We start from the raw sequence: 57,671 nt of genomic DNA, 5'->3' as shown, positions 1-57,671 counted from the left end.
CCGGGTGCGGCGGCGCCGACGCATTTTTCGAACTGCTTCTTCTGGATGACGGGCGATTGCGCTCCGACGAAGGCGGAATAGGGGTAGGGTTTCGGTTCGGTGAAGCTGACCTTGACGGTGTGGGCGTCGATGGCCTCGACATTCTTCACGCCTTCATATTGTGCCGCCTGCGCGCAGCCGCCATCCGGAGCGGTGCAATATTTCCACGAGAAAATCACGTCTTCGGCGGTGAAGGGCGTGCCGTCTGACCATTTGACGTCGCTTTTCAGCTTCCACGTCATGCTGAGCAGATCCTTCGCGACGCCGCCATTGTCGACCGTCGGAATCTCGGTGACCAGCATCGGCACCAGCTCGCCCTTTTCGTCGTAGCGCGCCAGCGGTTCGATCACCATGGACGAGCTGTAGATCTCTTTCGTGCCACCCGAAAGATAAGGGTTGAGTGTCGATACAGCCTGCCAGAACAGGATTTTCAATTCGCCGTCACTGCCACGCTCGGCATGGGCGGCAGAGCCTGCGAAAGCCATCGCCGCCACCGTGCTGGCAAAGAGAACGCTGCGCTTCTTCATCGTGGTTTTCCCCTTTTTTGGATTTTATCTATTCGAATGTTTGACGCTTTTCCCGTCGTCAAATGCAAGGTCTTTTATTTTAAGTGTTTGACTTTGCTAATGAATATTCCATCATTACCGATGATGCTATTGTCAGTTTTTTTTAAAAGCAAGTCCCAATGTCGCTTTTGTGAACAAAATTTGAGCCATTCAGTTTTGGGCCTATTTTTCGCCCATGTAGAGAATTTCCTGCTTGCAAAAGGAGAAATTCCAAACGCAATATGTTTTCCGACAACCCGGCGGGGAACAAAAAAAGGGAAAAAGAGAATGCCGATATTGAACCGTGTGGCTGAAATGCAGGAAGACGTGGCCGGCTGGAGGCGTCACCTGCACGAGCACCCGGAACTGCTCTATGATGTCTTCGAAACATCGAAATTCGTGGCCGAGAAACTGAAATCCTTCGGCTGCGACGTGGTGGAGACCGGTATCGGCAAGACCGGCGTGGTGGGCATCATCAAGGGCCGGCACGGGGACGGCCCGACCATCGGTTTCCGCTCCGACATGGACGCCCTGCCGATCCTCGAGACCAGCGGCAAGCCTTGGTCTTCGAAGACACCGGGCAAGGCCCATTCCTGCGGTCACGACGGGCACACCGCCATGCTTCTGGGCGCGGCGCAATATCTGGCCGAGTCCCGCAATTTCAAGGGTTCCGTCGCGGTCATCTTCCAGCCGGCCGAAGAGGGCGGGGCAGGCGCTCTCGCCATGCTGAATGACGGCATGATGGAGAAATTCGGCATTTCGCAGGTCTATGGCATGCATAACGAGCCGGGTATCCCGGTCGGGCAGTTCGCCATCCGCAAGGGTTCCACCATGGCGGCGGCGGATGCTTTCGAAATCACGATTACCGGCAAGGGCAGCCACGCGGCCGCGCCGCATCTTTCCGTCGATCCGGTTCTGACCTCGGCCTATATCATCATCGCCCTGCAATCCATCGTCTCGCGCGAGACGGACCCGTTGAAATCGCTGGTCGTCACCGTGGCCACTACCCATGGCGGCACGGCCTCCAACGTCATTCCCGGTTCCGTGACGCTGACGGGCACGGTGCGCACGCTTCTGCCGGAAACCCGCGATTTCGCCGAAAAGCGCCTGAAGGAAGTAGCGACAGCCACCGCCATGGCGCATGGCGCGACGGCCGAGGTGAAATATGATCGCGGTTATCCCGTCACCTTCAACCACAGCGACGAGACCGAATTCGCGACCGGCGTAGCCATGGGCGTGGCGGGTGCGAACGCCGTCAACACCAATCCCAACCCGCATATGGGGGCGGAGGATTTTTCCTACATGCTGGAAGCGCGCCCCGGCGCCTTCATCTTCATCGGTAACGGCGATACGGCCGGGCTGCACAATGCGGCTTACGATTTCAACGATGACGCGCTGCCATACGGCATCAGCTACTGGGTTTCGATGGCCGAAACCGCACTTGCTGCATAAGACATCCGGCGGCCCGCGTGGCCGCCTTCTGCTTTTCAGGAGATCGGCATGCTTTTGGCGGCAACATCCATGGAACAGACCGGCGGTTCGGTAAGCCCGGTTCTGTCGGTTCAGAATCTCACCACCTCCTTCCGCGTCGATGGCGGCTGGAAATCCGTCGTCCGCAACATGAGTTTCGAGATCGCGCCGCGTGAAACGGTGGCGATCGTTGGTGAAAGCGGCTCGGGCAAGAGCGTGACGTCGCTGTCCATCATGCGGCTGCTTGATAAAAAGACGAGCCGCATCGAAGGCAAGGTCATGCTCGGCGGGCGCGATCTGCTGGCGCTGCCGGAAGAGGAGATGCGCAAGGTTCGTGGCAAGGACATTTCGATGATCTTCCAGGAGCCGATGACCAGCCTCAACCCGATCTTCCCGATCGGCAAGCAGATCGCCGAAGCACTTACCGTGCATCAGGATATTTCCTCTTCCGCCGCGCGCGCTGAGGTCATCCGCCTCTTGGAAAAGGTCCGCATTCCCAATGCGAAGAACCGTTTCGACGATTATCCGCATCAGTTCTCGGGCGGCATGCGCCAGCGCGTGATGATCGCCATGGCGCTTGCCTCCAGGCCGAAACTGCTGATTGCCGACGAGCCGACGACGGCGCTCGACGTCACAATTCAGGGCCAGATACTCGACCTCATCAAGCAATTGCAGGAAGAGGAGGGCATGTCGGTCTTGTTCATCACCCATGATATGGGCGTGGTGGCGGAGGTGTCGGATCGCACCATCGTCATGTTCCGCGGCGATGTGGTGGAAACCGGCACGACCGATGATATCTTCCACCGCGGCCACCATCCTTACACACGGGCGCTGCTTTCAGCGGTGCCGAAGCTCGGCTCGATGCGGTCTCGGGTGCTGCCTGCCCGTTTCCCGATCATCGATATCAAGACCGGTGAGAGCCAGCCGGTGGTGGAGACGAAGGACACGGTGTCCGGCGGCAAGACGCCCATTCTGTCGGTCAAGGACCTGACGACACGTTTCGATATCCGTTCCGGCCTGTTCGGCCGCAAATCCGGCGCCGTGCATGCGGTGGAGAAGGTCTCCTTCGATCTGGCGGAGGGTGAAACCCTGTCGTTGGTCGGCGAATCTGGCTGCGGCAAGTCGACCACGGGTCGGTCGATCACCCGGTTGATCGAGCCCACATCGGGCAATGTCACGCTGGATGGTTACGAGGTGCTGAAACTCGACCGGACGACGTTGCGCACCATGCGCCGCAGCGTGCAGATGATCTTTCAGGACCCCTTCGCGTCGCTCGATCCGCGCATGAGCATCGGCACGGCGATCATGGAACCCTTTATCGAACACCGCCTCGGAGCCAAGCAGCAGGCGCGCGACAAGGCGGCGGACCTCCTTGAAAAGGTCGGTCTCAACCCGGACATGATGAAACGTTTCCCGCATGAGTTTTCCGGCGGCCAGCGCCAGCGTATCGCCATTGCCCGCTCGCTGATGCTCGATCCCAAGGTGATCGTCGCCGATGAGGCGGTCTCGGCGCTCGATGTCTCCATCAAGGCGCAGGTCTGCAACCTGCTGCTGGACCTGCAGCAGAGCCTCAACCTCGCCTTCCTGTTCATTTCCCATGACATGGCGGTGGTGGAACGCGTCAGCCATCGTGTCGCCGTGATGTATCTTGGCGAGATCGTGGAGATCGGCCCGCGTGCCGCCGTCTTCGACAATCCGCAGCATCCCTATACGAAAAAGCTGATGTCGGCCGTTCCTGTGCCGGACCCGGCGCGGCGGCAGATCCGGCGCAACATGGCGACGGACGAGATCAAAAGCCCGATCCGCCCGGTGGACTATGTGCCGCCGCAGCGGCATTACCGCGAGGTTTCGGCAGGGCATCTGGTGCAGGAAGCTGCGTGATCGAATGGTGGCGGCTTCGGGTTGACCGCTGGTAAGGGAGCGAGTGGTTGCCGCGCATTTCTTCTCCCCGCCGGGGAGAAGGTCGCGGCAGCGGGATGAGGGGGCAAGCTCTCGATCTACCGCTGGCGTTTCCCCCTCATCCGACACTCGGGCCACCTTCTCCCCGGCGGGGAGAAGAAACGCGCCGCACCGTCGTGCCAGATGGTTTTCAGTCGGCCAAACGCTCGCTTTCGCATGCTCCCCGTTTGACAGCCGGCGCAAAAAAATGCCAGCAAATGCGCAGGCATAATTCTCAAAGGGCAGCGGCATGGCCAGACGAAACGACGCACATGGACGGCTGGACGATGCGGCCCGTGCCGGCTGGCTTTATTATGTCGCCGGCCGCACGCAGGATGAGATCGCCGCCACCATGGGCATTTCCCGGCAGTCGGCGCAGCGGCTCGTGTCGCTGGCCGTCGCCGAGCGGCTGATCAAGGTGCGGCTCGATCACCCCATCGCCGCCTGTCTGGAAAAAGCCGAACGGCTGAAGGAAAAATTCGATCTCAAATATATCGAGGTGGTGCCGAGCGATCCGGCCGGCGTCTCCTCCACGGTCGGCATTGCCGAAGCCGGGGCGGCGGAAATCGAGCGCTGGCTGAAAAACGCCGATCCAATCGTGCTTGCTATCGGCACCGGCCGCACCTTGAAGGCTGCTGTGGATCAGCTGCCGCCGATGGAATGCCCGCAACACCGTATCGTGTCGCTGACCGGCAATATCGGGCCGGATGGATCGGCCGCCTATTACAACGTCATCTTCAGCATGGCCGATGCCATCAAGGCGCGGCATTTCCCGATGCCGCTGCCGGTGCTCTGCTCATCGGCCGAGGAGCGGGAACTGCTGCACGACCAGTCCATGGTGCGCTCCACGCTGGCGCTGGGGGCCGCCGCCGATGTCACCTTCGTCGGTGTCGGTGAACTCGGCGAAAACGCGCCGCTCTGCGTTGATGGTTTCCTCGGCGTGGATGAGATGAAGGCCCTGATGGCCAGCGGCGCGGTCGGCGAGATTTGCGGCTGGATGTATGATGCCGATGGCCGCATTCTCGAGCACTCCGTCAACGAGCGCGTCGCCTCCGTTCCTATTCCGTCACGGGAGACCTGCACGGTCATCGGCATGGCGCAGGGCACCCGCAAGAATGCTTCGATTCTGGCGGCGCTGAGAGGTGGTCTGCTGAACGGTCTCATCACCGACGAAGCGACGAGCGAATATTTGCTCACACACTGAGCAAAAATTAAATCAATAAAATCAGATGGTTGATTTTTCCATGTGCGCCGCAGCACAGGATGTCGCTTGACTTTTTTGCTTATGAGGTGAGTAAATGCCCTAGAGCAAAGCGAATGCTCATCATTTTTCTTCTGGGAGGAAGATATGACATTGAAGACCATTTTGCTGGGCGCATGCTCGGCACTCGCCTTTTCGACCCTTGCTTCCGCCGAGACGCTGACGATCGCGACCGTGAACAACGGTGACATGATCCGCATGCAGGGTCTGACCTCCGACTTCACCGCCAAGAACCCCGACATCAAGGTCGAATGGGTGACGCTCGAAGAAAACGTCCTGCGTGAGCGCGTGACGACCGATATCGCCACCAATGGCGGCCAATATGACATCATGACCATCGGCAATTACGAAGTGCCGATCTGGGCCAAGCAGGGCTGGCTGCTGCCGCTCGAAAAGCTCGGCGACAAATATGACGTCGACGATCTGCTGCCGGCGATCCGCGGCGGTCTTTCCATGGAAGGCAAGCTTTATGCGGCGCCGTTCTATGGCGAATCCGCCATGATCATGTACCGCAAGGACCTGTTCGAAAAAGCCGGCCTGAAGATGCCGGATAGCCCGACCTGGGAATTCATCGGCGATGCCGCCCGCAAGATCACCGACCGCAAGGCGGATATCAACGGCATCTGCCTGCGCGGCAAGGCCGGCTGGGGCGAGAACATGGCCTTCATCAGCGCGCTCACCAATTCCTTCGGTGGCCGCTGGTTCGATGAAAACTGGAAGCCGCAGTTCGACCAGCCGGAATGGAAAAGCTCGCTGCAGTTTTATGTCGATCTGATGAAGGATGCCGGCCCGTCCGGTGCTTCCTCCAACGGTTTCAACGAAAACCTGACGCTGTTCCAGCAGGGCAAGTGCGGCATGTGGATCGACGCCACGGTAGCTGCTTCCTTCGTCTCCAACCCGAAGGATTCCACCGTTGCCGACAAGGTCGGTTACGCTATCTTCCCGACCCATGGCGAGCTGAAGAACCACGGCAACTGGCTGTGGTCGTGGAACCTCGCGATCCCGAAGAGCTCGCAGAAGTCGGAAGCGGCTGAAAAGTTCATTTCCTGGGCAACCAGCAAGGACTATACCGCGCTTGTCGCTTCCAAGGAAGGCTGGGCAAACGTGCCTCCGGGCACCCGCACCTCGCTTTACAAGAATGCCGACTATGAAAAGGCAGCCGCCTTCGCCAAGCCGACGCTTGCCGCCATGGATGCCGCCGACATCACCAAGCCGACTGTAAAGCCGGTGCCTTATACCGGTGGTCAGTTCGTGGCGATCCCTGAATTCCAGGCGCTCGGCACCACGGTCGGTCAGCTGTTCTCGGCGGTGGTTGCCGGCCAGTCCAGTGTCGATGATGCGCTTGCGGGCGCCCAGTCGACCGCGACGCGTGAAATGACCCGCGCCGGTTACATCAAGTAATCCTCCCGAAGATCGCTGCCCGGCGCCAATGCCGGGCAGCGAACCTTGGGGATTGGAGGCCACCGGGATGTACGGCGGCGTTTAAGCCTTTCAAATCAAAACAAGAATGAGCCGGTTCTTCCGGATATGCCGGGCGCATGTCGTGACGCCCAGGCCCAAGGGGAGGTGAGTGCAATGGCAACACGAAACACGAGCGGGTTAGCGCGGGTGATGCTTGCGCCCTCGGTGCTTTTGCTTCTGGTGTGGATGATCGTGCCCCTGGCGATGACGTTGTGGTTCTCGTTCCAGAACTACAATCTCCTCAACCCGGCCAATGTCAGCTTTGCCGGTCTGTTCAATTACCAGTATTTCTACACCGACCCGGCCTTCTTCCAGTCGATCTGGAACACGCTGGTCATCGTCGGCGGCGTACTTGCGATCACCGTCATCGGCGGCATCGCCATTGCGCTCTTGCTCGACAATGACATTTTCGGCCAGGGCATCGTGCGCATCATGATCATCTCGCCCTTCTTCGTCATGCCGCCTGTCGCAGCACTGGTGTGGAAGAACATGATCATGCATCCGGGTTACGGCGTGCTCGCCGATCTTGCCCGCTTCTTCGGTTTCCAGCCGGTCGACTGGTTCGCGCAGTTTCCCCTGCTGTCGATCATCATCATCGTCGCCTGGCAATGGCTGCCGTTCGCGACGCTGATCCTGCTCACCGCCCTGCAGTCGCTCGATGGCGAGCAGAAGGAAGCCGCCGAGATGGATGGCGCCAACTTCGTCAACCGCTTCATCTACCTGACCCTGCCGCATCTGTCGCGCGCCATCACCGTCGTCATTCTCATCCAGACGATCTTCCTGCTCGGCGTCTATGCGGAAATCCTCGTCACCACCAATGGCGGCCCCGGCTATGCCTCCACGAACCTCGCCTTCCTCATCTATCGCACCGCACTATTGGGCTACGACGTCGGCGGTGCTTCGGCCGGCGGCATCATCGCCGTCATCCTCGCCAATATCGTCGCCATCTTCCTGATGCGTGCCGTTGGCAAGAACCTCGACCGGTAAAGGGGAAACATCATGGCCCGCAAGACAACCACACGTGCGAAGATCGGCTTTTCCATCGCGGCCTGGGCCGTGGCGCTGTTGCTGTTCTTCCCGATCCTCTATGCCTTCCTCACCTCGCTCAAGACCGAGCCGGAAGCAATCGCCGGCTTCAGCCTCATTCCCTCGGGCACGCTTGAGAATTATGTCACGGTGCAGACCCAGCGCGATTACTTCAAGCCCTTCATGAACTCGGTGGTGCTGTCGCTCGGCTCGACGATCATTGCGCTCATCATCGCCATTCCCGCCGCCTGGGCCATGGCGTTCTCGCCGACCAAACGCACCAAGGACATTCTGATGTGGATGCTCTCCACCAAGATGATGCCGGCCGTCGCCGTGCTGGTGCCGATCTATCTGATCTTCCGCAATGCCGGCCTGCTCGATACCCGCATCGGCCTCACCGTCATGCTCACCTTTATCAACCTGCCGATCGTCATCTGGATGCTCTACACTTACTTCCGGGAAATCCCCGGCGAGATTCTGGAAGCCGCCCGCATGGATGGCGCCTCGCTGTGGAACGAGATCGTGCATGTGCTCACACCAATGGCGGTGCCGGGCATTGCCTCGACGCTGCTCTTGAACGTCATCCTCGCCTGGAACGAAGCCTTCTGGACCATCCGGCTGACGACCACCAATGCCGCCCCGCTGACGGCCTTCATCGCCTCCTTCTCCTCGCCGCAGGGGCTGTTCTGGGCAAAACTCTCGGCCGCCTCGATGATGGCGATCGCCCCCATTCTCGTCATCGGCTGGTTCTCGCAGAAACAACTCGTGCGTGGCCTGACCTTTGGCGCCGTGAAATAAGGAACGACAAACATGGGCAGCATTTCCCTTCAGACCGTGTCCAAGCTCTTCGGTGAGGCGAAAGTCATCCCGTCGATCGATCTCGATATCCATGACGGCGAGTTCGTCGTCTTCGTCGGTCCCTCCGGCTGCGGCAAATCCACGCTTTTGCGGCTGATCGCCGGGCTGGAAGACGTCTCCGGCGGCAAGATCATCATCGACGGCAAGGATGTGACGGAAAAGGCCCCGGCCGAGCGCGGCCTTGCCATGGTGTTCCAGTCCTATGCGCTTTATCCGCATATGAGCGTCAGGAACAACATCGCCTTCCCGCTGAAGATGGCCAAGCTCGACAAGGCGGTGATCGATAAAAAGGTGGAAGACGCCGCTCGCGTGCTGAACCTTACCGATTATCTCGAACGCCGGCCCTCGCAGCTGTCGGGCGGCCAGCGCCAGCGTGTGGCTATCGGCCGCGCCATCGTGCGCGAACCCTCCGCCTTCCTGTTCGACGAGCCGCTCTCCAACCTCGATGCGGCGCTGCGCGGCACCATGCGGCTGGAAATCTCCGAGCTGCACAACACGCTGAAGACAACGATGATCTATGTCACCCACGACCAGGTGGAGGCCATGACCATGGCCGACAAGATCGTCGTGCTCAACCGCGGCAATATCGAGCAGGTCGGCTCGCCGATGCAGCTCTACCGCTCCCCCGCCAACCTCTTCGTCGCCGGCTTCATCGGCTCGCCGCGCATGAACCTCATCACCGGCGACTTTGCCCGCAGCAAGAATGCCACCACCGCCGGTGTGCGGCCAGAACATCTGCTGCTGTCGAAGGACAGCGGGCTGTGGCAGGGCAAGGTCACCGTCGCCGAACATCTCGGCTCCGATACCTTCCTGCATCTCGAGGTCAACGGCATCGGACCGATCACTGCCAGAGCCGATGGCGAGTTCGAATGCAGGCATGGCGATACCGTCTTCATCACACCCGATGATACAAAGATACACAGGTTCGATGATAAGGGTGTCGCAATATGACGGGGAGACTGGACGGTAAATCCGCGCTGATTACCGGTTCGGCGCGCGGCATCGGCCGCGCCTTTGCCGAAGCCTATCTGCGCGAGGGCGCGACGGTCGCCATTGCCGATATCGATTTCGAGCGGGCCAGCAAGACTGCCCGCGAGATTGGCGAGAACGCCTATGCCGTCGAACTCGACGTGACCAAACAGCATTCGATCGACACCGCCATCCGCACCGTGGAGGGCCAGACCGGCGGGCTCGATATCCTCATCAACAATGCCGCGCTCTTTGACCTCGCACCGATTGTCGAGATCAAACGCGAGAGCTACGAGCGGCTGTTTTCGATCAACGTGTCCGGCACGCTGTTCATGATGCAGGCCGCCGCAAAAACAATGATCGCTCGGGGAAAAGGCGGCAAGATCATCAACATGGCAAGCCAAGCGGGCCGGCGCGGTGAGGCCCTTGTGGCGGTTTATTGCGCCACCAAGGCCGCCGTCATCAGTCTCACGCAATCGGCCGGGCTCGATCTCATCAAACACGGCATCAACGTCAATGCGATTGCGCCGGGCGTGGTCGATGGTGAGCACTGGGACGGCGTGGACGCGCTGTTTGCGAAATATGAAAACCGCCCCGCCGGTGAAAAGAAGCGGCTGGTCGGAGAGGCCGTACCCTTCGGCCGCATGGGCCGTGCCGAAGACCTGACCGGCATGGCGATCTTCCTTGCCTCGGCTGAAGCCGAATACATCGTCGCCCAGACCTATAATGTCGATGGCGGCAACTGGATGAGCTGATCCCCGGGACTTTCCCGGTGACCGGCACGAACAACGTTTCCCTTTCGAGGATCGTGACATGACATGCAAACTCTCCCTCGCAACGCTTGACGACGCCAGAAAAACCGCGGCGGTTCCGGCCTATTCCCGCGACGATCTCTCCGCCGGCATCGTGCATTTCGGTGTCGGCAATTTCCACCGCGCCCATCAGGCGGTCTATCTGGATGACCTGTTCAACACGGGCACGGATCATGACTTCGCCATCATCGGCGCCGGTGTTCTGCCTTCCGATGCGGTGATGCGGGAAAAGCTCGCCGCGCAGGATTTCCTGACGACTGTGGTGGAGCAGGACAATAACCGCACCGGTGCGCGTGTCACCGGGCCGATGATTGATATTCTGATGGTCGGCGACACACAGCGCATTGTCGATACGCTCGCCGATCCGAAAATCCGCATCGTCTCGATGACGATTACCGAAGGCGGTTATTTCATCGACGCTTCCGGTTCCTTCAATCCGCAGCACCCGGCGATTGCCGAGGACGGGAAACATCCGGCCCAGCCGAAAACCGTCTTCGGCCTGATCGTCGCCGGGCTGAAGGCGCGACGCGACAGGGGGCTTTCCCCCTTCACCGTCATGTCCTGCGACAACATTCCACACAATGGCAAGGTCACAAAAAATGCGGTGGTTGGGCTTGCGGCGCTCTCCGATCCGGCCTTTGCCGACTGGATCGGTGCAAACGTCGCTTTCCCCAATTCCATGGTGGACCGCATCACGCCCGCCACCGGCGAACGCGAACGCAACATCGCCCGCGACGATTTCGGCATCAATGACAATTGGCCGGTCTTCTGCGAGGAATTCAAGCAATGGGTGATGGAGGATAATTTCCCCGCCGGCCGGCCTGCGCTCGAAAAGGCGGGTGTGCAGTTCGTGAAGGATGTTGCGCCTTACGAACACATGAAAATCCGCATCCTCAATGGCGGCCATGCGGCCATTGCCTATCCGGCGGCGCTGCTCGACATTCATTTCGTGCATGAGGCGATGGAACATCCGCTGATCCGGGCGTTCCTGGCAAAGCTCGAGAAGGACGAGATCATTCCCGTCATTCCCCCGGTTCCCGATACCGATCTCAACGATTATTTCACGTTGATCGAGCGGCGTTTCCTCAATCCGAAGATCGGCGACACGATACCGCGTCTGGCGCAGGACGGTTCCAACCGCCAGCCGAAATTCATCCTGCCTTCCACCGCCGACCGGTTGGCGCGCGGTGAGGATATTATCGGGCTTTCGCTGGTATCGGCGCTGTGGTGCCGCTATTTTTATGGCACTTCGGACAGCGGCAAGGAAATCACCTTCAACGATGCCAGTGCCGAACGCCTGCAGGCGGCGGCCATCAAGGCCAAGGACGATCCGATGGCCTTCCTTGCGCTTGACGATATCTTCGGGGCAGTTGCCGAATCGGAGCTTTTCCGTAAACGCTTCGCCCATGCACTGAAGACGCTGTGGCAAGAAGGCACGGCGAAGACCTTGCAGCTTTATCTGGATGACAAGCTGGCCGAAAAGTGACCACGAGATGGAAGACCCGACGGGACCATTGCTGATTTTCGATTGCGACGGCGTTCTCGTCGACAGCGAGCCGGTCTCGATCGCGGTGCTTCTCGACATGCTCTCCCATCTCGGCGTGACGATGGGAGAGGAGGAAGCCTATGAGCGCTTTCTCGGCCGCAGCGTCGCCAGCATGACGGCGACGCTGTTTGACGATTACGGTGTCGAGACCGACATCGATTTTCTCGACCATATGCGCGCGACGCTGTTCGAGCGTTTCCGCACCGAGCTGCGCCCGATCGAGGGCATTGCCGAAACGCTGGACCGGCTGAAGGCTCTCCGGCGCTGCGTGGCGTCTTCCAGCCAGCCGGAGCGCATCCGATATTCGCTGGGGCTGACCGGCCTGATCGAGCGGTTCGAGCCGCATGTCTTCAGCGCAACCATGGTCAGGAACGGCAAGCCGGCGCCCGATCTTTTCCTGCATGCGGCGCGCGAAATGGGTGCCGAACCGCGTCACTGCATCGTGATCGAGGACAGTCCGGCGGGCATTGCCGCCGCAAAGGCGGCCGGCATGGGCGTTTTTGCCTTTACCGGTGGTTCGCATGCGCGCTTTCCCGCATTCCGCGAGAAGATCGCCGGGCTCGGGGCTGATGCCGTGTTTGACGCGATGCCGGATTTGGTCCAACTTGTCGGCAATTATGTGGGGAAGGGCGGTTTTGACGACCAAGTGCAACGTGACGCGGGCTGAGCTTGAGCTTGCCTGCCGCCGTCGTCGTCGGGTCGTTGCGCAAGGGATGGAATTGAAGTCTTGATGCGTCAAAATCTCGTCGCTGTCGATGTCGGCACGGCCAGTGCGCGGGCCGGGATTTTCGATCCGGCCGGCCGGCTTCTCGCCCGCTCCACCCATCCCATCCTCATGCAGCGGCCGCGTGAAAACCACGCCGAGCATGATTCCACCGATATATGGAATGCCGTCTGTATCGCCGTGAAGGCGGCGCTTGCCGATGCCGGCGTTCCGCCGCAAAGCATCGCCGCCATCGGTTTCGATGCTACCTGCTCGCTTGTCATTCGTGACGCGCAGGGAGAGCCGGTTTCTGTTTCCATGACGGGGCAGGATCGCTTCGACACCATCGTCTGGCTCGACCACCGGGCGATAAACGAGGCCGACCGGCTGACGGCATCCGGCCACCGCGTTCTCGATTTCGCCGGCGACAGTGTTTCGCCGGAAATGCAGATGCCGAAGCTGATGTGGCTGAAGGCGCATATGCCTCAAAGCTGGGCGCGCATGTCCTTCGCCTTCGATCTCGCGGATTTCCTGACATGGAAGGCGACCGGTTCGGCGCAGCGCTCCAATTGCACGCAGACGGCGAAGTGGAATTTTCTGGCGCAGGAAAATCCCGGCTGGCAGGCGGATTATCTGGAACTGGCCGGCCTTGGTGATCTGAAGGAACGGGCAGGGCTGCCCGAAACCACCGTGATGCCGGGGGGAAGCATCGGTCCGCTTTCACCCGAAGCCGCGGCCGAACTCGGCCTCGACACCGGCTGCCAGGTGGCGGCGGGCATGATCGATGCCTATGCCGGCGCGCTTGGGGCGCTGGGCGGCTGCCTGTCGGGCGATGTCGGCCGGCATGTGGCGCTGATCGCCGGCACATCGAGCTGCCTTGTCGCCATGTCGCCGCGGCAGATGCCGGGTCACAGCCTCTGGGGCCCCTATTGGCAGGCCATTCTGCCCGGCCACTGGCTGGTGGAAGGCGGGCAATCGGCCACCGGCGCGCTGCTCGATCATATCGTGCGCATGCATGCGGCGGGCGGCGAGCCGGATATGGCGCTGCATGCCCGCATCGTTGCCCGGGTCAGCGAATTGCGCGCGCTCGAGGGCGAGGCCTTCGCCGAGCGGCTGCATGTGCTGCCGGATTTCCACGGTAACCGTTCGCCGCTGGCCGATCCGCACGCGGTCGGCGTCATCAGCGGCCTGACGCTGGACACGTCTTTCGACAGCCTCTGCCGTCTCTACTGGCGCACCGCCGTAGCGATAGCGCTCGGCGCGCGCCATGTACTCGATGCCATGGAGCGCTTCGGTTATGCGGTGGAAAGCCTGCATGTCACCGGCGGGCATGTGAAGAACCCGCTGCTGATGGAACTTTACGCCGACGTGACGGGCAAGCGCATCGTGGTTCCGGCCACCGCCGACGCCGTGCTTCTCGGCACGGCAATGACGGCGGCAACGGCGGGCGGCGTGCATGCGAACCTCGCGGCGGCGGGAGGCGCCATGTATCCGGGCAATGCGGAAATATCCGGAAATCCGGCGCTTAGAGCCCGTTATGAGCGGGATTACCGCCGTTTTCTCGCCATGTACCGGCATCGCCAGGAACTGGAAAGCCTTTAACTTTCAAGGAAGATAGCAAGGCTGAAATATGCCGGACGGGTTCCGCCTGTTTCTTCTCCCCGCCGGGGAGAAGGTGGCCCGAGGGGCCGGATGAGGGGGCTGGCTTTCCTTTTATTGTTATCCTTGCCCTTCATCTCGCTGCCGCGACCTTCTCCCCGGCGGAGAGAAGAAACAGGCTGATGTCGTCCTATCCGTGTCCTGCCCTCCTTTGAGTGTTGCCCGTCAAGTGCGCAGTGAGCGCTTCAGGGCGGCAACGTTTTTTGCCCTGGCCTTGCTGCTGTCATCGGCACCGGCGCTGAGGGCGCACAGGGTGAATTCCAGAAGCGAGACGAGTTGCAGCAGGCTCTGGCCGCCATTCTGGGCTTGCGGCATGGCAAGACAGATATCGGCGCTTTCCGGTCCCCATTCATAAAAACGGGTGGTGATCAAAAGCGTCCTGTAACCGCTCTTGCGGGCCATGGCCAACAGGCGCTGCAGGGGCGAAAGGTTGCCGCCACAATCCATGATGACGAGCAGGGTGCGCGCGGGATCGGAATCCCACAGGGCGACATGGGCGGCACTGTCGCTGCCGAGGTCATGAATGTGGCTTCGGCATTCCAGAAGCCGTCCGTAAAAATGCCGCGCGGCATCGAGGCCCTCCGGAGAGGTCGCCAGAAAAACATCGCCCGCCGTGGAGATCTCGTTCATTGCAAGGCGCCAGATCGGCTGGTTGGTCATGTCGAAGGCGGTCTGGATCGCCTGAATCTGCTGCGACAGGAGCTGCGAAAACGGGTTGGAATGGCGCTCGCCGCTCTCGGCCATTACAGGGCGTTCTACGCCGGCCGCCTCTTCCGCATGGCGCAGATCGGCGCGGATATCGCTGAACTGCCGGTAGCCCAGCGACCGCAGGAAGCGGCCGACCGTCATCGGGCTGAGGCTGAGCTTCACAGCCAGCGTCTGCGCCGTCTCGAACGGCAATTCGTCCAGATGCTCGATCAGATATTTAGCGATCTTGCGCTCGGAAGGTGTTCCCGCCTTCATGGCGCGCGTAAGGTTCAACAGCAGCTTTTCCACCAACGCCTCATTCTTTTATCTTTATTGAACGATGATGCATGCGCGCGCGCAGACGAGCGTGCGAACCGCAATTTGACGGTGGGGGAAAGCTTTTCCGGCCTTGTCCTCCACCGGACCGGAATGCGAATTCTTATAGGTGGATTATTATATTTTAGAGATACCTTTTATTCAAGAGAAATTCCATCTGCGGTTTAAATCCGGGAATTCGGCGTTTTCCACCTGTCTTGCAGAGTGGGTGGGCAGCGCCTATCTCTCGCCGTGTAAGGTTGTTTCAACGCGAGAGGCGTCGAGGAGTTCCGAATGATATTTGATGCGGCGCGGCTTGCATTCCACAATCTCTTTGCCGCCGAGACCCGCTCGGTGTTCTGGAAGGTTCTTGGGCTCACGCTTCTCGTGCTGGCGGCGCTGTGGTTCGCCATCCGCTCCATCTTCATCTATTTCGCCCTGCCATGGGTGGATACGCTGATCCCCGGCGTGCCGGACTGGGCCGGCTGGCTGACCTTCGTCTTCGCCATTTTCGCCGGCATCGGGCTTGCCCTGGCGCTGGCGCTGCTCATTTCGCCGGTTACCGCAGTTATTGCGGGCCTGTTTCTCGACGATGTCGCGGAAGTGGTTGAAAAAAAGACCTATCCGAACGATCCGCCGGGCAAGGCGATGCCGGTCGGCGAGGCCGTTCTGTCGTCCATCAAGTTCTTCGGTGTTGTCATTGCCGGCAACCTCGTCGCGCTGTTGCTGCTTCTGGTGCCGGGCATCAATCTCATCGCGTTTTTTCTGGTGAACGGCTATCTGCTCGGCCGGGAATTTTTTGAATTCGCTGCGATGCGTTTCCGCTCCCCCGTGGAAGCCCGGCAGTTTCGCTCAAAACACCGCACCACCGTCTTCATGGCCGGGCTGGTGATCGCGGCCTTCCTGGCGGTGCCGTTCCTCAACCTTTTGACGCCGCTTTTTGCCGCCTCGATGATGGTGCATCTGCACAAGGCCGTCAGCCGGCGCGATCCCTCATTCGCCGCCGGCCGCACCGAACAGTTGCGCGGGTAACTCCTCAAGCGGGGCCGGAATATCGAAGGTCTTTTCCGGCGATTTGCAGATATCGGCGATCACGCAGCGTTCGCATTCCGGCTTGCGCGCCTTGCAGCAATAACGCCCGTGCAGGATCAGCCAGTGATGGGCATGGAAGAGATATTGCTCGGGAATGATGCGGACCAGCCGGTCTTCCACCTCGTCCGGGGTTTTCCCCGGTGCAAGACAGAGCCGGTTGGCAATGCGGAACACATGTGTATCCACTGCGAGCGTGGGCACGCCGAAGGCCATCGACATCACCACATTGGCCGTCTTGCGGCCGACGCCCGGCAGGGTCACCAGTTCCTCGCGCGTCTTCGGCACCTCGCCACCGAAATTGTCGATCAGCATCTGTGATAGCGCGATGACGTTTTTCGCCTTGTTGCGATAAAGGCCGATGGTCTTGATGTGGCCGATCAGCTGCTCCTCGCCGAGCGCCAGCATTTTTTCCGGCGTATCGGCCACCTTGAACAGTGCCCTTGTCGCCCGGTTCACGCCAACATCGGTCGCCTGCGCGGAAAGCGCCACGGCCACCAGCAGGGTGAAGGGATTGGTGTGTTCCAGTTCGCCTTTTGGTTCCGGCCGCTGAATGGAAAAACGGCGGAAGATTTCGGTGAGTTCGTCCTTCGAATAGGCCGTTTTCACCCGTGCCGCCTTCCGCGTGGATGCCGGATTTGACTTTTTCAATGTTTGGGTGCTGGATCGTTTCTTGGCGACTGTCATGGACTATCTATAGCCAGCCCGCCTTGAGGAAAGCAACGTGGATACGCTCAACGACCAGCCGATTTTCGCGGCGGAACTCGTTCCGCACCGTTCGCTTGGCAGAAGGGGTTTCCGGCTGCTCCTGCTTTTGTCGGGCTTCGCCTGCCTTGTTTATGGCGGCTTTTTCCTCGCCACCGGCGCCTGGCCGGTCGGCCTGTTTTTCGGGCTGGATTTCCTGCTGCTTTATATCGCCTTCCGCGCCAATTACCGCGCCGCGAAGGCGCGCGAAGAGGTCAGCGTCTCGCGCACGAACCTGTCGATCCGCAAATTTTCTCCCACCGGGCGCATGGTGGAGCACCGTTTCAACCCCTTCTGGGCGCGCTTCCGGGTGAGAAGGCATGAGGAGATCGGCATCGTTTCCATGCATGTGACGGGTGAAGGCCGGGCAACCGATATCGGCTCGTTTCTCAACCCGGATGACAGGGAAAGTTTCGCCAAGGCTTTCGGCGGCGCGCTGGCGACCGTGCGACGGCGGATGTGATGGCGCGGTATATTCTATCTCTCCGTCATACCGGCGCGAGGCCGGTATGACGGTAGAAACGGACCATGAGGCAAGAAACGGGTGGAGACGACGGCGCTTTAGTGGTTTTCTGTGAAGCGTTAGGAGACCTGCGATGAACGCCAATATTACGCTGAACGAAGACATCACCCCCATCGGATCGGACTACGACACGGTGCGCGGGGTCATCGAGCTGTTGACGCTGGATTATCGCGAGCAGCCTTCGCTGGAAGCCATTGCCGCAAGGCTTGGCCAGTCGCCGACGCAATTGCAGAAAACCTTCACCCGCTGGGCCGGTCTTTCGCCCAAGGCATTTTTGCAGGCCGTGACGCTCGATCACGCCAAGCGGCTGCTGCGCGAGGAGGATTTGCCGCTGCTGGAAACCTCGATCGAGGTCGGCATGTCGGGGCCGGGGCGCCTGCATGATCTGTTCGTCACCCATGAAGCCATGTCGCCCGGCGAGTGGAAGGCGAGGGGTGGCGGGCTGACGATCCGTTACGGTTTCCACGCCTCACCCTTCGGTCTTGCCCTCGTCATGGTAACGGATCGTGGTCTTGCCGGCTGTGCCTTTGCCGATCCGGGCGAAGAACGGGCCTGTTTCGAGGATATGACCGGGCGCTGGCCGAACGCGGATTATGTCGAGGATCGCGAAGCGACCGCGCCCTATGCGGCGCGCGTCTTCGAACCGTCTCTATGGTCGGCGGACAGGCCGCTGCGCGTCGTGCTGCTCGGCACGGATTTTCAGGTGCGGGTCTGGGAAAGCCTCCTGAAAATCCCGATGGGCCGTGCCGTCACCTATTCGCACATCGCCTGCGACATCGGCCAGCCCAGCGCCTCCCGTGCCGTGGGTGCCGCGGTCGGGGCAAACCCGGTCTCCTTCGTCGTCCCCTGCCATCGCGCGGTCGGTAAAAGCGGGGCGCTGACGGGTTACCACTGGGGCCTCACCCGCAAGCGGGCGATGCTGGGATGGGAAACGGGGAAGGTGTGAGTTTGGTCGATCGTTCGAGCCTCGCACCAAATAGCATTGTAGACGATGCGTTGTCACATCGCCGTTCTCCGTCATGGCAGGAGAAATGGACAAGCGGTATCAGGGCAGGGCTGGCTGAGGCGGAAACCGAAGAGTTTGTCTCCGAGGCCAGAAGCCGGTTGGGAAGGGTAACCATCCCCTCGGCGTCATTCTCGGCCCTGTGCCGAGGATTTAGTCACGTCGAATAAAATCAATCGGTTGCAGATCCTCGGGACAAGTCCGAGGATGACGGTGGTGTTTGTGAGGGCCACCCCGCGAATGGCCTGACGACGCCTAAACCAGCTCCATCAATGCCCGCGCTGCCGCCTCGTCGGTAATCAGCGTATTACAGCCGATACGTTTGATCGTGGCGCGGATGGCGATGGCGCGGTGGGCGCCGCCGGAGGCGAGCACGATGTGTTTGGCCTTGCGCAGCGTATCGAGATCGATCGCCATGGCGCGCTGGTTGATCGGATGATCGACGGAGCGGCCTTCGGCATCGATGAAGTTGAACATGGTGTCGCAGACGCAGCCGGCATCGACGAGTTCGCGCAGGGTCTCCTTGGAGATGAAACCTTCCGACAGCGAGGTGGAATGCGGGCCGATATCGCCGCAGGAGACGATGGCGAGATCGAGCGTCTCGGCGAGATCGTAAAGCGTCGCCAGCCCGCATTTTTCGATCAGCGCCCGTTTGGTCTCGACCGAATCCACCAAAAGCGGTGCGAGGAACATGTAACATTCCGCCCCGAGCGCGCTTGCCAGCCGCCAGGTATAATCGAGCGGGTTGGTCTGGTGCACGGCGACGATACCGCCAAGCAGCGAGACGACCTTGCAGTTTTCCCGGCGCGGCGGTCGGAAGCTGGAAAGCGAGGCGGTCATGGTGCGGCCCCAGCCGACGCCGATGGTGGCGCCGTTCGGCACCACTTCGGAGAGGAATTGCCCAAGCGCGAGGCCGACGGCCTTGGCGGTGCCTTCTGCACCCATCTTGCCCGTGGATGAGCCGGTCGATGGGCCGGGTGAGGGGATGATGACGGCCTCGTCCAGCCCGTAGGCCGCCTCCAGCTCGCCGGCCAGCGAAACGAAATCCTCGATGCCCTCGTTGATCCAGATCTGCACTTCGGAGCGTTTCATCGCCTCGTCGAGCAGGCGGATGACGGTGGAGCGGCTGATCCCCAGTTTTTCGGCGACATCTTTCTGCGTCATGCCCTGGTTATAATAAAGCCATGCCGCGCGCAGCCTCAGCGAAGCTGCTTCCGAATAGGTCGTATGGGTCTCTCTTCTCAGTTTCGCCACGGTTTTTGTCATTCCTTATGTGCGGCCGAGTATCGCAGGCGTGAAACTTATGTCAATTGCGATGCGCAAATGTCTTGACTTTTTGCCGTGGCGCTTGCGATAGTCTGAGCCGGACAAACCGCGATTTCGGCCTTGGGCGCACCATGTGCGGGAACGAAAAGACGGCTGAGCAAGTTTTCAAGAGATCATGAAGGATCATTCGATATGACGTCCAAACTCGAACAACTTCGCGCCATCACTACGGTTGTTGCCGATACCGGCGATATCGAGGCGGTTGCGCGCCTGAAGCCGGTGGATTGCACCACCAACCCGACCATCGTTCTGAAAGCGCTCGGCACGCCGGCCTTTGCCGATGCGGTGAAGGAAGCTGTCGCTTGGGGCAAGAAGCAGGGCGGCCAGTCCGACGCCGTGGTTGCCGCCGTTGCCGATCGTCTCGCCATTTCCGTGGGTGCGGCTCTTGCCGGCCTCGTTCCCGGCCGTGTCTCGACCGAAGTCGATGCCGACCTTTCCTTCGATACGCAAGCCTCCATCGCCAAGGCCCGCCACATCATTGCCGCCTACAAGGAGCGCGGCATCGAGCGTGAACGCATCCTCATCAAGCTTGCTTCCACCTGGGAAGGCATCAAGGCCGCCGAGGTTCTCCAGTCCGAAGGCATCGACTGCAACCTGACGCTGCTCTTCTCCCAGGCCCAGGCGATTGCCTGCGCCGAAGCCAAGGTCTTCCTCATCTCGCCCTTCGTCGGCCGTATCCTCGACTGGTACAAGAAATCGACCGGCGAGAACTACACCGCCGAGACCGATCCGGGCGTCGTTTCGGTGCGCAGCATCTACAATTATTACAAGGCCAATGGCATCAGCACCGTCGTCATGGGCGCCTCCTTCCGCAATGTCGGCGAAATCGAAGCATTGGCCGGTTGCGACCGCCTGACGATCAGCCCGGCGCTGCTGGAAGAGCTGGACAAGGACACCGGCAAGCTGGAACGCAAACTTTCGCCTGACAACGTCAAGGCCGAGCCGCTGCAGTCTCTTGACGAAAAGGCTTTCCGCTGGGCGATGAACGAAGATGCGATGGCCACCGAAAAGCTCTCGGAAGGTATCCGTCTCTTCGCCAAGGATCTGGTGACGCTGCGCGAGATGGTTCGCAAGGAACTGACGCTGGCGGCTGCCTGACAAATAAAGGGGAACATTGCGCTCCCCCTGGGCCGCTGATACGACCGGAAAATCGGCTGTTTGGCGAAAGCGGAGCATCCGTACACCGTCACCCCGGACTTGATCCGGGGTCCAGCGCGATCAAGTCTTTGATCGCCTGAGACTTCCCTCACGGCGCAGACGCGCCGTGGCTGGATTACGGCTCTAGGCCGGAATGACGGAGGAGGGGTTTCCGGGTTTTGCCATCGATCTCAAAGGGGAACCATCCGCCATCCCCCGCGTTTACGAGACATAAATCTCCAGTCACTTGAAACGCGATCGGGTCCCTGCCGATCGCGTTTTTTTGTTCAGCCGCTTCCGGTCACGATTTCGGAGATGTGCTTTGCCGCCTCGCGGATCAGATCCTCGCAGGCCTCGCGCGTCGGTGCCTTGCCGCCAAGCGGTGTGATATAGGGGCAGGTGATGACGGCGAGCGCCGTGCCGTCAAGCGTCAGAACAGGGGCGGAAATATTGCGCACGCCGGCGGTTTGCAGGCTGTCCATGGATTCGAGGCCGTTTTTACGAACCTCCGAAAGCCGTTCGGCAAGGCCCGGCGGCACGGTTTCCCCGCTGCCGCGCACCTGTTCGGTGATCATGATCTCGCGCTGCGCTTCGGTCTGGAAGGCCAGAAGCACATGGCCGGAGCCGGTGTGGAACAGGCTCATCTGCGCACCCACCCGCATGGACATGGCCCAATAGGTGGAGGATTCCTGCTGGGCGATGACAGCGACGCTGCCGCGGTCATAGACCGCCAGATGGCAGGCCTGTTCGGCGCTGGCGGAAAAATCGCGCATCACCGGTGCGGCGAAGGAGACCAGCCGGCGGATCGGCGCGTGGAAATGCGCCAGCCCGAACATCTTCAGCGTCAGCGAAAAACGGTCGCCATCAAGCCGCTGCACGTAACCCCGGCGCACCAGCCGGTCCAGCATGCGGTAAAGTTCGTTCGGGCTCTTTCCGATGGATTTGGCGATCTCGATCTGCGTCAGCCCGCCATCGGTGCGGGCCAGAAGCTCGAGAATGTCCAGACCCTTGTCGAGGGCGGGGGCGCGGTATCTTTCGCTGTCGTCGTCGGTCATCTGGCCTCGAGGATGGTTCACATGGTCGCCGGTAAGGAGGGCGGCCTGAAAATAGGCTTGCCCGAGACCGGCGAACCGCGCAAGTCTGCTTGACGCCATATGAATACCGCGTTTACATATGAATTGTCGATCCATATTTGAGATCATCGAAATTTAGCGGCCCGTCCATAAAGGGTGGGTGCGCCTTAGCGGGAGGCTATTTATGGTGCAGGATTTTAACGGCCGGACAGTGGTGATCACCGCCGCCGGCCAGGGTATCGGCCGGGCCACGGCGGAGCGTTTCATATCGCTCGGCGCGCGTGTCATCGCCACCGATATCAACGAGCAGGCGCTTTCGACGCTCAAGGGCGCTGAAACCCGGGTTCTGAACGTGCTGGATGGCGATGGCGTCAAGGATTTCGCCGCCGATATCGGCCATGCCGACGTGCTGTTCAACTGCGCCGGTTTCGTGCATGCCGGCACCATTCTGGACTGTGAAGAGAAGGACTGGGATTTCTCCTTCGATCTTAATGCCAAGGCCATGTACCGCACCTGCCGCGCCTTCCTGCCCGGCATGCTGGAAAAGGGCAAGGGCGCGATCGTCAACATGTCGTCGGTTGCTTCCAGCGTGAAGGGCGTGCCGAACCGCTTCGCCTATACCGCGTCCAAGGCGGCCGTGGTGGGTCTCACCAAGGCGATCGCCGCCGACTTCGTCACCAAAGGCATTCGCTGCAACGCCATCTGCCCAGGCACGGTCGACAGCCCGTCCCTGCATGACCGCCTGCGCGCCACCGGCAATTACGAGCAGGCATTGGCCGACTTCATCGCCCGCCAGCCGATGGGCCGCATCGCCACGCCGGAGGAAATCGCGGCGCTCGTGACCTATCTCGCTTCGGACGAAGCAGGTTTCACTACCGGCCAGATCCATGTGATCGATGGCGGCTGGACGGCCTGATTGTAGACAGGGGAAAAGAGAGGCGACCGGCGTAAAACCCGGTCGCCTTTTTCGTTCAGACGACCGCGCTTCCGGCCATCAGCGCAAGCACGAGGAAGACCAGGAAGATCACCACGGCGATGAAGAACAGAATGCGGGCCACGCCCGCTGCCGCCGCGGAAATGCCGGTAAAGCCGAATACGCCTGCGATCAAAGAAATAACAAAGAAAATAAGAGCCCATTTCAGCATGGCGCTTCCCCTTTTGCGTAATTATCCCGAGCCCGCCGCGCCGCGACAGGCTCGATAAAATGACGCGCAAAAGGCGAAAATGTTCCACTCGCCCGCAAAAATCGTTCTTTTACAAGCCCGTCTCACCGGCAGCGTCGATCTGGCGGGCTTTCCAGGTGGTGCGGATGAAGGTTGCGACGAAAGCAAGGCTCATGAACAGCACGATGGTGGGGGCAGGGGCGCTATCGATCAGAAAGCTCAGCCATATACCCGCCAGCGATGAGCCGATCGCCACCGCAATGGCCACCAGCAGCATGGCGGAGAAGCGCCGTGTCAGCAGGAAGGCGATCGCGCCCGGCGCCACCAGCATGGCGACCGAGAGGATGATGCCCACCGCCTTCAGCGCGCCGACGACCGTAAGCGACAGAACCATCAGCAGGCCGTAATGCAGGACACGCACCGGCAGGCCGATGGCTTTTGCATGCTGCGCATCGAAGGCGTTGACCAGGAGGTCCTTGCGCAGGATGCCGAGGAACAGCGTCGCGAAAAGCGCGATCAGGCCGGTCTCCAGCATGTCTGACGGCGCAATGCCCAGCATGTCGCCGAAGAGGATGTGGTCGAGATGCACATCGCTCTGCACCTTCACATAAAGCACCAGCCCCAGCCCGAACATGCCGGAAAAGACGATGCCGAGCACCGTATCTTCCTTGATGCGGCTGTTTTCCTTGATAAAACCGGTGCCGAGCGCGCAGATCATGCCGGCGATGAAGGCGCCGATGGAGAGCGGGATGCCGACAATATAGGCCACCACCACGCCGGGCAGCACGGCATGGGAGACGGCATCCCCCATCAGCGACCAGCCCTTCAGCACCAGAAGACAGGAGAGCATCGCCATCGGCATCGCGATCATCAGCGTGATGACGAAGGCATATTGCATGAAAGGCAGCTGGAACGGCAGGAGCGCCAGTTCGAAATATTCGCTCATGGCGTTTCTCCGAGCGCCTTGCGGGCCTTGGCTCTGGAAGCGAGAAGCCCGTGTTTGGGTGCAAAGACGAAGGCGGCAAGGAAGATCGCCGTCTGCAGCACGACGATGACGCCGCCGGTCGCGCCATCGAGGAAATAGCTGAGATAGGCACCGACGAAGCTGGTGGCCGCGCCGATGATGAGGCTCATCAGGATCAGCCGCTCGAAACGGTCGGTGAGCAGATAGGCGGTGGCGCCCGGCGTCACGACCATGGCGACGACGAGGAAGGCCCCGACCGTCTGTAGCGCCGCAACCGTGGAGGCGGCGAGCAGGGTGAAGAAGATCACCTTCAGCACTTCCGGTTTCAGCCCCACGGTGCGGGCGTGGTTTTCATCGAAGAACACCACCATGAAGTCACGCCATTTCAGCGCCAGCACGAGAAGGCTGATGCCGCCGATCAGCGCCAGCTGGATGGTGTCTTCGGCGGTGATCGCCAGAATATTGCCGAGCACGATGGTCTGGATATTGATCGAGGTCGGCGAGAGCGAAACCATGAACAGGCCAAGCCCGAAAAACGAGGTGAAGATCAGCCCGATGATCGCGTCTTCCTTCAGCCTTGTCTTCTGGTTCAGGAACAGCATGGAGCCGGCCGCAAGCCCGCCGGAGAGAAAGGCGCCGAGCGAAAAGGGCAGGCCCAGCATATAGGCGCCCGCCACGCCGGGAACGATGGCGTGGGAAAGCGCATCGCCGATCAGCGACCAGCCCTTCAGCATCAGATAGGCGGAGAGGAACCCGCAGACGCCCCCCACCAGCGCGCTGACCCAGATGGCGTTCAGCATATAGCCATAGGTAAAGGGCTCAAGAAGGCTGTTTATCATCGAGTTTTTCCTTCGGAGCCTCGGGGTTGCGCCCGTTCTGGCCATTCTTGCCGTAGATCACGAAGGGTCGCTCATCATCGGTGATGACCTTTACCCGGCGCGGATCGGCGTCGTTGTGCAGGTCGGCCCCGCCAAGCACGAAGTGGCGTAGGCTGCCGCCAAAGGCCTTTTGCAGGTTTTCCTCGTTGAAGGTATCCGCCGTCTTGCCCGATGCCAGAACCGTGCCCTTGACGAAGACGGCGCGGTCACAGAATTCCGGCACGCTGCCGAGATTATGGGTGGAAACCAGCATGACCCGGCCCTCATCCCGCAGCGCCTTCAGAAGTGCTACGATCTGCTCTTCCGTCGTCACGTCGACACCGGTGAAGGGCTCGTCCAGCAGGATGACCTGCCCCTCCTGCGCCAGCGCGCGGGCCAGAAACACCCGCTTCTTCTGCCCGCCGGAAAGCTCGCCGATCTGGCGTTTGCGATAATCGAGCATGTTGACGCGTTTCAGCGCTTCTTCCACCATCTGGTGATCGCGTTTCGAAGGGATGCGCAGGAAATTCATGTGGCCGTACCGGCCCATCATCACCACATCCTCCACCAGCACCGGAAAGCTCCAGTCCACTTCTTCGGCCTGAGGCACATAAGCCACGAGGTTTTTCCGGAGCGCCTCCTTCACCGGCAGATCGAAAATCGAGACGGAACCGGCGGCGAGCGGCACAAAACCCATGATCGCCTTGAAAATCGTGGACTTGCCGGCGCCATTGACGCCGACAAGTGCAGTGATCGTTCCGCGGGGGATGGAAAAGCTGGCGTTTCTTAATGCGGTGTGGCCGTTTCGATAGGTCACTGTCGCATTTTGAACCGTCAGGCCGCCGCCGGATTTTTTACTGCCCATTCTCATGAAGACAGTCCCTTGGCGATGGTTTCACTCGTCACGCGCAACAGGTCCAGATAGGTCGGAACCGGGCCATCCGCTTCGCTCAGCGAATCCACATAGAGGATGCCGCCATAGGCCGCGCCGGTTTCCTTGGCCACCTGCTGGGCGGGATCGGCCGAAACCGTGCTTTCGCTGAAGATGACCTGGATATTGTGTTCGCGCATGGCGTCGATCACGCCGCGCACCTGCTGGGGCGTTCCCTGGCTGTCGGCATTGACCGGCCACAGGAACAGTTCCTTCAAGCCGAAATCGCGGGCGAGATAAGAAAAGGCGCCTTCACTCGTCACCAACCAGCGCTTGTCTTCGGGAAGAACGGAAAGCGTGTCGCGGATCGGCTGCACGGTGGCCTTGATCTTGTCCGAATAAGCCTTGGCATTGGCGGCGTAGACATCGGCATGGGAGGGGTCGATTTCGGCAAGACCCTTGCGGATATTTTCCACATAGATCAATGCGTTATCCGGCGACATCCAGGCGTGCGGATTGGGTTTTCCCTGATAGGCGCCACCGCTGATGGCCATGGGTTCCACACCCTCGCTCACCGTCACGCTCGGCACGCCGGAAAGGTTGGCCAGGAACTTCTCGAACCACAATTCCAGATTGAGGCCATTGCGCAGCACCAGATCGGCCTTGCGGGCCTTCAGAATATCGCGGGGTGTCGGCTGGTAGTTGTGAATTTCGGCGCCGGGCTTGGTGATGCTTTCCACATTGGCCGCATCGCCCGCCACGTTGCGCGCCATATCGGCGATGATGGTGAAGGTGGTTACGACCGTCGGTTTTTCCTGCGCGAGAGCCACGCCGGGGAGAAGAAGCGAAAAGGCGAAAACAGCATGCCGGATTTTTTGAAAGTTCACGGGGCTCACCAGATTTTGTTGCGACTAATTCGCAATACCATCCGTTATAAAATCACACTTGTCAACGCTATTGCAAATCATTCGCAAATTAGTGCAATTTCACGAATGTCTGAAAATGGTGCGTTTTTGCCGGCGCCGCGCCGGTTGGATTAAACTTTTTTCAATGAGAAAGCGGCACTATCGCAAGGCTCGGACAGCGACGTCCGGAGCTTGTCCCACGTGTGTTCCTCATCCTTCGAGCCACGTTTTGGGGTGAGGGCGATAGGCGGGGTACTTGATGTCAGGATGTTGCGGGTGAAAGCTGTATTCGGACGAATGCGGTTTTCGCGCAAGCTCGTTATGATTGGAGGCGGGATCCTGCTTTTGGCGGGCGCGACCGGCTCTGCTGCCGTGTTCATCGGCAGCGAGCGGCTGCTTGGCCCATCCTATGCCTCCACCAACGGGCTTTCCTGCGACGCAGTCCAGACGGTTAATATCCGCAAGAACGGCGCCCTATGGGTGCGCAAATTCATCCGCACCGAAGGTGGCAACGGCACGGAGCGGCTGAAGACCGCGCTGCGCGTCGCGAGAGCGGTTTACGACAGGCAGAAACCCGATCTGGTTCAGGTCTCCGTGCTGGACAAGAACGGCCCGCAATTGCGCTCGGAAATGCGCGGCCGGGCGATTGCCGCACAGGTCGTCTTCATTCCGGATCCCGCCAAGATTCCCGAGGGGGCCGAAGCCCGGCGTTATTCCGCCTTTTATTACGATGGTGCGGCCAATGGCAGCGGCCAGTTTTACGGGCTGCGCATCGATCTGCCGCTCGAAGACACCGAAACCATGGCGGCAAGCCTCAGCGATTCCGCCGATTGCGAGGCGCCTGCTTCGGAAGCCGGTGCTGAAGGCCATGACGGCAAGGCCGCCAAAGGTGCGGCTGCTCATGGCGAAAGCAAGGGCGAGGCTGCCGGCGACCACAGTTCCACGCCGGCGGAGAAAGACGAGGGCGGAGCCCATGGCGAGCCCCCATCTCCACAGGCCCATGGCGAACCCGCTGCCGATGAACTCCTGACCTCGACGCCGGAGGCCGATGGCGGCAGCATCTTCAGCCTGTCCTATCTGAAATCGCTGATCTTCGGAAAAGGCTCGACCACCGCGCAGGCGGCTGAGGAAAAGCCGGCAGGCGAAAATGCCCCGGCGGAAGAACCGGGTGCGAAGGAAAAGGCGCCGGGACACTAAGAAGCGCGGACCGTTTGCTCCCGAAGCCGTTGCAGGGTTTCATCCTCCGAACTGGTCAGGTTTCGGGCCCGATTCGCAAGCGGCCGATTGGATTTGGAAATTTCCGGCGCTTACCGACAATTGCCGGGGAGAAATTCTGCGACAGGGCGGCAAAGGCGGCGATCCGGGCGATCAGTTTTTCCCGGTCGCTCTTGGTCACGGATTGATAGCTTTTGATGTTGTCGACGTAATCGGTCAGCCATTCTTCGTATTTGCCGTCGTTCCAGACGCGCTCCGTCGCTAACACCGCGTCTTCCAGCCTGTCATAGGCAACCAGCGCACGTCGCCAGCGATGCTCGTCAAAATCCAGCGCGCCAGTGGCAAAGAGTGACCCGACCTCAAGGCCGTAACTCATCAGTTTCGCCGAGCGCTCCGGCGGCATGGTCAGGTTCAGCCCGCCTTCCTCCGGGGTGAGGAAGACGCGGGCGATGCGCTCTCTCTGCCCCGGCATGGTGGCGAGGGATTGGTCCTGCCAGTCCTTCGCCGAACTGAGGATGCTTCCGAGGAAACCGCTCATTTTCTCCATCTTGTGAACGGGCACGCCTATTCCTTCACCGGCCGCCTGCGGAATCGTAACGCGCCTGCTGTTGCTGGCGACGGATTTCGGCAGCTCGTCGAGGCTGAGCGCGAAGGTGGGACGGGATGGCAGCAGGGCATCGAAAAGGTGGATCGGGAAGTTGCTGCTGATCCCGCCATCCGAGAACCAGATTTTCGCCTTGATGACGGGCGGCCCCTTGCTATCGATACGCCGCAATATGTCGAGCGTGCCGTGGTCATTGGTATAGGCCGGAATGGCCTTGAACAGCACCGGAAAGCTGAGGCTCATGCGTGTGGCGACGATGACCGGCAACTGGGCGGGCTCCGGGAAAGCCCTGAGCTCGGGAAAGCGGCCTCCGGGTGTCGCGATCTGCTTCAGCCAGTTCATCACGGCAGCGGGGAAGAGCTTGCTCCATTCTTTCGGCTCATAAGCCACCACGAGGTTTGTGGTAGGAAGCGTGTGGGGCCGCCGCATCGACAGATTCGTCGTGACCATCTTCAGGTTTATGCGCGGCTTCTCCGGATCGTCGCCTGCCAGATCACCAAAGGTGAGCGGCGGCGCCGTCGCGGCTTCGCTGCCGAAAGCAATGTCCTGGATCGACGCATGAAGCCACTCCGTAAGGCCCGGCGCTCCCGTGCCGGAAACCGTCAATCCCGAACAGAAGCCGAATCCTTCCTGTGGCAACCGGTGGAAAACCAGCCAGGCGATCTGGGCGATAATTCCAATCAGCAGCCCCACCAGCCCGCCGAGAATTGACCCGGCGCAACCTCCGCCCATCGCCCACAATGCACCGGCGCCGATTGCGATTCCCGCTATCGAGGCCAGCGGAAAAGCCAAGGGCAGGCCCAGCACCTTGCCCGGCCAGCCGCCAGCCTGTGCCCATAGCAGATATTGCATCAGTGGGCGAAAACGGCGATCCGGCTGGAAAAGCGTGCCCAGGATTTGGGGTATCGTATCGCAATGGGCCTGCAGGCGGGTGAACCCTTCCGGATCGCCTCTGACGGTGCGCGAATATTCCGCCGCCGCCGCGAAAGCGGCGGCAATCGCCCCGGCCGACGTGCCGCCTATCGAGCGGAAGCGATAGCGGCGCGCCAGTTCAAGGACGGCATAGGGATAAACGACACCGGAGGTGATGCCGCCCTTCATCACCACGTCGCATTCCTTTTCAGGTGCGGCGAACATATCGGGCAGGTATCTGGGAAGCTCATTCTCGGGCATGCGTATCTCCCCCACGGTCTCGTTGATCGAAAGCCGTCAAACACAATGCGAATGATGGAGAATGGGTATCACAAGTTGAAGTGAAGCCGCCAGTATATTCTACTGAAAGTTAAATAAACTTATTCGATCCGTTCACTGAAAGTCGGATAACTACTTCGCCATGTCTTGTGTCTGGCAGGAAATCGACGGGAAGATGGGACGAAGTCTCGTCACCTGAGCCGACGTCATCGTCGGGCCTGTCCCACTGCTGTCCGGTTTAAATTCCGGATGACCTGCAGCCTTTTGAAGCGAGTGATGGAGAGGCAATAGTCTCTCGGTATCATCCTCGGGCTTGTCCAGAGGATGATACCGATTGATTTTATTCGACGGGATTAGATCCTCGGCACGAGGCCAAGGATGACGCCGGTGTGACTGGCGGCCGTGAGGCCGCCTGTGGTTTATTGGTTCAGTCCGCCTTGTTGCGGCGGGCCGGGAAGAGGATGACGTCGCGGATCGACGGGGCGTTGGTGAGCAGCATGATCAGGCGGTCGACACCGATGCCGAGGCCACCGGCGGGCGGCATGCCCTGGTCGATGGCGTCGAGGAACTCGTCGTCCAGTTGCTTGTCCTTTTCGCCGCGGGCATGCGCCTGTTCCAGCTGTTCCACCATGCGGCGGCGCTGTTCTTCCGGATCATTGAGTTCGGAGAAGGCGTTGCCCACTTCCCAGGCGTTGCAATAGCTTTCGAAACGCTCGACGAGGCGCGGTTCGCCCGGCACTTCCTTGGCGAAGGGCGAGATGTCCTTCGGGAAATGCGTGACATGGCTCGGCTGGATCAGCGTGCCTTCCACCTTCTCTTCGAAGATGAAGGCAAGGCATTCGCCCCAGGTCCAGTCTTTCTCGACGGCAAAACCGGCAGCCTTGGCGGCAGCGCGGGCTTCTTCATCCGTCTTGATGGCGAGGAAGTCGATACCGGTCGCTTCCTTCACCGCATCCGGCATCGGCACGCGCTTGAACGGACCCTTGAAGGAGATCGTCTGGCCCTGGAATTCGACTTCGGTGGTGCCGTGCAGCGAGATCGCCAGCGTCTCGAACAGCCGCTCCACGAGACCCATGATGTCTTCGTAGTCGGCATAGGCCCAGTAGCACTCCATCATGGTGAATTCAGGATTGTGCCTTGTGGAAACGCCTTCATTGCGGAAGTTGCGGTTGATTTCGAAGACCTTGTCGGAAAGGCCGGAAACCAGCGTGCGCTTCAGGAACAGTTCCGGCGCGATGCGCAGGTACATGTCCATCTTCAGCGTGTTGTGGAAGGTCTTGAACGGATCGGCGGTTGCACCGCCATAAACGGTCTGCAGCATCGGCGTTTCCACTTCGAGGAAGCCTTCGGCCTCCATGAAACGACGGATGCCGGAGAGGATCTTCGAGCGCTGCAGGAAGCGCAGCTTGGATTCCTCGTTGGCGAGGATGTCGAGGTGACGCTTGCGGTAACGCAGCTCGATGTCGGAGACGCCATGCCACTTTTCGGGCATGGGCAGCAGCGACTTCGTCAGCATGGTGATTTCTTCGGCGTTGATCGTCAGCTCGCCACGCTTGGTGCGGCGCACCTTGCCGGTGACGCCGATGATGTCGCCGATATCGATCATCGGCAGCAGGTTACGGGCCGCTTCCGGCGTTGTATCCTTGTGGGAGAAAATCTGCACCTTGCCCGAGGCGTCATGGATATCCATGAACATGCCGGAATTGCGCGAGGAATAAACACGACCCGCCACCGTCACCGTATCGCCGGTCTCGACGTCGGCTTCGATATCGGCATATTTTTCCGCAAGCTCGGCATTGGTCAGCGTGCGGTGGAAATGCGCCGGATAGACATCGCCGATCTGCTCGCGCAGCAGCGCAAGCTTCTGGCGGCGCACTTCGGTGGCGTCGGAGGAGAGGGCGGTGGTTTCGGTCTTGGTTTCGGTCATGATTTTTGCCTTAGCGGGCTTGTTCGTTGCGGTTACCCTTTGCGCTCGGGGCTACCCCCCTCTGTCCTGCCGGACATCTCCCCCTCAAGGGGGAGATCAGATGCCGCGCCCGCCCGTTCCATGGGCAAAGTGTCAGCCGTTTGTCGATCTCCCCCCTTGAGGGGGAGATGCCCGGCAGGGCAGAGGGGGTACCCGAACAGAGGGGTACATTTTCAGGATGCTGCCGTTATCGCCAGCATCAATTTATCAGCTTCCACTGCCAACCATCGTGGCCACAACGGCAATCGCAGCCTTCAAACGCTGGCGCACGACCGAGCGGCCGAGCAGCGCCATCGAGTCAAACAGCGGCAGCGAGCGCGAGGAACCGGACATGGCAACAAAAAGCGGCGGCGTGACGACGCGCAGCTTCTTGCCCGTGCGTTCGGCAACATCGCGCAGCTCGGCCTCGATGGCCTCCACGTTCCAGTCCGGCATCTTTTCCAGATCGGCTGCAACTGTGGTGAGGATCTCATGGATTTCCTCCGGTTTGCTTTTCAGCCCGGCAAAGGAAGCCGGCGTCAGGCCGGCATCGCTTGCGAGCAGGAAGCCGGCAAGGTTCGGCAATTCACCGAGCTTGGAAATGCGGCTCTGCGAAAGCTTCAGGCCTTCGGTCAGGCGGGAATTTTCCATCGCCCATTCCAGCGTGCGGGCAATGAACTCTTCCGGTGAAAGCTTTTCGCGCAGCCAGCGGCCGTTCAGCCAGTCCAGCTTCTGGATGTCGAAGATCGCGCCGGCCTTGGAAAGCGCTTCCGGGTCGAACTTCGCGGCCAGCTCGTCCATGGTCAAAAGCTCTTCACCTTCGGCGATCTGGATGAAGAACAGGCCAAGGAAGTTCATCAGCGCTTCCGGCAGGTAACCGAGCGCGGAATAATAGGAGATCGAGGTCGGGTTCTTGCGCTTGGAAAGCTTCGATTTGTCGGCATTGCGCATCAGCGAAAGATGCATGAACACCGGCTGATCCCAGTCGAAATAACGGTAAAGCAGAATGTGCTTCGGCACCGACGCCAGCCATTCTTCGCCGCGCGCCACATGGGTTATCTTCATCAGATGGTCGTCGATGACGTTTGCCATGTGATAGGTCGGCATGCCGTCGGCCTTGATCAGCACCTGCATGTCGACCGAATCCCACGGGATCGAGACGTCGCCATAAACGCCGTCGTGGAAATCGCACGAACCTTCGGTCGGGATTTTCATGCGCACGACATTGGCCTCGCCGGCGGCAACGCGGGCGGTGACTTCCTCGGCCTTCAGGTTGAGGCAATGGCCGTCATATTTCGGCGGCTTGCCGCTAGCGCGCTGGGCTTCGCGCATTTCTTCCAGCCGCTCGGGCGTGCAAAAACAGCGGAAGGCATGGCCTTTTTCCAGAAGCTCTTCGGCATAGGGCCAATACATGGCCTTGCGCTCGGACTGGCGATAGGGGCCGTAAGGGCCGCCGACATCGGGGCCTTCCGACCAGGTGAGACCGGTCCAGCGCAGCGCTTCCAGCACTTTCTGCTCATATTCAAGGGTCGAGCGGGTGGCGTCGGTATCCTCGATGCGCAGGATGAACTCGCCGCCATGTTTCTTGGCGAAGAGATAGTTGAACAGCGCGATATAAGCCGTGCCGACATGCGGCTCGCCGGTGGGGGAAGGTGCAATGCGGACGCGAACGCCGGAAGTGGTCATGAAATTCACTCGTCGTGACGTGGAAGTGACATCGGGGCGGTTCACCCTGATATCACGGAGTTTTCGTTTGGATGCGGCAGGACATCATGTCGAAAGGCGAAAAGAAAGTGCCTTTTTCATATTCCCGTTCGGCTTCGGCTTAGGCCATATTCTGCCGCAGGCGTCAAGGAAATATGGAGTCCGGAGGGGTTGGCCGTCCTGCCGCCCGGCCTCAGTTCACCGGCCAGACGTAAAGCAGCATGGGAATGCTGGCGATGACGATCATGATCGACAGCGGCAGGCCGAGGCGCGGATAGTCGCTGAAGCGGTAGCCGCCGGGGCCCATGACCAGCGTGTTGCACTGGTGGCCGATGGGGGTGAGGAAATCGCAGCCTGCGCCGATCGCCACGGCTATCAAAAAGGCCTCCGGCCGAAAACCCAGTGTCGTGGCGAAACCGGCGGCGATGGGGCCCATGACCAGCACGGTGGCGGCATTGTTGAGAAAGGGTGTCACCGCCATGGCGGTCAAAAGGATCATGCCGAGCGCCGCAAAAGGCGGCAGGCCCTGCGCCGCATGGCCGAGCCAGGCGGCGATCAATTCGCTGGCGCCGCTTGTCCGCAGCGAGTCACTGACCGGAATGAGGGCGGCGAGCATGACGAGGATCGGCCCGTCGATCGACTTGTAGACTTCGGTGAGCGGAATGGCGCCGACGATGATCATCAGGAAGGCGGCGGCGAAAAAGGCGACGGAGACCGGCACCAGCCCGCTGCCGGCGGCAATCATGGCGGCGGCCAGAACGATGACGGGCAGAAGCGCGCGGCGCTGCACGCCGAGCAGGATTTCCCGCTGCGCCAGCGGCAAGAGCGAAAATTCCTGCAGCACCTGCGGCAGGTTCTTGCGGCTGCCCTGCAAAAGAATGACGTCACCTGCCTGCAGGGTCAGTTCGGAAAGCCGCTGGCTGACGCGCTGGCCGCGGCGGCTCACCGCGATGAGATTGACACCGCGCGTATAGGAAAGTGACAGTTCGCGCGCTGAAATGCCGCTCAGCACCGATTCATTGCTGATCACCGCTTCCATGGAAATGAGGTCGGCGGTTTTCTGGCCGTTCTCCGTCAGCGGCTTGCCGGACAGCAAAAGCTTCGCCTGCGAGACGATGCGGTCGAGCCCTTCCGGCCCGCCTTCGAGAAGAATGGTGTCGCCCGCCTTCAGCGTTACGTCGGGGAAGGGCGAAATGCGCCGCGGCCCGCGCAGGATCGTGCTGGCGATCACACCGCCATCGGCCTGTTTCAGCAATTCGCGTAGCGGCTTTTCCGCATAGGTGCTGTCGGCGGGCAGCGTCGCTTCGGCGGTATAGGCGGACTGGTCGAGAATATCCTCCACCGAGGCCTGCTGGCGGTTGCGCACCGGCAGCAGGCGGTAACCGAAGGTCAGGAAAATGATGCCGATCACCGTCAGCCCCGCACCGACGGGCGTGAAATCGAACATGGTGAAGCTCTGCCCGGTCATCTCCTCACGCAGGCGGGAAACGACGATATTGGGCGAGGTGCCGATCTGCGTCATCAGTCCGCCCAGAAGTGCGGCAAAGGCCATGGGCATCAGATAATAGGAAACCGGGCTGCCGGATTTGCGGGCGAACTGGAAGGCGACCGGCATCATGATGGCGAGCGCGCCGATATTCTTGATGAAGGCCGACATGATGGCGACGACGATCATCAGAAAGGCCAGTTGCAGGCTCTTGGAATGCATTTCCGGGAAATATTTCTTGATCGTCATATCGACGATGCCCGAGCGGGCCACCGCCGAACTGACGATCAGCGCACTGCCGACGATGATGACGATATCGTCGGAAAAACCGGAAAAAGCCCGGTCGAATGGCACGACACCCACCGCCACCGCCACCAGCAATGCACTGCAGGCAATGACGTCGTAACGGAACCTGTCCCAGATGAACGCGACCATCATGCCGGCGATCACAGTAAAGGCGAGGATCTGTTCGGTCGTCATGCTTGCTCATGCTTTCGAGGGTGAGGCACCGATAGAGGGCTCTATCGGTGATGATATCGAAGAACGCAAGGCGAGGTCATGCGGTTCCTTGGCTGGAACTGAGGATGCAAGCATTCTCCGTCATGCCGGGCTCGATCCGGCATGACGGAAGGACGTGCGGTCAATGTGTCTCGCCCGCTTCCGCTTTCTTGCGGCGGCGCGCGTTGCGGGCCAGCATGTTGAGCAGTTCCACCAGTGCCGAAAACGCCATGGCGGCATAGACGTAACCCTTCGGAACATGGAAGCCCATGCCTTCGGCGATCAGCGTCGTGCCGATCATCATCAGGAAGGCGAGCGCCAGCATGACGATGGTGGGGTTGCGCTCGATGAAGTTGGCGAGCGGCGTTGCAGCCAGCAGCATGACGGTGACGGCGACGATGACCGCGACGATCATGATCGGCAGATGCGGCGTCATGCCGACGGCGGTGATGATGCTGTCCACCGAGAAGACGAGGTCGAGCAGCAGGATCTGGCCGATGGCGGCGCCGAAATTCATGCCCACAGGGCCGCCCACCATGTCTTCCTTGTGGTCTTCCGGGTCGACATTGTGGTGGATTTCCTTGGTGGCCTTCCACATCAGGAAGAGACCGCCGGCGATCAGGATCATGTCCTTCCACGAGAAGGCGTGGCCGAAGAGTTCGAAGACCGGCGTGGTGAGCTGCACGATCCATGCGACGGTGCCGAGCAGGCCAAGGCGCATGATGAGCGCAAGGCCTATACCGATCTTGCGGGCTTTTTCACGCTGTTCGGGCGGCAGCTTGTTGGTGAGGATCGAGATGAAGATCAGGTTGTCGATGCCGAGCACGACTTCCATGACGATCAGGGTGACGAGCGCCACCCATGCGGCGGGATCAGATAGAAGAGGGAGAACGGACTCCATCAGGTAGGTTTTCCTTTCAGCAACAAGGCCAGCCGAAACATTCGGTGGGTGGAATTTATAGCGCAATACGCGAGAAACAAGGAGATGATGGCTCCGGAGCGCAAGATTTCATCGAAATTTCGCGCAGGCCGCGTATTGGCGTTCACACCGTTGCTGAATGATCTCAGGCCTTGTCGGTTCCGTAAGCGGCCATGAATACGTTGATGGCGCTGCCGATCACCCGGTCCAGTTCCTCGTCGGGAACCGGGCCTTCCAGCTCGCCGAACAGCCGGAGCTTGAAGAAGGTGCCGGTGGAAAGCTCTATATATTGCCGGGCGGCCAGCTCAGGGTCATCCACCTTCAGGTGGCCGATCTCGACCTGATGTTCGATGAAATCCAGGAGCACGGTGCGCACATTGTTCGGCGCGGAGAGGAAAAAACGCTGCGCCAGTTTCGGCATGCGGTCGATGACGCCGATCACCGAGCGCATGGCCGGAATCATGTCGGAGCAGATCATCTTGTTGGCAAAGGCTTTGCCGAATTGTTCCAGCCCTTCGCGCACCTCCTCGGTGCCCTCGAGAATATGGCGCATGGAGGTGGCGAATTCGTTGCGGTGATGGTCGACGAGGGCGACGAACAGATCCTCCTTGTTGGAGAAATAGACATAGATCGTGCCCTTGGAAACGCCGGCTTCCCGCGTGATGTCGTTCATGCTGGCCGCGTCGAAGCCCTTGCGTTTGAACACACGCCAGGCGCCCGCCAGAATCTGATCGCGTTTGGCGGGGTCTTCACCCGCCGCAAAACGCCCGGCGGTATTGCCCGGACAGCCCGTTTCCGTTTCCGTCTCCATATCCCTGTCTTCACCTGCCATCACTGATGCTCCTTAGCATCGGAATGACGTAAAAAAAATTAACCGAACGTCGAACCAATCGGTTCGATAACACTTGATATGTGTCAGGAAAGAGATTATGTCAATCGAACCGAACGGTTCAGTTCGAAAAATTTTCTTCAATCTATCACGGTAATCTCTCATGTCGGCCCAGAAGAATAGCGCGGTTCGCGCCGCCAACGATGCGGAAGAGGTGGATGTTTCCGCCAAGGCCGAGACCTCTCCCGCAAAGCCGGTTGAGGCTCCGCCCCAGCAGCCGCCCCAAACCGTTGCAGCACCGAAGGCCAAGAAGCGTTCGCCTCTTCTGCCGATCTTCGCCCTTGCCCTTCTGGCCGGTGCTGGCTGGTATGGTTATAACTGGTGGATCGATGGCCGCTTCATGGTGTCGACGGATGACGCCTATATAGAAGGTGATATAGCCGTCATCGCGCCGAAGGTCTCCGGTTACGTCGCTAAGGTCAACGTTGTCGAGAACCAGGAAGTCAAGGCGGGCGACCCGATGGTAACGCTTGACGATGGCGATTATCGCATCGCGCTCGAGCAGGCCGAGGCGCAGATCCGCACGGAAGAACTGTCGCTGAAGCGCATCGATGCGCAGATCGTCGGCGGTGAAGCCGCGCTGGAACAGGCCGTTGCCCAGAAGGGCGCGCTGGATGCTGCGCTTCGCGGTGCCGAAATCACCCAGAAGCGCGCAAGCGAGTTGCAGGCGAAGGACGTCGGCACGGTTGCCGCTTCCGACAATGCGCAGGTCGCGCTGGACCAGGCGAGGGCGAATGTTGTCGCAGGCGATGCTTCCATCTCCTCGGCCAAGGCCAATGTCGAACTTCTGCGTGCCCAGCGCGAGGAGGCCGAAAGCACCGTCCGCTCGCTGCAGCTTTCCCGCGACAAGGCGGCCCGCGATCTTGCCTTCACGGTTCTGAAGGCGCCCTATGATGGCGTCATCGGCAATCTGGCGGTGCAGACGGGCGATCTGGTTTCGGTCGGCAAGCGTCTGGCTTCGCTGGTGCCGATGAACGAGCTTTATATCGACGCCAATTTCAAGGAAACGCAGCTTGCCCGCGTCGTGCCCGGTTCGAAGGTGCGCGTGCATGTCGACGCATTTGACGATGCGACGATCGAAGGTACGGTGCAGTCGATCTCGCCCGGTTCCGGCTCGGTCTTCTCCATGCTGCCGCCGGAAAATGCCACGGGCAACTTCACCAAGGTCATCCAGCGTGTGCCTGTTCGTATCGTCTTCTCCAGGGAAGACCTTGCAAAGCACAATCTGCGCGCAGGCCTGAGCGTCGTTGTCGATGTCGATACCCGCACGGCGCCGGAAACCACCAGAACGGCGCAAGCCAATCCGGAAGCCAAGTAAGGCGCGTCTTTGACGCACCGTTGAGGGCAAGATCATGGCGGCTACGGTTGTCGGTACGGGCGGGGCGTCCATCCCCGCCGATCCCCCGATGGACAGGCGCAGGCTCATCGCGTTCTTCGCGATGGTCTTCGGCATGTTCATGTCCATTCTCGACATTCAGATCGTCTCCGCCTCGCTTGCGGAAATCCAGGCCGGCCTCGGTGCCGGCTCGGATGAGATCGCCTGGGTGCAGACCTCTTATCTGATCGCCGAAGTCATCATGATCCCGCTTTCGGGCACGCTGGCGCGCATTCTCTCCACGCGCGTGCTCTTCGCCACCTGTGCTGCGGGCTTCACCATATCGAGCGCGCTCTGCGCCACTGCCACCAATATCGACCAGATGATCGTCTATCGCGCGATCCAGGGCTTTATCGGCGGCGGCATGATCCCTTCGGTCTTTGCGGCTGCCTTTACGATCTTCCCGCCCTCGAAGCGCTCGGTCGTCTCGCCGATCATCGGTCTTGTCGCCACGCTTGCGCCGACCATCGGCCCGACGGTTGGCGGTTATCTCTCCAATGCCTTTTCCTGGCACTGGCTGTTCCTCGTCAACATCATTCCCGGCATCATCGTCACCATCCTTACCTGGAGCCTGATCGATTTCGACAAGCCGGAAAAGTCGCTCTGGAAGAAATTCGACTGGTGGGGGCTGATCTCCATGGCCGTCTTCCTCGGCTCGCTGGAATATGTGCTGGAGGAGGGCAATAACAAGGACTGGTTCAACGACGAGCATATCGTCCTGGGTTCCGTCGCCATGGTCATCGGCGCGGTGGTGTTCTTCTGGCGTGCCTTCAAGGTGGAGTTCCCCGTGGTGGATATTCGCGCCTTTGCCGACCGCAACTTCTCCATCGGCTCGCTCTTCTCCTTCGTCATGGGCATAGGGCTTTACGGGCTGACCTATCTTTACCCGCTCTATCTTGGCCGGGTGAGGGGTTACGATGCGCTGATGATCGGCGAGACGATGTTCGTCTCCGGTCTTGCGATGTTCTTCACCGCGCCGATTGCCGGCAAGGTCTCCACCAAGCTCGATCCGCGGGCGATGATGGCGATCGGCTTCATCAGCTTCGGCTGCGGCACATGGATCATGACGCATGTGACGACCGACTGGGATTTCTACGAGCTGCTGATCCCGCAGATTCTCCGCGGTTTCGGCCTGATGATGTGCATGGTGCCGATCAACAACATTGCGCTCGGCACCCTGCCGCCGGCCCGTATCCGCAATGCGTCCGGCCTGTTCAACCTCACGCGTAACCTCGGCGGCGCGGTCGGGCTTGCCATCATCAACACCATGCTGTCGCAGCGCACGGACGACCATTATGTGCGGCTCGCCGAACATATCAGCTATTCCAACCCGAAGGCGCTGGAATGGCTGAACAGTGTGGGTGCCAACTACGATTCCTACGGGCTGGACGGCGCTTCCGTCGCGGTCAAGAAAATGGTCGGCATGGTCTCGCAGCAGGCATGGATTTTGGCCTTCGCGGATGTGTTCTTCGCGCTGACGATTTTGTTCTCCAGCCTGATCTTCATGACCGTGCTGATCCAGAAACCAAAAGCTGCGCCGCCGCCCGACGCCGCGCACTGACAAAAGAATCCCCTCCCATCCACCGCAGAGCTGGGGCCGTCGAAAATGACGGCCCCTTTTTTGTCGGGGCAGTACCGCTCGCGCATGTGACAGGCGCGGAATGAATTCCGGAATCCCCCGGTTGATCGTGTGGGACAACCGATGTATATGTTTCTTGAGGTACGTACCTCAAAAATGCTTCCAGCGGGAGATGGAAGCGGCCGGATGGGTGGTCGGCAGCGGCTTTACCCTGCGGCTTGCGGCAGTTCAGGGAGGGATCATGACGGGCTTGCAACTCAATCCAGATTTTACCATTGCGGATGAACAGTCGCTTCGTGGCCTGTTCGAACCCACGCATTCCCTGGCGGTATTGAAGTGTCAGGAGACGCTTGGCGAGCACGCGCGGGAATTCATAAGGCGCTCTCCCTTCCTGTGCATCGGCACACAGAATCTGGAAGGGAAGGCGGATGTCAGCCCTCGCGGCGATCCTTGCGGGTTCGTGCAGGTGTTTGATGAACGTACCCTGGCGATCCCCGATCGGCCCGGCAATAATCGCCTCGATACGCTCAGCAATATCATCGCCAATCCCAATGTCGGGCTGTTGTTCATCGTGCCCGGCTTCGATGACACGCTGCGCGTTAATGGCCGCGCCACTCTGACCCGGGATCCGGAGCTGCTGAAGCGCATGAGCATCGCGGAGCGGACGCCCAGGCTTGCCATCGTCATAAGGGTGACCGAGGTTTTTATGCATTGCGCCAAGGCGTTCAGGCGCTCCCACCTGTGGGATCCGGCGCATTTTCAGCGCCGCGCGGAGATGCCTTCGCTCATCAAGATCATTCTGGATGAGACGACCGGCGCCCCGGCCAGCAAGGACGAAATGCAAAGGATGGACGATCAGCTGGAGCAGGATTACCGGCGGACGCTCTATTAAGCGCTACGCCGTGTCCAGCCGAATGGCGGCAAGGCAGGGCCTGCATTGTCGGTTCGCCTGCCGTTTTTAGCTCCGAAATTTCCCTCCAGCCGGGGTGGCGGCCTCTTCAACGACGATATGGCAGTGCGCCCGGCGGACGATTGATGAAATATGAGGTACGTACATCATTTTTCGGTTTACGACGACCTCAAAGCTGGATATTCAAGAGGTGAGGGAGGAGCCATGAAGCCGACAGTTCACGATATTGCCGAACGCGCTGGCGTCAGCCTCGCCACCATCGACCGGGTGCTGAACATGCGCCCCGGTGTGCATGCCGCCACCCGCGCCCGCGTGGAAGCGGCGATTGCCGAGCTTGGTTATGTGCGCGATATCGCGGCGGCCAATCTTGCCAAGGGCCGCAATTATTCGCTGGTCTTCATCCTGCCGGGCAATGACAATTCCTTCATGGCGACGCTGAGGGCCGAGGTGCGGGCCGCTGCCGCCCGCGCGCATCTGGAGCGCACGGCGATCCGCGTCATCGAGGTGCCGCCCTTCAATGCGGCGGCGCTGACCGAGGCCCTGGAGGTTGCGCGGCGGGAAAAGCCGTCGGGAGTGGCCTTTGTCGCCACCGATTCTGAAGATGTGGCCGAAGCCGCCGACCGGCTGGCGGAAGACGGCATTGCCACAGTGACACTGGTTTCCGATCTTTCCGGTTCGCGGCGTGATCATTATGCCGGTGTCGACAACGCCGCGGCCGGGCGCACGGCGGCGAGCCTGATGGGGCGTTTCCTTTCCGGACGCGGCGGCGATGTCGCGGTCGTTGCCGGCTCCATGCTGGTGCGCGACCATCGCGAGCGTCTGGAGGGTTTCCGCTCCGTCATCGAAAGCGAATTTCCGCAGTTGCGGCTGCTGCCGGTGCTGGAGGGTAAGGATGACCCGGCGACCGTAGAGGCGCTGGTGGGCGGGGCGCTCGGCAATGCCGCGCTGTCAGGAGTTTACAGTCTCGGCGCAGGCAATCGCGGTCTCATCCGCGCGCTGAGAGCGCGGGGTGACGACAGGCCGCTTTCGGTCATCGCCCATGAGCTGACGGAAAACACCGCCAATGCGCTGCGGGAAGGGGTGCTCGACGCCGTGCTCAACCAGGATGCCGGCCACGAGGTGCGCAGCGCCATCCGCGTATTGAAGGCGCGCGCCGATGGCCTGCCCGTCATCGCCGCGCAGGAACGTATCCGTATCGACATATTCCTCAGGGACAATCTTCCCTGAGCAAAACGCTTGAAATTTGGCGCATGGAGCGCCGGAATGGAGAAATATATGTATCTCGGTCTCGATCTTGGCACATCCGGCGTCAAAGCCCTGCTGATGGACGGCGATCAGAAAATCATCGGTTCGGCCAACGGCTCACTGGATGTTTCGCGCCCGCATCACGGCTGGTCCGAACAGGACCCGGCGGACTGGATTGCCGCGACGAAAACCGCCGTTGCCGGCCTGAAGCAGAAGTTTCCGAAGGAGCTGGCCGCCGTGAAAGGCATCGGCCTTTCCGGCCAGATGCATGGCGCGACGCTGATCGATGCGGACGGCAAGGTGCTGCGGCCCTGCATCCTGTGGAACGACACGCGTTCCCATGCCGAAGCCGCCGCACTCGATGCCGATCCGCGCTTCCGCAAGATCACCGGCAATATCGTCTTCCCCGGCTTCACCGCGCCGAAGCTCGCCTGGGTGGCGAAGAACGAACCTGAAATCTTCGCGAAAGTCGCCAAGGTATTGCTGCCGAAGGATTATCTGCGGCTGTGGCTGACCGGCGAATATATCTCGGAAATGTCTGATTCCGCCGGTACCTCCTGGCTCGATACCGGTGCGCGCAAATGGTCCTCCGAGCTTCTTGCCGCCACCGGGCTTGACGAGAAACACATGCCGTCGCTGGTGGAAGGCACGGATGAGGCGGGCGTTCTGCGCACCGAACTGGCTTCCGAATGGGGCATTTCCGGCCGTGTCGTTGTCGCCGGTGGCGCGGGTGACAATGCGGCCTCGGCCTGTGGCATGGGCACGGTGAAGGAAGGCCATGCCTTCGTATCGCTCGGCACATCGGGCGTACTTTTCGCCGCCAATGCGTCTTACCTGCCGAAGCCGGAAAGCGCAGTGCACGCCTTTTGCCACGCATTGCCCAATACCTGGCACCAGATGGGCGTCATCCTTTCCGCGACAGACGCGTTGAACTGGTATTCGCGCCTCACCGGCCAATCCGCTGCCGATCTGACCAGCGAGCTGGGCGAGACGCTTCTCGCGCCGACCGGTGCTACTTTCGCGCCCTATCTCTCCGGTGAGCGCACGCCGCATAATGACGCTGCCATTCGCGGCTCCTTCATCGGCCTGTCGCATGAAAGCGACCGCAAGGCGCTGACCCAGGCCGTGCTGGAAGGCGTCACCTTCGCGATCAGGGATAATCTCGAAGCGCTGAAATCCGCCGGTACCTCGATTTCCCGCGTCACCGCCATCGGCGGCGGCTCGCGCTCGGCCTATTGGCTGGCCTCGATCGCTACCTCGCTCGGCGTACCCGTCGATATTCCTGCCGAGGGCGATTTCGGTGCCGCCTTCGGCGCCGCCCGCCTTGGCCTGATTGCCGCGACCGGAGCCGATCCGGTTGCCGTCTGCTCGCAGCCGGAGACGGCGCGGACGCTCGAGCCGGTGGCGGCGCTGGCGGGTGCCTATGAGGAGGCTTACCGGCGGTATCACGCGCTTTATCCGGCTATTCGGGCGCTTTCGCATTGAGACACGGAGTGCGCGGTTTACCCCCTCTGCCCTGCCGGACATCTCCCTCAAGCGGGGAGATCAGCAGGGCGCTGCCTCTCGCTCCATCTTCAGCCTCACGTGAGGACAAGAACTAACCGCGAGTCGATCTCCTCCCTTGAGGGGGAGATGTCCGGCAGGACAGAGGGGGGTGAGCCTCACCCTCCAACCTATACCGAACACCAACCAAACCCACCCCAAGAGGAGGATCACCATGAGCACAGGTTTTTTCGGCGATATCGCCAAGATCAAATATGAAGGCCCCGACAGCACCAATCCGCTGGCCTTCCGCCATTACAATCCCGACGAGATCGTCGCCGGCAAGCGCATGGAAGATCACCTGCGTTTTGCGGTGGCTTACTGGCACACCTTCACCTGGCCGGGCGGTGACCCCTTTGGTGGCCAGACCTTCCAGCGCCCGTGGTTCGAAGACACGATGCAGGCCGCCAAGCTGAAGGCCGATGTCGCCTTCGAATTTTTCTCGCTGCTCGGTTCGCCATTTTATTGCTTCCACGACGCGGACGTGCGCCCGGAAGGCAAAAACTTCGCCGAGAATACGAAGAACCTCAACGAAATCGTTGATTATTTTGCTGAAAAGCAGGCCCAGACTGGCGTGAAACTCCTCTGGGGCACGGCGAACCTCTTCTCCAACCGTCGCTTCATGTCCGGTGCAGCAACCAATCCCGACCCGGATGTCTTCGCTTTCTCCGCCGCAACCGTGAAGACCTGCATGGATGCCACCAAGAAGCTTGGCGGCGCGAACTATGTTCTGTGGGGCGGTCGTGAAGGTTACGAGACCCTGCTCAACACCGATCTTTCCCGCGAGCTCGACCAGCTCGGCCGCTTCCTCAATCTGGTGGTGGAATATAAATACAAGATCGGCTTCGAAGGCACGATCCTGATCGAGCCCAAGCCGCAGGAGCCGACCAAGCACCAGTATGACTACGACGTCGCCACCGTTTATGCCTTCCTGCAGAAGAACGGGCTGGAAAAGGAAGTGAAGGTCAATATCGAGCAGGGCCACGCCATCCTTGCCGGCCATTCCTTCGAACACGAGCTTGCCATGGCCAATGCCTTCGGCATTTTCGGCTCCATCGACATGAACCGCAACGATTACCAGTCCGGCTGGGATACCGACCAGTTCCCCAATAACGTGCCGGAAATGGCGCTTGCCTATTACCATGTTCTCGCTGGTGGCGGTTTCAAGAATGGCGGCACCAACTTCGATTCCAAGCTGCGTCGCCAGTCGCTCGATCCGCAGGACCTGCTGATCGGCCATATCGGCGGCATGGATTGCTGCGCCCGCGGCCTGAAGGCGGCGGCGAAGATGGTCGAGGACGGCGCGCTCTCGAAGCCGCTTTCCGAGCGTTACGCCAAGTGGGATTCTGCCGAAGCGCAGAAGATGCTGCGCGGCGAGCTGAAACTCGAAGAGATCGCGGCGCTGGTGGAGCGTGAGGATATCAACCCCGAGCCGAAGTCCGGCCGCCAGGAATATCTCGAAAACGTGGTCAATCGTTACGTTTGACGGGATCAAAGGGGGCGGCAGCGTTGCCCCCTCATCGCCTCGCTTCGCTCCGGCACTTCTCCCCGGCGGGGAGAAGAACAAGCGTCACGCTCCTTGCCAAACGCGGGGGGCTCTGCACATTTCTTCTCCCCGCCGGGGAGAAGGTGGCCCGAAGGGACGGATGAGGGGGCTTGCTTGCGATCTTCTCCGAATGGCGAGGACAACTCTGTGCCATCCCTCCATCCTTTTCAGTCACTTTCGAAAAAATCCTTCCTCTCCCATCCCCATCACCCCATTTGGCCGCATCATTCTTCCCGCAACCGGAACGGAAGGGCGATACGCGCGGCGTCTTTCGCGAACCGGAGGCCGGCATCGACAAGCATGGTTCTGGCAAACCGTGTTTCGGAGAGGCGTCCCGCCGGGCCAGAGGCGGGAAGGGCTGATCGGATAGATGCCGTGAAAAGGCTGTAGACGACGGGCCGTGATTGCGGTCTGGGTGATGCGGCCCGGCGAATGCAAAACTTCCACCACTTCCCATTCCAACCGCATTCTCCGGGCCTGTCTCCTGCGCCGCCGGCAGTGCCGTCGCGGTGGCATCTCCGCATGCAAAGCGCTTTGGACCTGTTATCTGCGCAGTCTGAAACGTTGTAGATTTCACGCCTCCCGACTGTACCTCGCAAGCGACATGGTCTAAACCGCTGCTGATCTTTTCACGCTCGATGGATGACGAAGGGCCTTTCAGATGACCGATCCCAAAGCGCTTGCCGCCCGTTTCCCCGGTGATTTCCTGTTCGGCGTCGCGACCGCCTCGTTCCAGATCGAAGGCGCAACCAAGGCGGATGGCCGCAAGCCCTCCATCTGGGATGCCTTCTGCAATATGCCGGGCCATGTCTTCGGGCGTCACAATGGCGATATCGCCTGCGACCATTACAATCGCTGGGAAGAAGACCTCGATCTCATCAAGGAGATGGGTGTCGAGGCCTATCGTTTCTCCATTGCCTGGCCGCGCATCATTCCCGATGGTTTCGGGCCGATCAACGAAAAGGGCCTGGATTTTTACGACCGCCTCATCGATGGCTGCAAGGCGCGCGGCATCAAGACCTATGCGACGCTTTACCATTGGGATCTGCCGCTGACGCTGATGGGTGATGGCGGCTGGGCCTCGCGCTCCACCGCGCACGCCTTCCAGCGCTATGCCAAGACCGTCATGGCCCGTCTCGGCGACCGGCTGGATGCGATGGCGACCTTCAACGAACCCTGGTGCGCGGTGTGGCTCAGCCATCTCTATGGCATTCACGCGCCGGGCGAGCGCAACATGGAGGCGGCCCTTGCCGCCATGCATCATATCAATCTCGCCCATGGTTTCGGTGTGGAAGCCTCCCGCCATGTCGCGCCGAAAGTGCCGGTGGGGCTGGTGCTGAACGCCCATTCCGTCATTCCCGCTTCTGATAGCGAGGCCGATCTCAAGGCCGCCGAACGGGCCTTCCAGTTTCACAATGGCGCCTTTTTCGATCCGGTCTTCAAGGGCGAATATCCGGCCGAGATGATGCAAGCCTTGGGGGATCGCATGCCGGTGGTGGAGGCGGAAGACCTAGCCATCATCAGCCAGAAGCTCGACTGGTGGGGCCTGAATTATTACACGCCGATGCGCGTTGCCGACGATGCGACGCCGGGCGCGGAATTCCCCGCCACCACGCCGGCTCCCGCAGTCAGCGATGTGAAGACCGATATCGGCTGGGAGGTTTACGCGCCGGCGCTCAAGTCGCTGGTCGAGACCCTCTATAAGCGTTACGACCTGCCGGAATGCTACATCACCGAAAACGGCGCCTGCTATAATATGGGCGTCGAAAACGGCGAGGTGGATGACCAGCCGCGCCTCGATTACTACGCCGAACACCTCGGCATCGTCGCCGATCTCATCCGTGACGGATATCCGATGCGCGGTTATTTCGCCTGGAGCCTGATGGATAATTTTGAATGGGCCGAAGGTTATCGCATGCGCTTCGGTCTGGTGCATGTGGATTATGATACGCAGGTGCGGACACTGAAAAACAGCGGCAAATGGTATAGCACGCTTGCCTCGGGTTTCCCGAAGGGGAACCACGGCGTGGCGAAGGGGTAAGACCTCTCCACCGTCATCCTCGGGCTTGTCCCGAGGATCTGCTGCCTACTGATTTTATTCAACGTGATTAGATTCTCGGCACAGGGCCGAGGATGACGTTGCGAGGATGCGCGGCGGGTGCGTCAAAAAGTTCTCTCCCCTTATTATCAGTTTTCCCAACTTTTTTATCGGTTACCTCGCGGTGCCTGCTTGCGCCCGCCGTCCCGTCTCCTATGTGAGACGGGCTACGAAGGCGTAGCGTCCGTTTCTGCCGGTCAAGGGGCAAGGCGGGCTGGTCCTCCCAGGGAAAACGAAGATGCTTATTGAAAAACTCAACTGGCGTTATGCCACCAAGAAAATGGATCCTGCCAAGACCGTGTCTGAAGACAAGGTCGAGCGCATTGTCGAGGCGGCGCGGCTTGCCCCCACCTCCAGCGGCCTGCAGCCCTTCGAAGTGATCGTCGTCACCGATCCTGAAGTGCGCGCCAAGATCCGCGAGATCGCCTGGAACCAGGCGCAGGTGACCGATGGTTCGCATCTCTTGGTCTTTGCGGCATGGGACAATTACACCGAAGAGCGGATCAACCACATGTTCGATCTGGTCAATGAAGAACGCGGCATCAAGAATGAAGGCTGGGAAGCCTATCGCCAGATGCTGCTTACCACCTATCCGCAGCGCGACCAGCAGGTGAATTTCGAACACGCCGCCCGCCAGGCCTATATCGGTTTCGGCATGGCCGTGGCACAGGCCGCCTTCGAGGGCGTGGATTCCACCCCGATGGAAGGTTTTGATCCCGCCAAGCTCGATGAAATCCTCGGCCTGCGTGAAAAGGGCCTGCGCTCCGTCACCATCCTGCCGCTCGGTTATCGTGAACCGGAAGGCGACTGGCTGGTGAACCTGAAGAAGGTGCGCCGCCCGGCCGAAGAATTCGTCAGCCGCGTCTGATTTCAAGCTATTCGCAAAAGCTTCACTGCCGCAGAGCCGTTATCACGGCTTTGCGGTAGATTTTTTCTCTCTTTTCAGATAATTGAAAAAACATCCCTGTTAAAAGGTGGCGTGTGCGGGCAAGTATGCGCCATCGAATTGCCGATCCCCGGCATTTCTGAGTGAAAGCCTGACGAAATGACCCGGAAAATCAGCTGTCATCGAATGTGCCCGAAGGCTGCATGAAGAGAGCGGTTCAGCACCGCAACAGGATTTTTTGAGACCCGATCCGTCACGCATTCCCAGAGTTCACAATGAGTTTTCCATCCAGTGCGGCCTCGCCCGCGCGTAAAGAACAGGCGGTCCCGGAAGGGGCGGCAAAGGAGCCGATGGTCACGTTTGAAGGCGTGACCAAGACCTTTGGCGGCGCCGACGGCAAGCCCGGCTTCGCAGCCCTTGCCGGTATCGACTACACCGTACCGAAAGGCTCCATCACCGGCATCATCGGTCGCTCCGGTGCGGGCAAGTCCACGCTCATCCGGCTCGCCAACGGCCTTGAAAAGCCCTCGACCGGCCGTGTGGTCGTTGATGGCGTCGATGTCGCGGCGCTCGACGAAAAGAGCCTGCGCACGCTGCGCCGTTCCGTCGGCATGATCTTCCAGCACTTCAACCTTTTGTCCTCACGCACGGCTTTCGACAATGTGGCGCTGCCGCTTGAAATCGCCGGCCTGGGCAAGAAGGAGATCGAAACGCGCGTCGCGCCGCTGCTCGATCTCGTCGGCCTTTCCGATAAGGCGAAGCGTTATCCGGCGGAACTCTCGGGTGGCCAGAAGCAGCGTGTCGGCATTGCCCGCGCGCTCGCCACCCAGCCGAAGCTGCTCCTTTCCGACGAGGCTACCTCGGCGCTCGATCCGGAAACAACGCAATCCATTCTCGAGCTCCTCAAGCGCATCAATGCCGAACTCGGCCTCACCGTGCTGCTCATCACCCACGAAATGGAGGTGGTGAAGACCATCGCCTCGCAAGTGGCCGTCATCGACAGGGGCCTGATCGTCGAGGAAGGCACGACCTTCGACATCTTCACTGCGCCGAAACACGAGACGACCCGCAGCCTGCTGTCGTCCTCAGTCGGCGTGAAGCTGCCGCACTGGGTCACCTCGGGGCTGAAGCCGCAGGCGGCGGAAGGCGACCGCGTTCTGGTGCGTCTGGTGTTCTTCGGCGAAACGGCCTTCCAGCCGCTGACGGCGCGTCTCGTTGCTGAAATCGGCCCGGATGTGAACATTCTTGCCGGCACCATCGAGGAGATTTCCGGCGAGCCCTTTGGTTCGCTCGTCGTCTCCTATCCGGCCTCGGCGGATGTCACCGCCCGCGCCAGCCGCTTTTATGCGGAAACCGGTCTTCACACGGAGGTGCTCGGTTATGTCGCCTGATATGATCTTCAACCTTCTCTCGAAGGGCCTGTTGCAGACCCTGCACATGGTCGCGGTCGCCGGCATTGTCGGTTCGCTGATCGGCGTGCCCATGGGCGTTTTCCTCGCCACCAGTGGCAAGGGTGAACTGTTTCCCGCACCGATGACCAACCGTATTCTCGGCCTCATCGTGAATGCGGCGCGCTCCACGCCCTTCATCATCCTGGTGGTGGCGATAATTCCCTTCACCCGTATCGTCGCCGGCACGTCGATCGGCACCAATGCGGCCATCGTGCCGCTGACGGTCGCGACCGTTCCCTTCATCGCAAGGCTGGTGGAAGCGGCGATCCGCGAGGTGGACAAGGGTCTCATCGAGGCCGCCCGCGCCATGGGCGCGACACCGTTGCAGATCGTCACCAAGGTGCTGCTTGCCGAAGCCAAGCCCGGCATCACGCTGGCGCTCACGCTCACGCTGGTCAGCCTCATCGGTTATTCGGCCATGGTCGGTGCGGTCGGCGGCGGCGGGCTGGGCGATCTCGGCATTCGCTACGGTTACCAGCGCTTCATGCCGGATGTGATGCTGGCGGTGGTTCTGGTGCTGATCGTGCTGGTGCAACTGGTGCAGAGCGCCGGAGACCGGCTGGCGCGCAGCTTCGACAAGCGGACCCGCAAGAATTAACTGCGTTTATAATAACAACCCAAGGAGACACCCATGAAGAAACTTATTCTCGCGGCTTCGCTCGCCGCTCTCTTCACCGCCGGTCAGGCGCTGGCGGAAACCATCAAGATCGGCGTCACCCCCGCCGAGCACGCGCAGATCATGGAGCAGGTGAAGAAGATCGCGGCCGCCAAGGGCCTCGATATCGACATCATCGAATTCTCCGACTATGTCGTGCCGAACCAGGCGCTGAATGATGGCGAGCTGCAGGCCAATTCCTTCCAGCACCAGCCCTACCTCGACAACCAGATCGCCGACCGCAAGTTCGATCTCGTCAGCGTCGGCACCACCATCACCACTCCGATGGGCGTTTATTCCAAGAAGGTGAAGAGCCTTGACGAGCTGAAGGACGGCGCAACCGTCGGTATTCCGAACGACCCGACCAATGGCGGCCGTGCGCTGCTGGTTCTCGCTTCCAAGGGTGTTCTCAAGGTCAAGGAAGAAGCCGGCCTGAAGGTAACGCCTGCCGACATCACCGAAAACCCGAAGAACATCCAGATCGTCGAGCTTGACGCCGCCCAGCTGCCGCGTTCGCTGGACGATACCGACGCCTCGGTGATCAACACCAACTATGCGACGGCTGCCGGCCTGAACCCGAAGAAGGATTCCATTGCCATCGAAAGCGAAAAGTCTCCTTATGCGAATGTCATCGCCGTTCGCGCGCAGGACAAGGACAAGCCGTGGGTGAAGACGCTGGTGGAATCCTACCAGAGCCCGGAAGTGAAGGCCTTCATTCTGGAGAAGTACAACGGCACGGTCATTCCATCCTGGTAAGAAGCGCCGTACTGTAAAAATGACGACCTCTCCCGTTCGCGGGGGAGGTTTTTTGTTTTCTGGATGGGCGTAAATCGGTCCTGCATGAAAAACCCCTGTCGTTTTATGGAAGAATTTTTCACGGTCCCGCGCCAACTGTCGTTTTATACCCGTTGTTTTTCGGGTCTGGGTTGTGATGCGGCTTAACGGCTTCTGAATGTTTCCTTCGCAAGATGATGCTTTCGAAGGGGATTTCATGCGGATTGCGCCGCGCAACATTGGGGACTATTTGCCGGTCGGGCGCAGAACCGCCGTCGGCGTCGTGTTGTCCACCTTCGCGCTGGTGCTTCTCATCGTCACCGCGCTGGTCCTTTCCGCCCTCAGCCAGGTCCGCGAAAAGGCGAATTCGCTCGACAATGCCCGCTCGCGCGAGACAACGGCGGGCGCGCTCGTCACCTTTCGCGAGCAGCTGGGTGCGACGCTGAACGACTATGCCGCCTGGGACGATGCCGCCGAATATGTCTATGCCCCCGACCGTTTCGACTGGGTGGCAAGCAATTACGGCGAGATGACGGTCAATAACGATCTTTTCGATACCGCGGTGATCATCGACGAGAATGACAAGGTTCGCATGGCCTATCAGAACGGCAAGCCCGTGACGTGGAGGCCTGACGTCTACTTTGCCGGCGGCCTCAAGGAAATGGTCGCGCGCGTGCAGGCCATGCGTCCCGGCATCACCTCGCAGGTCACGGGTTTCATCAAAACCGACGATGGCATTGCCGCAGCCGGTGTCGCGCTGGTGCGGATGAAGTCCGGGGCGCTGCCGTCGGTCGGCGCAGAGCGGCGCTATCTGGTGTTTGCCCGTCATCTCAAGCAGGCGACGGTGGACAAGCTTGCCCGCAACTACGTCATAGAGGGTTTGGAACTGCAATATGGCGACGGGCCTGCCGCAAACCATGTGGATATCGTCAATCCGCTGGGGCAGGTACTCGCCCGGCTCGTCTGGCGCTCGCATCTGCCGGGAGATGTCAGTTTTCATGAGGCGCGGCCGGTCGTCTTCACCGCGCTCGGCATCGCGGGAACGTTTTTCCTGGTGCTGCTCATCATCGGCTCGGCCACGCTCGACCGGTTGAAGGCGGATGAGGCGGCGGCGCGGGAAGAGGCGCTGCGCGACCGGTTGAGCGGGCTCGACAACCGCGCCGGGCTCTTTGCCCGCCTGAACCGCATGGTGGGCAGGGCCCGCCACGACAAGACGGATATCAAGCTGCTTTATCTCGATCTCGACGGTTTCAAGGAGATCAACGATTCCTACGGCCATGCCGCCGGCGACCGGCTTATCAAGGGCGTGGCGGCGGCGCTGAGGGTGCTGGTGCCGGAAGGTGCGGTGCTGGCGCGGCTCGGCGGCGATGAATTCGCCATTGCCATCCAGGGGGATGACGTCTGGCTGGAAGGCCGCAAGCTTTGCCTGGCGCTTCTCGAACTCTTCACCGAACCCTTCAGCATCGGTGAAAGGGTGGCGAGCATCGGCTGCAGCATCGGCACCTCGGTTTCCCGCGCCGGTGATATAGATGGCGAGGAATTGCTGCGGCGTGCCGACATGGCCATGTATCAGGCCAAGGAGAACGGTCGCGGCCGTTATGTCGCCTACGAATTGAAGATGGATGCGCTGCGCGAGGAAAAGCTGCAGCTGGAAGCGGATCTGCGCTCCGCCATCTTGAACGACGAGATTTCGGTGGTCTATCAGCCGGTCGTCAGCGCCGCCACGCGCTGCATCACCGGCGTGGAGGCGCTGGCTCGCTGGCAGAGGCCGGGTTACGGTTTCGTGCCGCCGGATATCTTCATCGCCGCTGCCGAAACCAGCGGTCTTATCGACCGGCTCGGCCTTCTGGTGCTGCGCAAGGCCTGCGAGACGGCGCGGCAATGGCCCTCCATCAAGCTCTCCGTAAATATTTCGCCGGTACAGTTCCGCAATCCGGCGTTTTCCGGCCAGGTGGCGGATATTCTCGAGGCCACGCAGACACCGTTTGAAAGGCTGCGGCTGGAAATGACGGAAGGTTATTTCATCCAGCATCCGGAACGGGCAAGTGCGGCGATCGACAAGCTGAAACAGCTCGGCCTGCATATCGCGCTCGACGATTTCGGCGCGGGTTTTGCGAGCGTCGGATATCTGCGCCGCTTCGGTTTCGACCGGATGAAGATCGACCGATCGCTGATCATGGCGCTGGAGCAGGGCGGACGCTCGCTGGAAATGTTGCAGGCCACGGTGGCGCTGGCGAAATCGCTCGATATTCCGGTGACGGCCGAAGGCGTCGAGACCGAAGAGCAGGCGGCCATTCTGCATCTGTGCGGCTGCGATGAATTGCAGGGTTACCTGTTCTCGAAGCCCGTTGCGGCGGAAGAGATCACGGCCATGCTGGATGGGCAGGATGCGCCGCTGTTTGCGCTGCGGGCGGGGGCGTGAGTGATTTGAACGCCGTCACGCCGGACTAGATCGGGGGCCAGCGCGATCAAGTCCTCGATCGCTGAAGACCCCTCTCACAGCGCAGACCCGCCGTGGCTGGATGCCGGATCTAGTTCGGCATGATGGGGAAGAAAATGGGCCGCCGCCCCGGCTCACCGTCCCAGATGCCGCTCGCCGCGCTTTTTCGCCAGTTCGATCTGCTGCTGCCGGTCGCGGAACCGCTGGCGGTCCTCCTCGCTGCGGTCGTCGTAGCAGCTCGGGCAGGAAACGCCTTCCTCGAATTTGGGAGACAGGCGCACTTCCGGCGTGATCGGGTTGCGGCAGGCGTGGCAGAGCTGGTGGTCACCTTCGGCAAGGCCGTGCACCACCGAGACGCGCTCGTCGAAGACGAAACAGGCGCCTTCCCACAGGCTCTCTTCTTCCGGCACCTCTTCAAGATACTTCAGGATGCCGCCCTTGAGGTGGAAAACCTCGTCGAAACCCTGTTCCTTCATGAAGGCCGTGGCCTTTTCGCAGCGGATGCCGCCGGTGCAATACATGGCGATCTTCGGCTTGTTGTGCAGGCCGGGATTGTTCTTCACCCAGTCGGGAAACTCGCGGAAGGTTTTCGTCTTCGGATCGACCGCGCCCTTGAAGACGCCGATGGCGGTCTCGTAATCGTTGCGCGTGTCGATGACGATGGTGTCCGGATCGGAGATCAGCGCGTTCCAGTCCTGCGGGTCGACATAGGTGCCGACGATGCGGTTCGGATCGATATCCGGCACGCCCATGGTGACGATTTCTTTCTTCAGCTTCACCTTCAGCCGCACGAAAGGCATGTGCGAGGCGCGGCTTTCCTTGTGCTCCAGTGCGGCGAATTCCGGCTGGGCGCGCAAGAAGGCGAGGACGGCATGAATGCCCACATCCGGCCCGGCAATCGTGCCGTTGATGCCTTCGGCGGCGAGCAGCAGCGTGCCCTTGACGCCATTTTTCTGGCAGAGCTCGAACAGCGGCTCACGCAGGCTCTCGAACCGCGGCAGGCGGGCGAAATGGTAAAGCGCGGCCACAAGGAAATCACCAGAGACTTCCGGGCGGGGGAGAATGGTCGTGTCGGTCATGGCCGCTGAAATACAGCGACGGCGGCCGCAAAGCAATATTTATCAGCGGGTCGCGCTATTTTGAAAATCGTCAAATCGGGAGGTTTTGCGGGTTCCCCGGTCGCTTTCGCCGTGGTGTGCGGGCAAAAAGGCCGCCGCAGTCTAAAGTTCACCGTTGTGCGGAGTGCATATCATCTTCGTCATTCCGGCCTTGAGCCGGAATGACGAAGGTGGGTGAGCACCGTGTGAGAAGTTCGGGCTACTTCGCCGCCCGCCGCCACAACTGGCCGATGATACGGCTTTCCGTGCGGGCGGATTCGGAAAAGACCTCGTCCGCCAGTTCAAGGCCTTCGGCGCGCAGCGCCTGCTGCCGGGCGATGATGGCATCGAGAAGCAGAGCCAGCCGCTCGCCATTGCCGAAGCGTTCCGGCTCGCGATCGGCGATGGCTGTGAGGATGGAGAGATCGTGTTCATGGCCGAGAATGTCGACCAGCCGCTTGGTGTCGGCCCGTTTGGCGCGCATGGCGGAGGGCCACAGCCGGCGCATCAGGCCCAGATGCATCCAATAGGCCTGCCCGGCCTTGCGCAATTCATGGAAATGTTCGACGTCGGCCTGCTCACGGCAATCGGCGAGCGCCTTGAGTGCACTTTTCCTCTGTTTGGCCCAGCTTGTCCGCAGCAGCCGGACGGCGTCCTTCAGCTCGTCCGGCAGGGACAGGTCCTTGAGCGCCTTGCGCCCCTCTTCGCAGCCGGCAATGGCAGCGGCGATCGCCTCATCGAGACCGGCCTCATGTTCCAGGGCGTAATCGCGGCGCTCGCGCAGCATTGCGGTGATCGAGCGCAGCGCCTGCGCCTGTGTCTCGGAGAGCGCAAAGGCCTCGAGATATTCCGCCGTTTCCACCAGCGCCGTGGCATCGCGCGCGAAGGCGAGAGAACGGGCAATATCGCGGAAGCGGGCATTTTCATCACGGCTGAAATCCGGCGTCGCCCTGCGGATGAGGCGGTAAAGCGCGCGCAGCCGCTTGAAACGTTTGCGGGCATCGTGCACCGCTTCATGCGAACCGGCCGGCTGGTCGCGAAGGATGGTGATCGTATCGTCGATCAGTTCCAGTCCGACACGGCGGACTTCTTCGCCGAAGGGTTTTTTCGGGTCAATTTTGAAGGACATCCGACAGCTCTCCGTTCGGACAGTTCATGGCTAGCGACTGATTGGAAAAGCGGCGGTCGCCGGTCACTTCTTTTCCGAGCCAGAAGGGAAGGTCCGGATTGGCGTTTTCGTCGTCCATTTCCACTTCGGCCACGATCAGGCCACGATATTTGCCCTCGAAAACATCGATCTCCCAGGTGAAACCGCCATGATCGACGGTGTGGCGCGTCTTTTCGATCACCACGCCCGCGGCGCTCGCCATCAGCTCTTCCGCGTCCTTCAGGGGGATGGAATATTCATATTCGTCGCGGACAAGCGCGCTCGCGCCGATCTTGATGGTCAGTGTCGCATCACGCCCATCGACGATTCTCACCCGGACCGAACGATGTTCCATGGAAGCGACATATGCCTGCCGGAAAGCCATGCTATGGGTCACTTCATCGCGCCATTCACCGCCCGCAACAAGAAACTTCCGTTCGATTTCCTTGGCCATGCTGACTCCGCAAACTGGTGCGCCAGACTAGCGTAGTGTGACATTTTTATGAAGTGAATTGATTGAAGTCTCTGGATAAAAATGCGGCTGGTGCGCCTCGACATGAAAGGCGAGGCAGGCTAATTCGTAGACGGAATTTCAATCGTTTCAATAGCGCAAGGAGGCTCATCTTGGCCCAGGACTCCGAAAAACTGCTCTCCATCCTCAAGCTTCAGCCGGTCGTGCCGGTCCTGATCGTGGATGATGCCGCATCTGCCGTGCCGCTCGCGCGCGCTTTGGTCGCAGGCGGCCTGAAGGCAATCGAGATCACCATGCGCACACCGGCCGCACTCGATGCCATCCGCGCGGTTGCCGCGGAAGTGGAAGGCGCCAATGTCGGTGCCGGCACCATCCTCAACGCGAAGGATTTCGAAGCGGCGGCCGAGGCGGGCTCCACCTTCATCGTCAGCCCCGGCATCAATAAAAGCGTGCTGGAAGCCGCGCGCGGTTCAAAGGTGCCGCTGCTTCCGGGCGCTGCCACGGCCAGCGAAGTCATGGCGCTGCGCGACGAGGGCTACAAGGTTCTGAAGTTCTTCCCGGCMGAACAGGCTGGCGGCGCGCCCTACCTCAAGGCGCTGTCTTCGCCGCTCGCCGGCACCGTGTTCTGCCCGACCGGCAGCGTGTCGCTGAAGAACGCCAATGATTACCTGTCGCTGCCGAACGTCGTCTGCGTCGGCGGCTCCTGGGTTGCCCCGCGTGAACTGGTGGCGACCGGCGACTGGGCGGGCATCACCAAGCTTGCCGCGGAAGCAGCTGCGCTGCGCGGCTGATTTGCGTCCTGTCAAACCCGTTCACGAAGGCGTGAGCGGGTTTGACATTTGTATTCGGCCCACGGCTTCCTATCTCCCCTGTAGATTTGACCCTTACAGGAGATTTTGATGTTCGACGCCAAGAAGCTTCTTGAACAATTCCTCGGCTCTCAGGTGCCGGGCCTTTCGGGAAGCGTCCGTGACAGAGCCGGGCAGGCCGCCGATATCGCCAGAAACAATCCCCTCAAGGCCGGTGCCCTTGCCGCCGCCATTCTGGGCACCAAGACGG

Annotated in this window: 50 protein-coding genes (2 of these 50 only partly in view); 31 read left to right on the top strand and 19 right to left on the bottom strand. The window is 60.6% G+C overall.

What is annotated here, in order from left to right; all coding sequences use genetic code 11:
- Positions 1-566, bottom strand: the 5' portion of a protein-coding gene (locus QD336_RS14065; RefSeq protein WP_269345327.1) for a peptide ABC transporter substrate-binding protein. The gene continues 1,144 nt to the left of window position 1, outside the view; only the first 566 of its 1,710 coding nucleotides appear in the window; it begins with the start codon at positions 564-566; its stop codon lies off the left edge, out of view.
- 306 nt (positions 567-872) lie between these two features.
- Between QD336_RS14065 and QD336_RS14060 the strand changes: the two genes are divergently transcribed.
- The 11 genes from QD336_RS14060 (at position 873) to QD336_RS14010 (ending at position 14,230) form a co-directional block, all read left to right on the top strand.
- Entirely contained in the window at positions 873-2,036 is a 1,164-nt protein-coding gene (locus QD336_RS14060) for a M20 aminoacylase family protein (RefSeq protein ID WP_269345329.1), read from the top strand.
- A 48-nt stretch (positions 2,037-2,084) separates the two neighbouring features.
- Positions 2,085-3,935, top strand: a complete 1,851-nt coding sequence (locus QD336_RS14055) for an ABC transporter ATP-binding protein (RefSeq protein ID WP_269345331.1) — start codon at positions 2,085-2,087, stop codon at positions 3,933-3,935.
- Between the two features lie 307 nt (positions 3,936-4,242).
- Positions 4,243-5,196, top strand: a complete 954-nt coding sequence (locus QD336_RS14050; RefSeq protein ID WP_269345333.1) for a sugar-binding transcriptional regulator — start codon at positions 4,243-4,245, stop codon at positions 5,194-5,196.
- A 144-nt stretch (positions 5,197-5,340) separates the two neighbouring features.
- Complete coding sequence (locus QD336_RS14045) at positions 5,341-6,654, top strand: ABC transporter substrate-binding protein (protein WP_269345336.1); 1,314 nt, start codon at positions 5,341-5,343, stop codon at positions 6,652-6,654.
- A gap of 174 nt (positions 6,655-6,828) precedes the next feature.
- Positions 6,829-7,701: a carbohydrate ABC transporter permease gene (locus tag QD336_RS14040; protein ID WP_269345339.1), complete on the top strand. Its 873-nt coding sequence runs from the start codon at positions 6,829-6,831 to the stop codon at positions 7,699-7,701.
- Between the two features lie 12 nt (positions 7,702-7,713).
- On the top strand, positions 7,714-8,538 hold the full coding sequence (locus QD336_RS14035; protein ID WP_269345341.1) for a carbohydrate ABC transporter permease: 825 nt from the start codon (positions 7,714-7,716) through the stop codon (positions 8,536-8,538).
- A gap of 12 nt (positions 8,539-8,550) precedes the next feature.
- Positions 8,551-9,549 carry an ABC transporter ATP-binding protein gene (locus QD336_RS14030; RefSeq protein ID WP_269345343.1) on the top strand — a complete coding sequence of 333 codons (999 nt, stop codon included), beginning with the start codon at positions 8,551-8,553 and terminating at the stop codon, positions 9,547-9,549.
- Positions 9,546-10,322 carry an L-iditol 2-dehydrogenase gene (locus QD336_RS14025; RefSeq protein ID WP_269345344.1) on the top strand — a complete coding sequence of 259 codons (777 nt, stop codon included), beginning with the start codon at positions 9,546-9,548 and terminating at the stop codon, positions 10,320-10,322. The genes QD336_RS14030 and QD336_RS14025 overlap by 4 nt, the downstream gene beginning before the upstream one ends.
- A gap of 58 nt (positions 10,323-10,380) precedes the next feature.
- The gene (locus tag QD336_RS14020; RefSeq protein WP_269345346.1) at positions 10,381-11,865 is read left to right on the top strand and encodes a mannitol dehydrogenase family protein; all 1,485 of its coding nucleotides are present in this window, start codon (positions 10,381-10,383) and stop codon (positions 11,863-11,865) included.
- A 7-nt stretch (positions 11,866-11,872) separates the two neighbouring features.
- The gene (locus QD336_RS14015) at positions 11,873-12,592 is read left to right on the top strand and encodes an HAD family hydrolase (RefSeq protein WP_269345778.1); all 720 of its coding nucleotides are present in this window, start codon (positions 11,873-11,875) and stop codon (positions 12,590-12,592) included.
- A gap of 63 nt (positions 12,593-12,655) precedes the next feature.
- Positions 12,656-14,230 carry an FGGY-family carbohydrate kinase gene (locus QD336_RS14010; RefSeq protein ID WP_269345348.1) on the top strand — a complete coding sequence of 525 codons (1,575 nt, stop codon included), beginning with the start codon at positions 12,656-12,658 and terminating at the stop codon, positions 14,228-14,230.
- A gap of 222 nt (positions 14,231-14,452) precedes the next feature.
- Here QD336_RS14010 and QD336_RS14005 read toward each other — a convergent pair whose 3' ends face one another.
- Positions 14,453-15,286 (bottom strand): MurR/RpiR family transcriptional regulator, encoded by an 834-nt coding sequence (locus tag QD336_RS14005; RefSeq protein WP_269345350.1) that lies wholly within the window; start codon positions 15,284-15,286, stop codon positions 14,453-14,455.
- A 297-nt stretch (positions 15,287-15,583) separates the two neighbouring features.
- Between QD336_RS14005 and QD336_RS14000 the strand changes: the two genes are divergently transcribed.
- Complete coding sequence (locus QD336_RS14000; RefSeq protein ID WP_269345352.1) at positions 15,584-16,321, top strand: sulfate transporter family protein; 738 nt, start codon at positions 15,584-15,586, stop codon at positions 16,319-16,321.
- Here QD336_RS14000 and nth read toward each other — a convergent pair.
- A complete protein-coding gene (gene nth / locus QD336_RS13995) occupies positions 16,283-17,065 on the bottom strand; it encodes an endonuclease III (protein WP_269345354.1) in 783 nt (260 codons plus the stop codon). The genes QD336_RS14000 and nth overlap by 39 nt on opposite strands.
- Positions 17,066-17,102: 37 nt before the next feature.
- On the opposite strand from nth, the gene QD336_RS13990 reads away from it, so the two are divergent.
- Both QD336_RS13990 and QD336_RS13985 read left to right on the top strand, forming a co-directional pair.
- Positions 17,103-17,585 (top strand): DUF2244 domain-containing protein, encoded by a 483-nt coding sequence (locus tag QD336_RS13990; RefSeq protein WP_269345356.1) that lies wholly within the window; start codon positions 17,103-17,105, stop codon positions 17,583-17,585.
- 133 nt (positions 17,586-17,718) lie between these two features.
- Positions 17,719-18,591: a methylated-DNA--[protein]-cysteine S-methyltransferase gene (locus QD336_RS13985; protein WP_269345357.1), complete on the top strand. Its 873-nt coding sequence runs from the start codon at positions 17,719-17,721 to the stop codon at positions 18,589-18,591.
- A 312-nt stretch (positions 18,592-18,903) separates the two neighbouring features.
- On the opposite strand, the gene QD336_RS13980 is transcribed toward QD336_RS13985, so the two are convergent.
- The gene (locus QD336_RS13980) at positions 18,904-19,902 is read right to left on the bottom strand and encodes a sugar-binding transcriptional regulator (protein ID WP_269345359.1); all 999 of its coding nucleotides are present in this window, start codon (positions 19,900-19,902) and stop codon (positions 18,904-18,906) included.
- Positions 19,903-20,106: 204 nt separating this feature from the next.
- Here QD336_RS13980 and tal point away from each other — a divergent pair, with 204 nt between their 5' ends.
- Positions 20,107-21,072, top strand: coding sequence for a transaldolase (tal, locus tag QD336_RS13975; RefSeq protein WP_269345360.1), 966 nt, complete (start codon positions 20,107-20,109; stop codon positions 21,070-21,072).
- Positions 21,073-21,398: 326 nt separating this feature from the next.
- Here the strand turns inward: tal and QD336_RS13970 are convergent, their stop codons facing one another.
- Positions 21,399-22,166 carry an IclR family transcriptional regulator gene (locus QD336_RS13970; RefSeq protein ID WP_269345362.1) on the bottom strand — a complete coding sequence of 256 codons (768 nt, stop codon included), beginning with the start codon at positions 22,164-22,166 and terminating at the stop codon, positions 21,399-21,401.
- 202 nt (positions 22,167-22,368) lie between these two features.
- On the opposite strand from QD336_RS13970, the gene QD336_RS13965 reads away from it, so the two are divergent.
- Positions 22,369-23,100, top strand: a complete 732-nt coding sequence (locus tag QD336_RS13965) for an SDR family oxidoreductase (RefSeq protein WP_269345364.1) — start codon at positions 22,369-22,371, stop codon at positions 23,098-23,100.
- A 55-nt stretch (positions 23,101-23,155) separates the two neighbouring features.
- Here QD336_RS13965 and QD336_RS13960 read toward each other — a convergent pair whose 3' ends face one another.
- The 5 genes from QD336_RS13960 to QD336_RS13940 all read right to left on the bottom strand — a co-directional run bounded on the left by QD336_RS13960 (position 23,156) and on the right by QD336_RS13940 (position 26,926).
- Complete coding sequence (locus tag QD336_RS13960; RefSeq protein WP_003499086.1) at positions 23,156-23,329, bottom strand: DUF1328 domain-containing protein; 174 nt, start codon at positions 23,327-23,329, stop codon at positions 23,156-23,158.
- A 109-nt stretch (positions 23,330-23,438) separates the two neighbouring features.
- Positions 23,439-24,293, bottom strand: coding sequence for a metal ABC transporter permease (locus QD336_RS13955; protein WP_269345367.1), 855 nt, complete (start codon positions 24,291-24,293; stop codon positions 23,439-23,441).
- Positions 24,290-25,150: a metal ABC transporter permease gene (locus tag QD336_RS13950; protein WP_269345368.1), complete on the bottom strand. Its 861-nt coding sequence runs from the start codon at positions 25,148-25,150 to the stop codon at positions 24,290-24,292. Before QD336_RS13950 ends, QD336_RS13955 begins: the two co-directional genes overlap by 4 nt.
- Positions 25,131-26,039, bottom strand: coding sequence for a manganese/iron ABC transporter ATP-binding protein (locus tag QD336_RS13945; protein ID WP_269345369.1), 909 nt, complete (start codon positions 26,037-26,039; stop codon positions 25,131-25,133). The genes QD336_RS13950 and QD336_RS13945 overlap by 20 nt, the downstream gene beginning before the upstream one ends.
- The gene (locus tag QD336_RS13940) at positions 26,036-26,926 is read right to left on the bottom strand and encodes a metal ABC transporter substrate-binding protein (RefSeq protein ID WP_269345371.1); all 891 of its coding nucleotides are present in this window, start codon (positions 26,924-26,926) and stop codon (positions 26,036-26,038) included. Before QD336_RS13940 ends, QD336_RS13945 begins: the two co-directional genes overlap by 4 nt.
- A 285-nt stretch (positions 26,927-27,211) precedes the next feature.
- Between QD336_RS13940 and QD336_RS13935 the strand changes: the two genes are divergently transcribed.
- Positions 27,212-28,141, top strand: a complete 930-nt coding sequence (locus tag QD336_RS13935; protein ID WP_269345373.1) for a hypothetical protein — start codon at positions 27,212-27,214, stop codon at positions 28,139-28,141.
- Between the two features lie 55 nt (positions 28,142-28,196).
- On the opposite strand, the gene QD336_RS13930 is transcribed toward QD336_RS13935, so the two are convergent.
- From QD336_RS13930 to QD336_RS13905, 6 genes are all read right to left on the bottom strand, one after another.
- Positions 28,197-29,936, bottom strand: a complete 1,740-nt coding sequence (locus QD336_RS13930) for a patatin-like phospholipase family protein (RefSeq protein ID WP_499171086.1) — start codon at positions 29,934-29,936, stop codon at positions 28,197-28,199.
- A gap of 445 nt (positions 29,937-30,381) precedes the next feature.
- Positions 30,382-31,881 carry a lysine--tRNA ligase gene (gene lysS, locus QD336_RS13925; RefSeq protein WP_269345376.1) on the bottom strand — a complete coding sequence of 500 codons (1,500 nt, stop codon included), beginning with the start codon at positions 31,879-31,881 and terminating at the stop codon, positions 30,382-30,384.
- 246 nt (positions 31,882-32,127) lie between these two features.
- Positions 32,128-33,585 carry a glutamate--tRNA ligase gene (gene gltX, locus QD336_RS13920; RefSeq protein WP_269345377.1) on the bottom strand — a complete coding sequence of 486 codons (1,458 nt, stop codon included), beginning with the start codon at positions 33,583-33,585 and terminating at the stop codon, positions 32,128-32,130.
- Positions 33,586-33,796: 211 nt separating this feature from the next.
- Positions 33,797-35,569 (bottom strand): SLC13 family permease, encoded by a 1,773-nt coding sequence (locus tag QD336_RS13915; RefSeq protein WP_499171085.1) that lies wholly within the window; start codon positions 35,567-35,569, stop codon positions 33,797-33,799.
- A gap of 160 nt (positions 35,570-35,729) precedes the next feature.
- Positions 35,730-36,488, bottom strand: a complete 759-nt coding sequence (locus QD336_RS13910) for a TerC family protein (RefSeq protein ID WP_269345380.1) — start codon at positions 36,486-36,488, stop codon at positions 35,730-35,732.
- A 163-nt stretch (positions 36,489-36,651) separates the two neighbouring features.
- A complete protein-coding gene (locus QD336_RS13905; protein ID WP_269345381.1) occupies positions 36,652-37,338 on the bottom strand; it encodes a TetR/AcrR family transcriptional regulator in 687 nt (228 codons plus the stop codon).
- Between the two features lie 160 nt (positions 37,339-37,498).
- Between QD336_RS13905 and QD336_RS13900 the strand changes: the two genes are divergently transcribed.
- From QD336_RS13900 to QD336_RS13845, 12 genes are all read left to right on the top strand, one after another.
- A complete protein-coding gene (locus QD336_RS13900) occupies positions 37,499-38,713 on the top strand; it encodes an HlyD family secretion protein (RefSeq protein WP_269345382.1) in 1,215 nt (404 codons plus the stop codon).
- A 34-nt stretch (positions 38,714-38,747) separates the two neighbouring features.
- Complete coding sequence (locus QD336_RS13895; protein ID WP_269345383.1) at positions 38,748-40,331, top strand: DHA2 family efflux MFS transporter permease subunit; 1,584 nt, start codon at positions 38,748-38,750, stop codon at positions 40,329-40,331.
- 259 nt (positions 40,332-40,590) lie between these two features.
- Positions 40,591-41,241: an MSMEG_1061 family FMN-dependent PPOX-type flavoprotein gene (locus QD336_RS13890; protein ID WP_499171084.1), complete on the top strand. Its 651-nt coding sequence runs from the start codon at positions 40,591-40,593 to the stop codon at positions 41,239-41,241.
- A 222-nt stretch (positions 41,242-41,463) separates the two neighbouring features.
- Positions 41,464-42,486 carry a LacI family DNA-binding transcriptional regulator gene (locus tag QD336_RS13885; RefSeq protein WP_269345384.1) on the top strand — a complete coding sequence of 341 codons (1,023 nt, stop codon included), beginning with the start codon at positions 41,464-41,466 and terminating at the stop codon, positions 42,484-42,486.
- Between the two features lie 48 nt (positions 42,487-42,534).
- Entirely contained in the window at positions 42,535-43,989 is a 1,455-nt protein-coding gene (gene xylB / locus QD336_RS13880; protein ID WP_499171095.1) for a xylulokinase, read from the top strand.
- A gap of 232 nt (positions 43,990-44,221) precedes the next feature.
- Positions 44,222-45,532 carry a xylose isomerase gene (gene xylA / locus QD336_RS13875; RefSeq protein WP_269345385.1) on the top strand — a complete coding sequence of 437 codons (1,311 nt, stop codon included), beginning with the start codon at positions 44,222-44,224 and terminating at the stop codon, positions 45,530-45,532.
- Between the two features lie 721 nt (positions 45,533-46,253).
- Positions 46,254-47,633: a GH1 family beta-glucosidase gene (locus QD336_RS13870; protein ID WP_269345387.1), complete on the top strand. Its 1,380-nt coding sequence runs from the start codon at positions 46,254-46,256 to the stop codon at positions 47,631-47,633.
- A 295-nt stretch (positions 47,634-47,928) separates the two neighbouring features.
- Positions 47,929-48,558: an NAD(P)H-dependent oxidoreductase gene (locus QD336_RS13865; RefSeq protein WP_269345389.1), complete on the top strand. Its 630-nt coding sequence runs from the start codon at positions 47,929-47,931 to the stop codon at positions 48,556-48,558.
- Positions 48,559-48,851: 293 nt separating this feature from the next.
- Complete coding sequence (locus QD336_RS13860; RefSeq protein ID WP_269345391.1) at positions 48,852-49,967, top strand: methionine ABC transporter ATP-binding protein; 1,116 nt, start codon at positions 48,852-48,854, stop codon at positions 49,965-49,967.
- Positions 49,957-50,625 (top strand): methionine ABC transporter permease, encoded by a 669-nt coding sequence (locus tag QD336_RS13855; RefSeq protein ID WP_269345393.1) that lies wholly within the window; start codon positions 49,957-49,959, stop codon positions 50,623-50,625. Before QD336_RS13860 ends, QD336_RS13855 begins: the two co-directional genes overlap by 11 nt.
- Positions 50,626-50,658: 33 nt before the next feature.
- Entirely contained in the window at positions 50,659-51,438 is a 780-nt protein-coding gene (locus QD336_RS13850) for a MetQ/NlpA family ABC transporter substrate-binding protein (RefSeq protein ID WP_269345395.1), read from the top strand.
- A 196-nt stretch (positions 51,439-51,634) separates the two neighbouring features.
- The gene (locus QD336_RS13845) at positions 51,635-53,878 is read left to right on the top strand and encodes a bifunctional diguanylate cyclase/phosphodiesterase (protein ID WP_269345397.1); all 2,244 of its coding nucleotides are present in this window, start codon (positions 51,635-51,637) and stop codon (positions 53,876-53,878) included.
- Positions 53,879-54,030: 152 nt separating this feature from the next.
- Here the strand turns inward: QD336_RS13845 and trhO are convergent, their stop codons facing one another.
- The 3 genes from trhO to QD336_RS13830 form a co-directional block, all read right to left on the bottom strand.
- Complete coding sequence (gene trhO, locus QD336_RS13840; RefSeq protein ID WP_269345398.1) at positions 54,031-54,975, bottom strand: oxygen-dependent tRNA uridine(34) hydroxylase TrhO; 945 nt, start codon at positions 54,973-54,975, stop codon at positions 54,031-54,033.
- A gap of 238 nt (positions 54,976-55,213) precedes the next feature.
- Positions 55,214-56,122 carry a CHAD domain-containing protein gene (locus tag QD336_RS13835; protein WP_269345399.1) on the bottom strand — a complete coding sequence of 303 codons (909 nt, stop codon included), beginning with the start codon at positions 56,120-56,122 and terminating at the stop codon, positions 55,214-55,216.
- Complete coding sequence (locus QD336_RS13830; protein ID WP_269345400.1) at positions 56,106-56,594, bottom strand: CYTH domain-containing protein; 489 nt, start codon at positions 56,592-56,594, stop codon at positions 56,106-56,108. The genes QD336_RS13835 and QD336_RS13830 overlap by 17 nt, the downstream gene beginning before the upstream one ends.
- A 170-nt stretch (positions 56,595-56,764) precedes the next feature.
- Here QD336_RS13830 and QD336_RS13825 point away from each other — a divergent pair, with 170 nt between their 5' ends.
- Positions 56,765-57,403 (top strand): 2-dehydro-3-deoxy-phosphogluconate aldolase, encoded by a 639-nt coding sequence (locus QD336_RS13825; protein WP_003499143.1) that lies wholly within the window; start codon positions 56,765-56,767, stop codon positions 57,401-57,403.
- Positions 57,404-57,511: 108 nt separating this feature from the next.
- Positions 57,512-57,671: the 5' portion of a tellurite resistance TerB family protein gene (locus QD336_RS13820; protein ID WP_269345404.1), read on the top strand. 536 nt of this gene lie beyond the right edge of the window; only the first 160 of its 696 coding nucleotides appear in the window; it begins with the start codon at positions 57,512-57,514; the stop codon falls past the right edge of the window.

The sequence above is a fragment of the Rhizobium sp. BR 250 genome (assembly GCF_047445855.1).
GTDB classification, from domain to species: Bacteria; Pseudomonadota; Alphaproteobacteria; order Rhizobiales; family Rhizobiaceae; genus Agrobacterium; species Agrobacterium tumefaciens_I.
This window is presented reverse-complemented; position numbering and strand designations above follow the sequence as displayed.

Coding starts and splice junctions, on each gene's coding strand:
- QD336_RS14060 (WP_269345329.1), top strand. CDS start 873: ATGCCGATATTGAACCGTGTGGCTGAAATGCAGGAAGACGTGGCCGGC.
- QD336_RS14055 (WP_269345331.1), top strand. CDS start 2,085: ATGCTTTTGGCGGCAACATCCATGGAACAGACCGGCGGTTCGGTAAGC.
- QD336_RS14050 (WP_269345333.1), top strand. CDS start 4,243: ATGGCCAGACGAAACGACGCACATGGACGGCTGGACGATGCGGCCCGT.
- QD336_RS14045 (WP_269345336.1), top strand. CDS start 5,341: ATGACATTGAAGACCATTTTGCTGGGCGCATGCTCGGCACTCGCCTTT.
- QD336_RS14040 (WP_269345339.1), top strand. CDS start 6,829: ATGGCAACACGAAACACGAGCGGGTTAGCGCGGGTGATGCTTGCGCCC.
- QD336_RS14035 (WP_269345341.1), top strand. CDS start 7,714: ATGGCCCGCAAGACAACCACACGTGCGAAGATCGGCTTTTCCATCGCG.
- QD336_RS14030 (WP_269345343.1), top strand. CDS start 8,551: ATGGGCAGCATTTCCCTTCAGACCGTGTCCAAGCTCTTCGGTGAGGCG.
- QD336_RS14025 (WP_269345344.1), top strand. CDS start 9,546: ATGACGGGGAGACTGGACGGTAAATCCGCGCTGATTACCGGTTCGGCG.
- QD336_RS14020 (WP_269345346.1), top strand. CDS start 10,381: ATGACATGCAAACTCTCCCTCGCAACGCTTGACGACGCCAGAAAAACC.
- QD336_RS14015 (WP_269345778.1), top strand. CDS start 11,873: ATGGAAGACCCGACGGGACCATTGCTGATTTTCGATTGCGACGGCGTT.
- QD336_RS14010 (WP_269345348.1), top strand. CDS start 12,656: ATGCGTCAAAATCTCGTCGCTGTCGATGTCGGCACGGCCAGTGCGCGG.
- QD336_RS14000 (WP_269345352.1), top strand. CDS start 15,584: ATGATATTTGATGCGGCGCGGCTTGCATTCCACAATCTCTTTGCCGCC.
- nth (WP_269345354.1), bottom strand. CDS start 17,065: ATGACAGTCGCCAAGAAACGATCCAGCACCCAAACATTGAAAAAGTCA.
- QD336_RS13985 (WP_269345357.1), top strand. CDS start 17,719: ATGAACGCCAATATTACGCTGAACGAAGACATCACCCCCATCGGATCG.
- tal (WP_269345360.1), top strand. CDS start 20,107: ATGACGTCCAAACTCGAACAACTTCGCGCCATCACTACGGTTGTTGCC.
- QD336_RS13970 (WP_269345362.1), bottom strand. CDS start 22,166: ATGACCGACGACGACAGCGAAAGATACCGCGCCCCCGCCCTCGACAAG.
- QD336_RS13965 (WP_269345364.1), top strand. CDS start 22,369: ATGGTGCAGGATTTTAACGGCCGGACAGTGGTGATCACCGCCGCCGGC.
- QD336_RS13960 (WP_003499086.1), bottom strand. CDS start 23,329: ATGCTGAAATGGGCTCTTATTTTCTTTGTTATTTCTTTGATCGCAGGC.
- QD336_RS13955 (WP_269345367.1), bottom strand. CDS start 24,293: ATGAGCGAATATTTCGAACTGGCGCTCCTGCCGTTCCAGCTGCCTTTC.
- QD336_RS13950 (WP_269345368.1), bottom strand. CDS start 25,150: ATGATAAACAGCCTTCTTGAGCCCTTTACCTATGGCTATATGCTGAAC.
- QD336_RS13945 (WP_269345369.1), bottom strand. CDS start 26,039: ATGAGAATGGGCAGTAAAAAATCCGGCGGCGGCCTGACGGTTCAAAAT.
- QD336_RS13935 (WP_269345373.1), top strand. CDS start 27,212: ATGTTGCGGGTGAAAGCTGTATTCGGACGAATGCGGTTTTCGCGCAAG.
- QD336_RS13930 (WP_499171086.1), bottom strand. CDS start 29,936: ATGCCCGAGAATGAGCTTCCCAGATACCTGCCCGATATGTTCGCCGCA.
- lysS (WP_269345376.1), bottom strand. CDS start 31,881: ATGACCGAAACCAAGACCGAAACCACCGCCCTCTCCTCCGACGCCACC.
- gltX (WP_269345377.1), bottom strand. CDS start 33,585: ATGACCACTTCCGGCGTTCGCGTCCGCATTGCACCTTCCCCCACCGGC.
- QD336_RS13915 (WP_499171085.1), bottom strand. CDS start 35,569: ATGACGACCGAACAGATCCTCGCCTTTACTGTGATCGCCGGCATGATG.
- QD336_RS13910 (WP_269345380.1), bottom strand. CDS start 36,488: ATGGAGTCCGTTCTCCCTCTTCTATCTGATCCCGCCGCATGGGTGGCG.
- QD336_RS13905 (WP_269345381.1), bottom strand. CDS start 37,338: ATGGCAGGTGAAGACAGGGATATGGAGACGGAAACGGAAACGGGCTGT.
- QD336_RS13900 (WP_269345382.1), top strand. CDS start 37,499: ATGTCGGCCCAGAAGAATAGCGCGGTTCGCGCCGCCAACGATGCGGAA.
- QD336_RS13895 (WP_269345383.1), top strand. CDS start 38,748: ATGGCGGCTACGGTTGTCGGTACGGGCGGGGCGTCCATCCCCGCCGAT.
- QD336_RS13890 (WP_499171084.1), top strand. CDS start 40,591: ATGACGGGCTTGCAACTCAATCCAGATTTTACCATTGCGGATGAACAG.
- QD336_RS13885 (WP_269345384.1), top strand. CDS start 41,464: ATGAAGCCGACAGTTCACGATATTGCCGAACGCGCTGGCGTCAGCCTC.
- xylB (WP_499171095.1), top strand. CDS start 42,535: ATGTATCTCGGTCTCGATCTTGGCACATCCGGCGTCAAAGCCCTGCTG.
- xylA (WP_269345385.1), top strand. CDS start 44,222: ATGAGCACAGGTTTTTTCGGCGATATCGCCAAGATCAAATATGAAGGC.
- QD336_RS13870 (WP_269345387.1), top strand. CDS start 46,254: ATGACCGATCCCAAAGCGCTTGCCGCCCGTTTCCCCGGTGATTTCCTG.
- QD336_RS13865 (WP_269345389.1), top strand. CDS start 47,929: ATGCTTATTGAAAAACTCAACTGGCGTTATGCCACCAAGAAAATGGAT.
- QD336_RS13860 (WP_269345391.1), top strand. CDS start 48,852: ATGAGTTTTCCATCCAGTGCGGCCTCGCCCGCGCGTAAAGAACAGGCG.
- QD336_RS13855 (WP_269345393.1), top strand. CDS start 49,957: ATGTCGCCTGATATGATCTTCAACCTTCTCTCGAAGGGCCTGTTGCAG.
- QD336_RS13850 (WP_269345395.1), top strand. CDS start 50,659: ATGAAGAAACTTATTCTCGCGGCTTCGCTCGCCGCTCTCTTCACCGCC.
- QD336_RS13845 (WP_269345397.1), top strand. CDS start 51,635: ATGTTTCCTTCGCAAGATGATGCTTTCGAAGGGGATTTCATGCGGATT.
- trhO (WP_269345398.1), bottom strand. CDS start 54,975: ATGACCGACACGACCATTCTCCCCCGCCCGGAAGTCTCTGGTGATTTC.
- QD336_RS13835 (WP_269345399.1), bottom strand. CDS start 56,122: ATGTCCTTCAAAATTGACCCGAAAAAACCCTTCGGCGAAGAAGTCCGC.
- QD336_RS13830 (WP_269345400.1), bottom strand. CDS start 56,594: ATGGCCAAGGAAATCGAACGGAAGTTTCTTGTTGCGGGCGGTGAATGG.